Source organism: Sessilibacter sp. MAH1 (genome assembly GCF_054658315.1).
This window is the reverse complement of the sequence record NZ_BAAGIC010000005.1, coordinates 230,686-275,950: the sequence shown is the minus strand read 5'-3', so window position 1 is coordinate 275,950 and position 45,265 is coordinate 230,686. Positions and strand designations below refer to the sequence as shown.

The following is a 45,265-nucleotide window of genomic DNA, read 5'->3' as shown; positions in this document are numbered from 1 at the left end:
GTATCTATTGAAAAACACTGAATAAACCAAGCAGCAACGGTAAGCTTAACGAATTATGTTTATTGAACACTTCTTAACCAGATTGATAAGAAGCAAGGCAATTAAGCCTAGTAACGATTCACCCACAGTCCATTTTATGCATACTTGGTTATTAACAAACCCTCAGTCAGAAAAACATCCGAAAAACCTAACAACCATCGTCGATTTCTTTCTTTTTAAAACGTAAGAAATAAAGACCTGAAAACGCCAAGCCGGACACAACTGCCAAAACGAGCTATATCGACATACAAACCGCTCGGCAACAAAAGCCAAGACAGTGCCCTTCGGAAGGTATTTATCAACAGATTTAGCGAATTACGGGTAATTTTATCTACAAAACTGAGTAAGTCTGGATAACTTATGAATTATTCACATAATAAGAAAACTTAGGCACAGCCGACGCCTAAAATCTTAATAAAGTGCAAATATTAGATCAAATAAAATACAGTTATAAATCATTTATGGGAGAATTGTACCGTGAAAGAAAACACTTATCCACACTATTTTACGCGTTTTAAAACAACAATAACAACGAAAATCTTTATAAATCAGCGTATTAGCAATTAAAAAATAATATTCACAGGTGTGCGGTCGAGAAAAACCAAACTTATACACAGAAGACTGAATAAAACCTGTTGATAAGTTATGATCAAATTGTACGTAAACCCTAAAATGAAAAAAAAGCTATTTTTTGCGCTTTTATTATTGCCTTAATGCTTCAGTTTCCTTAAAATCCCGCCTCCTCGAAATTGAGCAAAAACAAATCAATGAAAGATCGCGTTGGTAAAAGCCAAAAGTGGTCTTTTTGTCTTTATATGATTTGTAAACGACCTATTCGTAGTGCTCAAAAAACTGCAACTTCTTATTAAGCTTTATTAATAGGTACTAACAAATGAAACGCACTTTTCAACCAAGCATTTTGAAACGCAAAAGAACCCACGGTTTCCGTGCACGTATGGCAACTAAAGGCGGTAGAAAAGTACTAGCGCGTCGCCGTTTGAAAGGCCGTAAGCAACTTGCTGCTTAATAAGTCTTAAGTATTCGCGGGTAAACTTGTTTGCCAGATTTCTCCAAGCAAGATAGGCTCCTAAGTGCCCGCGAATATCAACCGGTTTTTGATAAGCCGGACTTTCGAGTTTCACATCCTAATTTTCTTTTTCTGTGTCGTAGCAACGATGTAGAAAATGCCCGCCTAGGCTTAGTCATCGCGAAAAAAAACCTGCGATTAGCAAGCCAACGAAATCGTATAAAACGTCTTATTCGCGAATCTTTTCGACATCAAAAGCACCAATTAGGCAATTTGGATGTTATAGTGCTCGCCCGACGAAATCTGGAGACTCTCGACAATCCAGAAGTCGCAAAAATTTTGAATAAACTTTGGCGAAAAACCCAAACTAAGGCTTCTCCCAAAGCGCAGCAATCGGAACAATCCCCAGCGAGAGCTTGGTCATGAAACACTGCTTGATTTTCTTGGTAAAAATTTATCGATTTTTATTGAGCCCGTGGCTCGGAAATCAATGCCGTTTTGAACCAACCTGCTCGGTATACTGCATCGAATCTCTCGAAAAGCACGGCAGTTTAAAAGGTAGCTGGTTAACCGCCAAGCGCCTCGTAAAATGCAATCCTTACCACCCAGGCGGTATCGATCGGGTTCCAGATTAAACACACCTTTATTATCAGTAATTTCACTGCACGGCTTATATAGATGGACTGGCAAAGAGCAACGATTTTAGCCGCAATACTGGCGGTCTCTCTCCTACTGATCAGAGAATGGGTTGATTTTAACAACCGTCCACAATTGGTAGAGGCAACTTCTGAACAAAGCTTCGATTCAACCACGACGACGGACTTCAATACCGAATCCGTGTCATCGGAAAGCGGCTTCCCTCAAGTAGAAGACCAAGAAAGCTCTATTCCGCAAATACCGAGCGATAACGAAACCAAGCCTGCGCTTAGTACCGAAAATGAATTGCGCTTTATTACCGTAAAAACCGATACCTTAAACGTCACCATCAATCCACACGGTGGCGATATCATCGCGTTGAGCCTGGCGGATCATTTACGAGATCTGGATTCGGACGAGCCGCTGGTTTTACTGGAACAAAACAAGAAGGCTTTATACATCGCCCAAAGTGGTTTGATCGGCAAAAATGGCACCGATTTTAGCGATACTAACCGCCCCATATTTAGCGTCGCGCAGACCGAATATCAACTAGCCGACGATAACGATACCCTAAACGTTGATCTTAACTATCAACAAGGTGACGTTGCCATCACCAAACGGTTCTCGTTCCAACGCGGCGAACACCTCATTGGTGTTGAATACATCATTAACAACCAATCTTCCGAAAATTGGTCGGGCATATTTTTTGGTCAGATAAAACGTGATGGTCAAAAGCCGGAAGTAAAAGGCGGCGCAGGATTTGGTGTGCAACCTTACTGGGGCGCAGCGATAACCACCCCCGATGACAAATATAAGAAACTCGATTTCGGTGATATCGCCGAAGACGAATTCGAAGTTGAACAAACCGGTGGCTGGGTGGCTATGGTTCAGCACTACTTCATCAGTGCTTGGATTCCACCGCAAGAAAGCAAAAACGTCTTTAATCTTAAAGAAGTTAAAGATGCCTACCTGCTGACGTTCAGAACATCCAAATTTTTCGTACCGGCCGGTGAAAAGCACGCCGTTAAGGCACAGTTTTATGCCGGTCCAAAAGATATTGACCGTCTTGAGAAAATTTCTCCTTATCTCGATCTAACCGTGGATTACGGCTGGTTGTGGTGGATTGCTAAGCCGCTGTTCCACATTCTCCAGTTCATTCATTCTGTGGTAGCAAGCTGGGGCTGGTCGATCATCCTATTGACCGTGTTGATCAAAGCCATTTTCTACGTACCCAGTGCAATTGGTTTTAGATCCATGGCAAAAATGCGCAAGCTCGGCCCGAAAATGGCCGAACTTAAAGAGCGCTATGGTGAAGATCGACAAAAAATGTCTGCGGAGTTGATGAAAATCTACCGTAAAGAAGGCGTAAACCCAATGACCGGGTGCTTACCGATTCTTATCCAGATGCCGGTGTTCTTGTCTCTTTATTGGGTACTGCTCGAAAGCGTGCAGTTACGTCATACTCCGTTTTTAGGTTATATCGATGACCTATCGGTCATGGACCCGTACTTTATCTTGCCGATCATCATGGGCGTTACCATGTTGATCCAACAGAAATTGCAACCGGCACCTGCCGATCCAATGCAAGCGCGAGTCATGCAGTTTTTACCGATCATGTTCACGGTGATGTTTATTTTCTTCCCAGCTGGCTTGGTTCTTTACTGGGTTGTAAACAACAGTTTATCAATTTTGCAGCAATGGATTATCACCCGTAAAATTGATGCAGAAGGCTAAACAGCAATCTAAGATAAGTTTGAAGAAAGGCGCCTTAAGGGCGCCTTTTTGTTATATCACTCGAGTCAGTGCGAATACCCATGGCTAAACTACTCCATTCCGATCAAGACACCATTGCCGCCATTGCCACAGCCCCCGGACGAGCTGGCATTAGCGTCATTCGCATCTCTGGAAATCAAGCCCTGACCATCGCCCAAACGCTCACCGCCAAGCCACTAAAACCGCGTTACGCAACCCTAGCAGAGCTTCGCAACCAAAACGGAAAACTACTCGACGAAGCCATAGTTATCTACTACCCCGCACCACATTCATTTACCGGAGAACACGTCGTAGAACTCCAAGGCCACGGTGGACATGTGCTTATCAACCGATTGTTGCAAGAGGTTGTACGACTTGGAGCAAGAATTGCGGCACCGGGTGAGTTTTCTCAACGAGCGTTTTTAAACGATAAAATCGACCTCACCCAAGCCGAAGCCATAGCGGATCTAATCGATGCAGGCTCGGAAGCCGCCGCAGACAATGCCTTGATGTCTTTGCAAGGTAGGTTTAAGAAACACATCGAACAACTCTTGCAACAAATTATTGAAATTAGAGTGTATGTAGAAGCGGCTATTGATTTCCCAGAAGAGGAAATCGATTTCTTAAGCGACGGCAAGGTAGAACGAGCCCTTGAAGCAATCATTGAGCAGCTGATCAGTACCGAAAACAAAGCTCAACAAGGAGCTATTTTGAAAGAAGGAATTCGCGTGGTAATCGCCGGACGTCCAAACGCGGGCAAATCCAGCTTACTGAATGCGTTATCGGAGCGGGAATCAGCAATTGTTACCGACATAGCCGGCACCACCAGAGACGTCTTACACGAAACCATTCAGATCGATGGCCTTCCCATCCAAATAACCGACACGGCAGGCATTCGCGATACGGAAGATCCTGTGGAAAAAATTGGCGTGGCCCGCGCTAAACAAGAGCTAGAAAAAGCCCAAGTAGTATTGGTATTGCTGGACTCGAAACTATTATCGATTAGCGAAGGCAATCTAGAGCAAATCTGCAATCAAGAGCTGCAACATCTGGGTTTGACCGAGTTAGCATCCGATAAACTCTGCTTTATTGTGAACAAAATCGATCTAACCACGCTCCCCGAAGGCAGATTGTCTAAACAAAGACACATATTTGCTTTATCGGCGAAAACAGAAACCGGCCTATCGACCCTAAAAACCTTCTTAAAGGAGAAAGCTGGTTATCAACAGGCCCAAGAAGGTTTGTTTACCGCCCGAGCCAGACATTTAAATGCCCTTGCCAGGGCTAAAGAATCTGTGCTGCAAGCGCTGCAACAACTGCGACTCTATAACGCCGGAGAACTGGTCGCCGAAGATCTGCGCAGTGCCCAAGAACAATTGGGAGAAATTACCGGTGAATTCAGTAATGACGACCTCCTCGGAGAAATTTTTTCAAGCTTTTGCATCGGCAAATAACATCACTTCCCATTCAAAAAACCCTTCAGCAAGAAATCTTGGTTACTGATTATTACTCACGTCTAAGTAACCGAGTTCGCCCTCGCCAAGTCATGCGCCTTGATACCCACTCGCGCTTTCAACCGAATATCCTCTAGATTACTTAGCAACGAGATCACTTCGTAAAATCTAACGCTCAATAAACCGCCAAAGACTCGATCAAATACCGTAAAAACACCTACCGAATATCGAGAAAGCGATATTTTTTTCAAAACAATCCAGAAAACTTTTCAAAACAACCTAAAAAACTCAATCGAAAACCTTACTTTCATCTCCACAATCTATACATATGCACTAAAAAAGCACATGAGATTCACTCAATAAACTCAAGTTATTCACAGCTTATAGATAATGTTATGCCTTGCGAAATTGTTATCAACAATTACACACAGACTTATCAACAAAAGTATTCGCAAAAACGGTAAGCGGTATCGATACATTAAGTAGAACTGGCATAACAGGCGTAAAACTTCAGGATAATCCTCAAAAGCATCCCCAATTTAAGGGTATGAATCCCATCGAGACCAGAATCAGGAGAATTCTCTGACAGCTAATTAGCACGTAAAACCGCTGTAAAACAACAACTTCTCTACAACCTTGAAATTTACCTAAGAAATTGATTTTATTAACTTTTATACCAGTTATACCCAGAAAACTGTACAGCTAATTACATAAACAAAAACAATCCTATATATCTCTATATATAAGTATAAATTATTCATAATTCATTTAATTTGAGAGTGAATTTATTTTTGGTGATGAATTGACCAACGCAAACATCTCTATATAATTGCGCCCCCTTTCCTTGAGTCTGCCCCTATCAGTGGGTGAAGATGTAGGTATTCCCAATGTCAGAACACAGTCAACACGCGCACAAGCGCTACCAAGTTATTGTTATCGGTGGTGGTCACGCCGGAACCGAAGCCTGCTTAGCAGCAGCGCGCATGGGTTGCCCAACTTTGTTGTTAACGCACAATGTTGAAACCTTGGGGCAAATGTCCTGTAACCCGGCCATCGGCGGCATCGGCAAGAGTCATCTGGTAAAAGAAATTGATGCCCTAGGTGGCGCCATGGCCAAGGCAACCGATCTTGCCGGTATTCAATTTCGGGTACTCAATGCCCGCAAAGGTCCAGCGGTAAGAGCGACCCGTGCCCAAGCAGACCGCATACTGTACAAGGCCGCCATTCGCAATATTCTTGAGAACCAAGCCAATCTCGATATCTTTCAACAGGCCGCTGAAGACCTGATTCTTGACGGCGACAAGGTTGTTGGTGTTGTTACGCAAATGGGCGTGAAGTTTTACGCCGATGCAGTTGTTCTGACCGCGGGTACCTTCCTCGGCGGTAAAATTCATATCGGTCTAGAAAATTACAGCGGTGGTCGTGCTGGAGATCCGCCATCCATCGGTTTAGCCAATCGTTTACGAGAATTGCCGATCAGCGTTGATCGACTAAAAACGGGAACTCCGCCAAGGATTGACGCAAAAAGTGTTAATTTCGAAGGCTTAGAAGAGCAATGGGGCGATAACCCAGCGCCGGTGATGTCGTTCATGGGTAATCAAGCCCAGCATCCCCAACAAATTTGCTGCTGGATTACACACACTAATGAGCGTACTCACGACATTATCCGCTCAGGCTTCGACCGATCGCCCATGTTTACCGGTGTTATCGAAGGTGTAGGGCCGCGCTACTGTCCGTCCATTGAAGATAAAATCAATCGCTTTGCCGATAAAAGCTCACATCAGATTTTCATTGAGCCAGAAGGCTTAACTACCCATGAGCTTTATCCTAACGGTATTTCTACCAGCCTGCCCTATGACATCCAAGAACAAGCGGTACGCTCCATCAAGGGCTTTGAAAACGCACATATCATGCGTCCGGGTTATGCCATCGAATACGATTTCTTTGATCCGAGAGAGCTGAAATACAATCTCGAAAACCGCTACATTCACGGATTATTCTTTGCCGGGCAAATCAACGGTACCACCGGTTACGAAGAAGCTGCCGCGCAAGGTCTATTGGCTGGTGCTAACGCCGCGCTGGCCGTTACTGGCCGAGAGCCTTGGTGTCCAAGGCGCGACGAAGCCTACATGGGCGTGATGATGGACGACCTGATCAGTCTTGGTACTCGTGAGCCTTACCGCATGTTTACCAGCCGCGCGGAATATCGACTGCTGCTGCGCGAAGATAATGCCGATATTCGGTTGACCGAAATTGGTCGCAAGTTAGGGCTTGTTGATGATCACCGCTGGCAGGTCTTTAGCGACAAACGCGAGCAGGTTGAACGCGAGCAACAACGTATTAAAACCACTTGGATTCAAGCTGGCAGCGACGAAGCAAAAACCATAGAAACTAAACTGCCATCGCCCCTAACCCGTGAATACAGCTTGTTGGATCTTTTGAAACGTCCTGAACTAACCTACGACGATATCGCCGATCTCAAAGGTCAAGGCGCCGTGGACGAGCAAGTACGTGAACAAGTAGAAATTGCGGCAAAGTATTCCGGTTATATCGAACGCCAAAGCCAAGATATCGAGCGTTTGCGTCAACATGAAAACACCTTGATTCCGTCTGACTTCGATTATTCCATCGTGCAAGGGCTTTCTAACGAATTAAAACAAAAGCTCAGTGATGCAAAACCCGAAACCTTGGCAAGAGCATCGCGTCTACCGGGCATTACACCGGCGGCCATTTCGCTGATATTGATATACTTGAAAAAACGTGGCGCCTTACAAAAAGCAAATTTGAGCGAAGCGTAAATTCGAACCTATGTCTGACTTAGCAAACAAACTGAGTGTCCTGATCGATCGTCTAGCGCTGCCAATTACCGACGAGCAATTGGCAATGCTCGTGCAATACGTGGAGCTGTTTCACAAGTGGAACAAAGCCTATAACCTTTCTGCGATTCGCGATCTAGAAGGCATCGTTCATCGTCACATTATCGACAGCTTATCCATCTGCACGCTTTTGCCTAAAACCGAGCAATACCACATCATTGATGTGGGTACAGGCGGCGGTTTACCGGGAATTCCTCTGGCGATTATGAATCCCGGCTGGCAAGTGAGTTTGCTCGATAGCAACGGTAAGAAAACCCGCTTTCTAACCCAAGTGAAAATCGAACTTGGACTTACCAATGTGTCGGTCTTTAACGAACGAGTCGAAAAACACCAACCCACGCAGCCCTTAAATGCTGTCATCAGTCGCGCATTTGCCAGCCTTAAAGATATGATCGAAGGTTGCCAAACGCTTTTAGATGACAAGGGCGTTTTTTGGGCAATGAAAGGCGTTTATCCTGAGCAGGAAATCGCTGAAATGCCCGCGGGTTTTGTAGTTAAAGAAAGCTTCAGTATTCACCTCCCCGACGACGACGCGAGCCGCCATCTGCTGGTGATCACTAAAAACTCAACAGAATAAGTCGAGAGGAACGATCTAACGGCGAGGAATAGTCGCGCGAAATGCTGAGAATTTAGAGTAATTTTCAGCAAATTGGTGTTAATCTACGGCGCTTAAATATCTGTAAGTTGGTTGCTGAATCCATCACGCTAAAGCCTTCTCAGTCATGTACAATTTCCCAGATAACTTCGCCCGGAACTTTTGCGAGTTGTATAGGGCAACATTCTAATTCGAACCGAACCAGTCACAGGTGATCAATTTGAATCGCGTTTTCGCCATTACCAATCAAAAAGGCGGCGTAGGTAAAACCACTACTTGCGTAAATTTGGCGGCGTCGTTGGATGCCACCAAGAAACGAACACTTCTGGTCGATCTAGATCCCCAGGGCAACGCCACCATGGGTTCGGGCGTACAAAAAAATGAGCTGGAAGTATCGATCTACGACGTTATTACCGATCAGGCCAACATTAACGAAGCCATCGTCAAGAGCCAAGCTGGTTACGACGTTTTGCCAGCCAACGGTGATCTAACCGCCGCAGAAGTTGAACTGCTGAGCCTAGATAATCGCGAGCAAAAACTACGTAATGCCCTGAGCGTGGTGAAAAATCAGTACGAATATATTCTTATCGATTGTCCACCGTCACTGAACATGCTTACCGTCAATGCCCTAGCGGCCTGTGACGGTGTCATTATTCCAATGCAATGCGAGTACTACGCACTGGAAGGGCTTTCGGCGCTAATAAGCACAGTTAAGCAAATTCAAGAATTTATTAACCCTAAGCTGTATATCGAGGGGATCTTACGTACCATGTACGATCCGCGTAACAGTTTAACCAACGATGTTTCGTCGCAACTATCCGAGCACTTTGGTGAACGTCTATATCGTACCTGCATACCAAGAAATGTTCGTCTTGCCGAGGCCCCAAGTTATGGTCTGCCGGTATTGGCCTACGATCGACAATCAAAAGGCGCCATTGCATACCTAGCTCTCGCCGGCGAAATGCTCCGTCGGCACGCCTCTAGCGAAGCCTCAGCTCAGGCGTCTTAATAAATCAGTACACTCCGTTAACGCAATCTATTAGGCAACAATCAAGAACTATGGCAGCAAAACGAAAAGGTCTGGGCCGTGGGCTGGACGCATTATTGGGCGGAATGTCCACCAGCGAAAAATCAGCAGAAAGTGTCAGCGCTGCAATCGAGGCGGTAACCTCCTCCGATCCAGGTCCAGAAGGTAGATTCGTTGAGTTACCGGTAGAGTTTATTCAGCGCGGTAAGTATCAACCCCGACGCGATATGAATCCCGAAGCGTTGCAAGAACTAGCGGATTCGATAAAAGCTCAAGGTGTCATGCAACCGATCGTAGTGCGCCCGGTTGGTAACGATAAGTACGAAATCATCGCCGGTGAAAGACGCTGGCGCGCTACTCAGCTCGCACAAATTGCGAAAGTTCCGGCCATTATTCGTGATGTCGCCGATGATGCAGCCATCGCCATGGCATTGATTGAGAATATTCAACGCGAAGATCTCAATCCCATGGAAGAAGCTATGTCGTTAAAACGACTGCAAGATGAATTTGAGTTGACTCACCAAGAAGTTGCTCAGGCCGTGGGTAAATCCAGAACGACTGTCACCAATTTGTTACGACTTCTAGCATTGAGTGACGAAGTAAAGCGCATGCTCGAAAACGGCGACATAGAAATGGGTCATGCACGCTGTTTATTAACATTGAACTACGCTGAGCAAAAAGACGTTGCCAGCCAAGTTATTGGCCGCGGACTGTCGGTACGACAAACCGAAGCTTTGGTTAGAAAGCTTCAAGAAGAAACCGTAAAACCCAAGCCAAAAAACCAAATTACTCCAGATTTACACAAGCTTGAGGAAGGACTTTCCGAAAAAATAGGCGTGCCCGTAAACGTAGTGCATTCGGCAAAAGGCGCAGGAAAGCTTGTGCTCAAGTACAATAACCTCGATGAACTCGATGGAATTCTTGCTCACCTTGGCTTTAATCAAAACGACGACTGACACCATTTTTTTTGATTTTCACCGACCAATCTAACATTCCCTTCGCGAATTTAATCGAATAATTCGCAGGTGTAAGAGTAACCGCTTTTACACCTCATGAGGTTTCGATTTATGCCCATTCAATGTTACCGATATTACCTGAGATGGTTAAAAAACTTCCAAATTGATCGAGTTGTGTAACCGATATCAAAGATTTTCGAGCAAAAGCTGTGCAGAGAATTCAGAAAAAATAGCCTTTTGGGTGACTGTTGCACGGCTATAAAGCAGAAAAAATGACATAAAATTGCCAAATTTTCGTCAAATTTGGGCATGTTTTTAATACAGATATGTCGTGTATTTCAACGTATAAAGTAAAACTTAATAATCGTTCAATATTTACTTGATTAATTTCAAAATAATAGATCACGTGTCATAAAAATTTAGAAACCCTTATATAAAAATCATTCTAAAGATAGTAACCACTTGCTATCAAAAAAAATCCGGGCCGAACTTAATCGCTGAGAAGACTTTTTTTATTACAATTATTAATAAAGGTTTGGAAAATTACCCTTTCTAATACTTTAATATATCTACCAACTTTGGTGGGATTATCCGGAAGCTTTGTTGAACCGCGCCCAATTTATCCCTATAATTCGCACCGCTCTTAACCCAGTGGTGAAAAGCACAAATTTAGGGCGTGTTTTAAGGGTTAAGTGGTAAAAAATTAACGTCAGATTTACGAATGCTGACCATCCGGTTCTTAAATAACTTGCGGTTTTATTGACAAAAACCCAACGCATTAGATGTTTTATGAATCGAGGCAGTATCCAAAGACCACCAGTTTTTAAAGCAAGCTTTATTCAGCTTATTTTACTGGTTGCAACCACCGTTTTAGCTTATTTGCTCAGTAGCAAAGTTATCGCATATTCGATATTGCTAGGTGGATTGCTCGTCGTTTTGCCGAATGTTTATTTCGCCTTCTACGCGTTTCGCTTTATGGGCTCGCGTCAGGTTGGTAGTGCCTTACACAGTATTTATAGAGGTGAGATGGGGAAATTTACTCTCACTCTCGTTGGGTTTGCGCTGGTGTTTTTGCTCGTCAAGCCATTACACAGCCAGGCTCTGTTCAGTGCCTTTGTTGTCACAACTGTTATTCATTGGATAACTACCTCCAAGTTGGTAGTCGCGCCACGATCGTGAGTCGCTTGATCATGAATAAAAGTAGCTGAGGCAACCCACTGAACCCCTGAATTTTCCATGGAACTCTTTCAAGGATAGAAAATTCTTCAGGGAAAACAGAATTTTTTACTTTTTAGGTGTGAGATTAACATGGCAAGCGAAGCTCAAGATTCGACTGGATATATCCAGCACCATCTTCAAAACCTTACCTACGGTAAGCTACCTGCCGGCTTTGAACGTCACGACGAACATGGTCAGGTTCACGTTTTAGAATACTCAGAATGGACTTTCGCACACAGTAGCGAAGAAGCCACCGCTATGGGTTTTAACGCAATTCACGTTGATACTCTTGGTTGGTCTATTGTTCTAGGTGCTCTATTTATCTTTATTTTTTCTCGTGTTGCTGCCAAAGCTACCATTGGTAAGCCAACGGGTTTACAGAGCTTTGTTGAGCTTGTTGTAAGCTTTGTAAATAACACCGTAGAAGACATTTTCCATTATAAAAATCGCATGATTGCCCCTATGGCTTTGACCATTTTCTCGTGGGTATTCATGATGAATTTAATGGACCTTATCCCTGTGGATTGGTTGCCTGTTGCCGCTGCAAAAGTTACTGGTAATGAGCATCTTTTCTTTAAAGTCGTTCCAACAACAGATCCAAACGCAACCCTAGGTATGGCGCTGACCGTATTTGCTTTGATGATTTTCTTTAGCATCAAAGAAAAAGGTTTGATGGGTTTTATCAAGGAATTGACGCTACACCCATTCCACTCTGGAAAAATCTATATCGATATTTTCTTAATCCCAATTAACCTGATTTTGGAAACCGTATCTCTAATCGCCAAACCAATTTCTCTGGGTCTGCGATTGTTCGGAAACCTATACGCCGGTGAAATGATTTTCATCCTAATCGCGCTAATGTTTGGTGCCGGTTTGGTATTAGGCATATTTGGTGGCGTGTTGCAGTGGGCATGGGCGGTATTCCATATCTTGGTTATCACTCTTCAAGCGTTCGTGTTCATGGTATTGACCACTGTATATATGGCAATGGCACACGATACCGGCGAAAACCACTAAGTTAAGACCATCAGATTTATATCATCTCGATGCCAAGCGGCGCTTGCAGCATCGAGATAGCAGCAATAACGATTTCAGTTTTACATTTTTCAATTTAAAAACTTAAAAGTAGGAGAAAACAATGGAAGCTTTAGGTTTAGTTTACGTAGCGGCAGCTCTATTGATCGGTTTAGGTGCTTTAGGCACTGCGATCGGTTTCGGTTCTTTAGGCGGTAAATTGCTTGAAGGTTCTGCTCGTCAACCAGAACAAGGCCCAGCACTTCAAGGTAAAATGTTCCTTATGGCAGGTTTATTGGATGCGGTTCCAATGATCGGTGTTGGTATCGGCATGTACCTTATCTTCGTAGTTGCACCTGGTTTGGCTGGTTAATGGCCAATTTTGCTTAAAACCTTTCATCCATTAAGCAAAGAGGTGTTGGTATGAATATCAACTTAACACTCATCGGTCAGTCGATTACTTTCCTCATTTTCATAGCATTTTGTTGGAAGTACGTTTGGCCGGCGTTGATCAAAGTTATGAAAGACCGCGAAGATAAAATCGCCGCCGGTCTTGAAGCTGCTGACCGTGCAGACAAAGATTTGGAGCTTGCTCAGAAAGAAGCTGCGAAGAAATTGCACGAAGCAAAAGAACAAGCTGCTTCGATTCTTGATCAAGCAAACAAGCGCGCTAATCAAATTGTTGATGAAGCTAAGCAACAAGCTACTGCCGAAGCTGGTCGTATTAAGACCGCCGCTGAAGCAGAAGTTGAGCAAATGGTTAACCGTGCGAAAGAAGAATTGCGCGGAAAAGTTGCTGCTCTGGCGATTGCCGGCGCTGAAAAAGTGTTGCAAGCAAACATCAACGAGGCCGCTAACACCGAATTGGTGAACAAGTTGGCCGCTGAACTATAAGCGAGGAGATTATGGCTGAACTTACGACTCTTGCCCGTCCCTACGCGAAAGCTGCTTTTGAATTTGCAAAAGAAGCTAAAGCGTTAGACAAGTGGGCAGAAATGTTGTCGGTTGCAGCTGCAGTATCGCAGTCCGATACCGTAGCCAAATTGCTGGCTTCTCCCACGCAAACAGCAGCGCAAAAAGGCGAAGCTTTTGTCGGTGTTTGTGGCGATGCCATCGACGACAAAGGTCAAAACTTTATCCGCAATCTGGCGGCGAACAAACGTCTTGGATTACTTCCGTTTATTTCGGAGCTGTTCGAAGCATTTAAAGCGCAATTAGAAAAGTCAGTTGATGTTGACGTTTCTAGCGCCTTCGAATTGCCACAAGCAACCCTAGATAAGTTGGCGCAAGCATTAAAAACCAACCTTGGTCGCGAAGTAAAAGTACAAGGTATGGTGGATCCGAGCCTGATTGGCGGTGTGTTAATTCGCGCCGGTGATACAGTTATCGATCAATCCATCAAAGGTCGGCTTGCCAAACTCGCCGAAGCAATGAACGCCTAATTCATTAGGGTAGGAACTAGCATGCAGCAACTGAACCCTTCAGAAATCAGTGAAATCATCAAGAGTCGTATCGAAACTCTTGATGTTAAAACCGAAGCCCAAAACGAAGGCACGGTAGTATCGGTAACCGACGGTATCATTCGTATTCACGGTCTTGCGGAAGCAATGTACGGTGAAATGATTGAGTTTGAAGGTGGTGTTTATGGTTTGGCACTTAACCTTGAGCGAGATTCCGTTGGTGCGGTAATTCTTGGTGACTACCAAGGCGTTGCCGAAGGACAAACGTGTAAATGTACCGGCCGTATTCTAGAAGTACCGGTTGGTAACGAAGTATTAGGTCGCGTTGTTGACGCATTGGGTAACCCAATCGACGGCAAAGGCCCACTAAATACTAAAATGACCGACGCGATTGAGAAAATCGCTCCGGGTGTAATCGCTCGTCAAAGTGTTGACCAACCTGTTCAATTGGGTTTGAAAGCCGTTGATGCGATGGTACCGGTAGGTCGTGGTCAGCGTGAGTTGATCATTGGTGACCGTCAAACAGGTAAAACCGCTATTGCTGTTGACGCCATCATCAACCAAAAAAATACTGGCATTAAATGTATTTACGTTGCTGTTGGTCAAAAAGCATCTTCTGTTGCCGCCGTTGTGCGTAAACTGGAAGAGCACGGCGCAATGGCTCACACCATTGTTGTTGCTGCTACCGCTTCTGATCCAGCATCCATGCAGTTCTTGGCGCCTTTCGCCGGCTGTACTATGGGTGAATACTTCCGCGATCGCGGTGAAGACGCATTGATCATTTATGATGACTTAACCAAGCAAGCTTGGGCTTATCGTCAAATTTCATTGCTACTTCGTCGTCCTCCAGGTCGTGAAGCTTACCCTGGTGACGTTTTCTATTTGCACTCACGCTTACTTGAGCGTGCGTCTCGTGTAAACGCCGACTACGTTGAGAAATTCACCAATGGTGAAGTGAAAGGTAAAACCGGTTCTCTAACCGCGTTACCAATCATCGAAACCCAAGCGGGTGACGTATCTGCGTTCGTACCAACCAACGTGATCTCAATTACCGATGGTCAGATCTTCTTAGAAACTGACTTGTTCAACTCAGGTGTTCGTCCTGCGATGAACGCTGGTATTTCGGTATCTCGTGTGGGTGGTGCTGCACAGACCAAAATTATCAAAAAGCTTTCTGGTGGTATCCGTACTGCTCTTGCGCAATATCGTGAATTGGCGGCGTTCTCTCAGTTCGCTTCTGACCTTGATGAAGCGACAAAAGCCCAGCTTGACCACGGTGAGCGCGTAACCGAGTTAATGAAGCAGAAGCAATTCCAACCTCTTTCTACTGCTGAAATGGGTGTGTTGTTGTACGCGGCTAACGAAGGTTACTTGAAGGATGTAGCTGTTGCGAAGATTGGTTCTTTCGAATCTGCTCTACTTGCTTATATGGCATCTGAGCACGGCGAATTGATGAGCCAAATCGTTGCGTCTGGTAATTACGACGACAATATCGCGGCGACCTTCAAAGCAGCTATCGAAAGCTTTAAAGCAACCCAAACCTGGTAATCATCAGGCCAGGAGCTGCTGCTTGAGTTCGCTTGAGCAGCAGTGGTAATTCATAAATACGATTCGAGGGCCAGTTATGGCAGTCGGAAAAGAGATACGCACACAAATTGCCAGTATTAAAGGCACGCAAAAAATTACTTCTGCAATGGAAATGGTTGCGGCGAGTAAAATGCGTAAAGCTCAAGATCGTATGGAAACTGGTAAACCCTACGCCCAGCGCATGCGAGCTGTAGTTGGTCACTTGGCAAATGCCAATCCCGAATACAAGCACATGTACATGGTAGAGCGTGAGGCGAAGCGAGTTGGTTACATTATTGTTTCCAGTGATCGAGGCCTTTGTGGTGGCTTAAATATTAACGTCTTTAAAAAAGCGATCCTGTCTAGCAAAGAATGGGCAGATAAAGGCGTAGCTGTTGATCTTGCATTGATTGGTGCAAAAGCAAGCGGCTTCTTCAAAAGTGTTGGCGGTAACGTGGTTGCGAGAATTCGCGATCTAGGTGAAGCGCCAAGCATCGCAGATCTAATTGGTAGCGTTAAAGTCATGTTGGATGCTTATTCCGACGGAAAGATTGACCGCCTATATTTGGTTGGCAACGAGTTTGTAAACACAATGGTACAAAAACCATTTGTAAGCCAACTACTACCGTTAGAACCCGAAGAAAACGAAGAGCTAAAACACCACTGGGATTACATCTACGAACCAGATGCTGAGGAGCTACTTGACGGACTTTTGACTCGTTATGTTGAGTCTCAGGTTTATCAGGCCGTTGTCGAAAACGCAGCTTGTGAGCAAGCGGCACGTATGATCGCAATGAAAAATGCGACCGACAACGCGGGTGATCTTATCGAAGGTTTACAGCTTGTGTACAACAAAGCGCGTCAAGCTGCGATCACTCAAGAGCTTTCAGAGATTGTTGGTGGTGCGGCTGCGGTTTAACCCAGCGAGCCCAAATAAACGCTTTTTTAATTTCAAATTTTTAAGAGGAATCGGAAATGAGTAGCGGACGCATTGTGCAGATCATCGGTGCCGTTATCGACGTTGAATTTCCACGCGATTCCGTACCTAAAGTATACGACGCATTAACTGTTGCAAATAAAGGTTTAACCTTAGAAGTACAGCAACAGCTAGGTGACGGTGTGGTACGTACAATCGCCATGGGTTCGTCCGAAGGTGTTAGCCGTGGTCTTGCAGTTGAGAACACGCACGCACCAGTTTCTGTACCAGTTGGTATCGAAACACTTGGTCGAATCATGGATGTTCTAGGCAACCCAATCGACGAAGCCGGTGAAATTGGCGAAAAAGAACGTATGCCAATTCACCGTAAAGCGCCAGCCTATGACGAGCTTGCAGCTTCAACGGAATTGCTAGAAACAGGTATCAAAGTTATCGACCTAGTTTGTCCATTCGCCAAGGGTGGTAAAGTAGGTTTGTTCGGTGGTGCTGGTGTTGGTAAAACCGTAAACATGATGGAATTGATCAACAACATCGCCAAAGAGCACAGCGGTTTGTCTGTATTCGCCGGTGTTGGTGAGCGTACTCGTGAAGGTAACGACTTCTACTACGAGATGAAAGAGTCCAACGTATTGGGCAAGGTTGCGATGGTTTACGGCCAGATGAATGAGCCTCCAGGCAACCGTCTTCGCGTAGCTTTGACCGGTCTTACCATGGCGGAAAAATTCCGTGACGAAGGTAAAGATGTACTGTTGTTCGTTGATAACATCTACCGTTACACCCTAGCGGGAACCGAAGTATCGGCTCTTCTAGGTCGTATGCCTTCTGCGGTAGGTTACCAGCCAACTCTTGCAGAAGAGATGGGTGTACTTCAAGAACGTATTACTTCTACCAAAACTGGATCAATTACCTCGGTTCAAGCCGTATACGTTCCTGCGGATGACTTGACTGACCCAAGCCCTGCAACCACGTTTGCTCACTTGGATTCAACCGTTGTATTGTCTCGTGACATCGCTGCTAAAGGTATCTACCCTGCGGTTGACCCACTAGATTCTACATCTCGTCAGTTAGATCCTTTGATCATCGGTAATGAGCACTACGAAACTGCCCGTGGTGTGCAAACTGTTCTTCAACGCTATAAAGAGTTGAAAGACATTATTGCCATCTTGGGTATGGATGAGCTTTCTGAAGAAGATAAGCAAATCGTTGTTCGTGCACGTAAAATCGAGCGTTTCTTGTCACAACCTTTCCACGTGGCAGAAGTGTTCACCGGTGCACCTGGTAAATACGTAACACTAAAAGAAACTATTCGTGGTTTTAAAGGCATTCTTGCGGGTGAATTCGATAACTTGCCAGAACAAGCTTTCTACATGGTAGGTTCTATCGACGAAGCAATCGAAAAAGCGAACAAAATGAAGTAATCCGCAAGGGTTACTTCTAGCTTTTAAGATAGTTTAACTCGGCGTCGAATTTTCGGCGCCCTGCTACCACCAAGAGGCGATACAATGGCTATGACCGTGCATTGCGACATAGTTAGTGCTGAAGACTCAATCTTTTCAGGTCTTGTAGAGATGATCGTTGCTGCTGGCAGCGAAGGTGATGTGGGAATTGGTTACGGCCACGCCCCATTGCTTACTGCTCTCAAACCTGGACCTATTCGTGTCATCAAGCAAGGCGGTGAAGAAGAGATTTATTATATTTCCGGCGGCTACTTAGAAGTACAGCCCTCGGTAATGATTGTCTTAGCTGACACAGCCGTGCGAGCCGAAGATCTTGACGAAGCAAAAGCTTTGCAAGCCAAAAAAGATGCTGAAGCTGCATTAAGCACTCAGTCTTCTGAGTTGGACTATTCTTTAGCCACCGCACAACTTGCAGAAGCGGCAGCGCAACTTCGCACACTTCAAGCAATTCGTAAAAATCTAGGTCATTAATAAGTACACACTTATTTTTGACTAAAAATACGAATTCTTTAAAAGGCAGTTTTTACTGCCTTTTTGTATTTCTGGTAAACAATACTTATTTAAAACCCAATCACTATAAGCACTTTTTCGATACAATCTCACCTAATCAAACCAATAACGATTCAATTTAGTATCTGCCAAAGCTTGATGATTTTACAGCCAACGTTCAAAACCAGGCATAATCACACCTTCTCACCTTCAAAGAAAAGACCCGCTTTATGATCGACGTTATCGTACTTGCTGCCGGTAAAGGCACCCGCATGAAATCTTCATTACCAAAGGTATTAAATACCATTGGTGGCAAATCCATGGTGGAGCATGTAATCGATAGCGCTTCTTTCATAAATAACGCCAGAGTTCATTTGGTGGTCGGCCATCAAGCTGACAAGCTTAAAGAAGCCTTGTCGCATCGAGAAATCAACTTTGTTGAACAGGCTCAGCAACTGGGTACCGGCCACGCCGTACAAATGGCATTGCCCGATATTCAACCTTGGGGTGTAAGCTTGATTTTATACGGTGACGTTCCGCTAATTTCCGCCTCCACGCTTCAACAACTTATCAAACTTGTCGATGAAACCAGCCTAGCTCTGCTAACTGTTCATATGGAAGACCCAACAGGTTATGGGCGCATTGTGCGTGATCGAGATGACAACGCCATCGCAATTGTTGAACACAAAGATGCCGACGCAGGCCAGCTTGCCATTCACGAAATCAACACCGGTATCATGGCGGTCAATAACGAAGACCTAGTCAAATATTTGCCCAAACTCGAAAACAACAATCGGCAAGGTGAATATTACCTCACCGACCTTATTGCCATGGCGGTTGCAGACGGTAAAAATATCCGCACAGTTGAGCCGGATTCACCAGAAGAGGTGCTTGGAGTGAATACTCGCTTACAACAAGCGGAGCTCGAGCGCTATTATCAATACAACCAAGCGCAAAAACTGTTGGAATCAGGCACGCACCTACTTGACCCTAATCGCATTGATGTGCGCGGAGAACTGGTCTGCGACGATGGTGTAAGTATCGACGCGAATTGTATATTTGAAGGCAAGGTTACCTTAGGCGAAAACACGGTTATTGAATCAAACTGTGTCATTAAAAATGCGGTTATCGGTAAAGGCGTAGTGATTAAGGCGTTTTCTCATCTCGAAGACGTAGTCATCAACGATGGCTGTGACGTTGGCCCCTACGCACGTTTACGCCCCGGCACCGAGTTGGCCAATGGCGCAAAAATTGGCAACTTTGTTGAGGTTAAGAAATCAAAAATCGGCATTGGCAGCAAGGTGAATCATCTAAGCTACATTGGCGATGCCGAAATCGGCGAAGGCACTAACATTGGTGCCGGAACCATCACCTGTAACTACGACGGTGTGAACAAGCATCTCACCAAAATCGGTGATGATGTCTTTGTGGGATCAAATACAGCTTTGGTGGCACCCGTTGAAATCGAAAGTGGCAGCACAATTGGTGCTGGATCAACCATCACCAAAAGCGTACCTAAAGACCAGCTCGCGTTAACACGTCCAGAACAGGTACACAAATCGTCTTGGGTACGACCGACGAAAAAAAAATCGTAACTTAATTCATAAAATGTCGATAAAAAAGACGAACTACTCGGAATAACTATGTGTGGAATTGTCGGCGCCATCGCCAACCGAACGATAAATGCAATTTTGATTGAAGGTCTACGTCGCCTTGAATATCGTGGTTATGATTCAGCCGGTGTTGGCTTAATCAATAAAGAAAGCCAAGCGCTGGAATTGTGTAAATCGGTAGGCAAGGTCCAAGAACTTGCCGACAAATTAGAAAATACTCGCCAGCAAGGTAATGTAGGTATTGCTCATACTCGTTGGGCGACCCACGGCAAACCTACAGAAGTAAACGCGCACCCACATAGAAGTCACGATATTGCCATAGTTCACAACGGCATCATTGAAAACTACCAAGAGCTCAGAAAAACCTTACGCGCAGAAGGTTATGAATTCATAAGTCAAACCGACTCAGAAGTTGTTGCACATCTTATTCACTATCACAAACAAACCAGCGCAAGCTTATTAGAAGCCATTCAAAAAACCATTACAGAACTTAAAGGCGCCTATGGTCTTGCTTGTATCAGTGAACAAGATGTAGATAACCTGTACGTAGCTCGTCAAGACAGTCCATTAGTCATTGGCGTTGGTATTGATGAAAACTACGTGGCATCTGATCCGTTAGCGCTTCGTCAAGTGACCGATCGCTTTGTATATCTTGAAGATGGCGAAGTTGCGCGAGTATCCACAACCGGTTATGAAATCTTTAATAAAGAAGGTAAAGCCGTAGAACGCGACATTGAAATCAGTCGAGACACGGTTGAGTCTGTTGATAAAGGAGCCTACCGTCACTACATGCTCAAAGAAATTTTTGAGCAGCCTAAAGCGTTAAAAAATACGTTGCTTGGCCGCGTTGGTAATCAAACCGTTTTTGAAGAAAGCTTTGGTTCTGAAGCCACCACCATCTTTGATCAAGTAAAACAGGTGCAAATAGTTGCCTGTGGTACCAGCTACCATGCCGGATTTGTCGCTAAATATTGGTTTGAAGACTGGGCGGGAATTCCCTGCAACGTCGAAGTTGCCAGCGAATTTAGATATCGAAACCCCGTCGTGCAAGATAACACCCTATTTGTGACCATCTCACAATCGGGTCAAACCGCAGATACCTTAGCAGCACTGAGTGAAGCTAAAGACGCCAACTATTTAGCGACTCTCGCCATTTGTAACGTCGCCGCTAGCCAATTGGTTCGTCAGTCCGATCTTGCTTTCATCACTCAGGCAGGCGTTGAAATCGGCGTTGCCTCCACAAAAGCTTTCACCACTCAGCTAATCGGTTTGCAGTTGTTGGTTATTGCCCTGGGCAGACGCGCGCGCCTAAGTGCAGAGCGCGAAAAACAATTGGTGTCTAACCTAACGGATATTCCGGTTTTCTGTGCCGCAGTATTGCAACTCAACAACACCATCGCCACCATCAGTAAACATTTTACCGAAAAACATCACTGCTTATTTTTAGGTCGCGGCGTGCAATACCCCATTGCACTAGAAGGCGCATTAAAAATAAAAGAGATTTCATACATTCATGCAGAGGCTTATCCGTCTGGTGAGCTAAAACACGGGCCGTTAGCCTTGGTTGATAGCGACATGCCGGTTATTGCCGTAGCGCCCAGCGGCGATTTATTGGAAAAAATTAAATCCAATTTAGAAGAAGTTGCCGCTCGCGGCGGCAAGTTGTACGTATTCGCCGATGAAAATGCCGGATTCCGAAACGACGAGCAAACCACAGTAATTAACATTCCTCACTGCCCACAAAGCATTGCACCGATCATCTACACCCTGCCCTTACAGTTACTGGCTTATCATGTCGCTGTAAATAAAGGCACCGATGTAGACCAGCCACGTAATTTGGCTAAGTCTGTTACTGTGGAATAAAAGCTATTTGGATTAATCCGGTATGAATTAATCCAAAATTAAGCCTTGCGTTATGATGATGGAAATCCTTGAATAAATATTCAGGGATTTCTTCACTTATTGCATCAAAGAAAAATGAATACACACTAATCTTCAAAAAATTCTCTATTAAAAACACCTTAACGCTCTCGCAATAAACTACCGTTTTTTATCGATTAACCTAATCAAAAATCTGACAATTACCGCCTTTTATTCGTCTTGAGTATCTCTGATTTCGAGTAGTTTTAAATGAACCTAGCATTACTGAGTGTATTTATTCCCACCATTTTATTTATATCCATCACGCCGGGTATGTGCATGACCCTAGCGCTGAGTTTGGGTATGAGCATTGGTTACCGCAAAACCCTATGGATGATGTTAGGTGAAGTCATTGGTGTGGGTATTGTTGCGATAACTGCGGTGCTGGGTGTGTCGTCGGTAATGTTGAATTATCCGTGGCTATTCACAGGTTTAAAAATTGTTGGCGCCCTATACCTATTTTATTTGGGTGTATCCATGTGGCGATCTAAAGGTCGTTTAGCGCTCAGCGATTCACCAGAAAATATAAATACAAACGCAAATTGGAATTTAATTACCCAAGGATTCTTAACCGCCATTGCCAACCCAAAAGGCTGGGCATTTATGGTGTCTCTATTACCGCCGTTTATCGATATCAATAAATCCATGACGCAACAATTAATGGTAATAGTGGGCATTATTATGGTGTCGGAATTTTTATGCATGAGCTTATACGCAACCGGCGGCAAAGCGTTAAAAAGAGTTTTAGGTCATTCCGAAAATGTGCGTCTGATAAATAGAATATCTGGCAGTTTAATGGTGGGTGTAGGTGTTTGGTTGTTAATGAGTTAGATAACATCGCCTCGTAAAACTATAATTCATTACAAAATTAGGAGTTTAGAGTTTTCAAGAGACGTATATTGTTTTGAAGGATTCGTTATAGGCTTTTTGTAATTTATTTAGGATATTAATTAAGAGAGATCGTGCTCGTCGATTTCTTTATCTAATTCTTCCTTAGTTACATAGCGCTTTATTATTTGGCCATTTTCATCGAGGCGTTCAAAAACGAATCGGCCTGTAGCTATTTCTTCTGAAAGTATCTCTAAACCGGCTTCTAAACTTTCACGCGCAGCTTCTTGACCGGCCTGGGCGGCTAGTTCGCAAATTTCTTCTAAGCTCACTTCTGTAATGTCGCGTTTTTTGTCCGTCATACTTCTCTCCACATTTTTCAATTTACTTTTAATTTTGGGGCTATGAACTCTAACGTTACAGGTAGTAGTTTGTGTGAGCTAGGTCATAGTATTGTTATTGTTTAAAGACTGATTGGTTATGAGAGAACTATGTTTAAATCGCTGATATTTATAGAATTTTATGGTTATAAATCTCACATCTCGTCAGATAATAGAATAGGAAACTATGATTAACTTAGAGTTTCTCGCGACACAAGGATGTGTCGCCAATTTCAAGAACAGTAAGTGATTGAAATTGTGAAGAAATTGGAAATCGCATTTTCAATTTCTATCCTCTGATTAAATCAGAGATGAGTTAATCAGAGGTTCCAATATGTATTACAGGTTACACACGGTAATACGTCATTTAGGCAAATTACTCCGAGCTAACGATAACTTTATACAATCCGGTACTTTTCTTTTATGAGCCAGCTTCCCCCCCGCCAGCAAATCACCGAGAAATTCCCCGTTGTGGGTGAAAGCAGTCCCGGTTTTGAGTTAACGCACGATAACTGGCAGTTGCAGATTACGGGTTTGGTGGATTCCCCGTTAACCTTATCTTGGCAGGATTATTTGAAGCTTGGTCATCAGACTTGGCATTTTGATATTCACTGTGTAACGCGCTGGAGTAAGTTGGGTAACAGTTTCACCGGAGTAGCACTGAAAGATGTGTTGGCCTTGGCGGGTGTGCAATCGGAGGCGAAATTTGTGCAATTTATCGCCTATTCGGATCGTGATCACGACACCAGTTTACCGCTAGATGTTTGCCTTAACGACGATGTTTTGATCATTCACGAGGTCAACAACGAGCCGCTGTCAGCGGAGCACGGTTTTCCGGTACGTACCTTTGCGCCGTCTAAATATTTCTACAAAAGCTTAAAATGGTTGAAAGAAATTCGTTTAATTAAAGAAGATCAACTGGGTTTTTGGGAGCGAGGTGGTTACCACAATAACGCCGATTTTGTGAAAGAAGAGCGTTATGTCTCCGGTAATTTAACCGAAAAAGAATTATCGAGGTTGCGTGAAACCAAGAATTTTTCTCGCTTTAAAGATCAGGTGTTAATTTCCTTAGACCTATCGAACTTAGACTTCTCGGGAGCGGACTTAAGCGGCGTACAACTCAAAAACTGCAATTTGGATGGCTGTAATTTCGAAGCGGCTAATTTGGTAAAAGCGAACTTATCTAATTCATCGGTGCTTAACGCTAATCTCAAAAACGCCAATCTTGAAGGTGCAGATTTAGATGGTGTGTTGTTTATGGGTTCGGACTTGACCGGTGCTAATTTAAATTTCACTTTTTTGAACGCAACGGAGTTCACAAGGGAAGGTTTTGATCCTGCATCTGTAAAAAATATTCAATTTGATAACGCCGTCATCAATGGGTTGGTTGCAAAACAATTAGAATTCTTGGTCAAGCAAGGGTAGATTGCCGGTTTTCTGAATTTGGGCAGTTTTAATAAGATGCATCTGGTTTGTTGTTTATTGATGAGACATTTAAATAAAAACAATGCAGATGTTGAGTTAGATTTTATAAATGCCAAATGTCATGTTAAAAGAAAATCGCAGTCGCCCTATCGTTTATTCCGTCGCGTTTAAAGGTTGTTTTGACGGACTTACTAAGATGAGGGAAAGCGATGCCAACTATTCGAATTTCAGGTTCGGTAGGTGTTGGTGGCCGTAATAATGCCGCCGATGTGCGCCTAGTTACAGCCTTACTCAACGTCTATCGACGTCAAAACAATCAAGCTGCCATACCGGTGGTTGATCAAGTTAAAGAACAACTCAATGTCGCCATCAGCGACTTTCAGAGAGTGCGATTGAACAGCGCGCGTCCAGATGGACGTGTTGATCCGGGTGGTCGCACCTTTTCTACTTTATCGACAATCTTATCGAACGTATTTACGCCAGAGCCTCTGGTAAATCCTACGATAGGAACGGTTACTTGGGAGGCGGAAGGCCAAGAAGGTGGCCGCTTTCACAGTCGAAAATTACACGTGCCATCGGCAAGTTCCGGTCTAACCTTGGGTCGAGGTTATGACATGAAGACCAAAACCAAAGGTCAAGTTCGCGCCGATTTTATGGTTGCGGGCATCGATAAAACCAAAACCGAAGTATTGGTTAACGCGGTTACTCTGCAAGGCAATCGAGCCGATCAATTTATCGTTGATAACGACTTACTAGACTTCGAAATTACACCACTTGCACAACTGAAATTGTTCGAAATCAGTTACGAGCTCGAAGCGTCTGAGGTGCGTCGAATCTCTGGCAAAAGTGACGTGGTCAATCTTTATGGTCAGCTCGATTGGGACACTACCCATCAAGCCATCAAGGATATCTTGGTCGATTTAAAATTCCGTGGCGATTACACCGGCGCGGCACGTCGATTTATTCAGGCTCCTGCCGTGAACAATAACTTGGTAGAATTTAGAGATCTCATTGGTGATCGCGGTCGTTGGCAAAATGTTCCGCAAGATCGCTTTAATCGTCGTGTTCGTTTTTTGGCTAATGCAAGATGATAAATCGTTTGTTTGGTGTGTTTCCTGTTAAAAAATCAGTGTTACTTACAACAGTGTTTGCTTTGCAACTACCGATGTTGGCCTGCGCACAGCAACCCGTCGCGTCGGGTTTAAGCTCCGACGTGCCTTTAAGCGTTTGGGGAATTGAGCTAAAACGTGTTAACAATCAGTTAATTCGCGTGCTTCGCCACAATATGGAAATTGAGCCTAAGATTGTGATCGAGCGTATCGCCACACCGGATTTAACGCTGTTAGAAAAGCTCGAAGTAACGGGCTTTGAATACGGGGACGAGAAATACACCTTTGCCGATTCACAAGGTGCTTTTTTGGAGTCGCTAGACATTGACGGTCAAGCGGTGCATTTTGCCATTGAGTTTTATTTTAACCAAGGCGGTTCGGCATTGCTGAATTGCTCGGTGCGAATAGAAGCCGACAAGCTGGTACAGCAAGAATGTTTTAGCCAGTAATTATTGAAAAAGCATCACTGAATTTTGTAATTGGTGATGCTTCTTTAAACGCAACGCTGTGCAGACGAAAATCTTAACGAACGCGTTCGTACTTTGCAGATCAATAATGCTACATGCCTACTAAGCAATTTCTTTTAACGGCATACCCAAGAAAAATCCCTGCCCTCTGTGTACATTCAATGTCTTCAGCATGCTCAGTTCTTCTTGAGTTTCAATACCTTCGGCAATTACCTGATAATCCATTGCGTGTGAAAATTCCACCAACGACTGTGTAAGGAGTTGGGCATCTCTATTTTCGTGAATCGAGCGAATAATTTCGCGGTCAATTTTTATAATGTCGGGTTTTAATTTTAAGATATGCTTGAGCGACGCATAACCTGAGCCCACGTCATCAATTGCCAATTTAACACCGCGTGCGCGCAACGGTTTTAAAATGGAATTTATTTCTAAATAGTCTTCAATAACATCGTGCTCGGTTAGCTCAATAACAACGTTGTGATTGCTGTTAAGCAAATAATCAAACTGGTTTTGATTCTCCAATAAAGTACTTGGCGATAAATTTAATGACAGATATTCCGATTTGTCGCGTTTGGCAAAAACTTCACTATCGCCAAAGTTTAATAACGACTTTTCTATCGCAGCGGTTTCTAGTTGCGACAATAATCCCACATTTTTAGCCTGCGAAAACCATAAGTCTGGACTAGAAAACTTAAAATTATTAAATCGAGTTAATGCCTCAAAACCTACCCGTTTGTGATCGGTTAAAGAGTAAATAGGCTGAAAGACTGGATAAAAGTCTAACGTAGCTAAGATGGCATTGATTTGGTTTTTTCGACAGTCAAAATCGTTGGCATGTTTAACATTTTTTTCCAACACTAAAGCAGCGCAATACGATAAAAAGCGAACGGTTTCTAAATCGCGAGCATTTAACTGATAGTTTGGCTTTCGACTAAAACAACAAAAGGTGCCGTAAACGGATTCGTCAGAAAAAACCAGTGGCACACTCACGTGGGCGCCAATGGGTAACTTGTTGGTTGCTGGTAGCTCAAGCGCACTTGTGTGATCAATAGCATTTAAAATTAATTCGGGCAGCCGACCGTCTAAAACTCTTTGGCAATAAGAGTTTTTGAGTTTATCAAAGCCATCAATGGTAATAGGTTGAAAGTTTTTCTCGCAGTCTACGTAGCGAAAAATACGAAAGCCGTCTTTAATTTCAGAAATAAAAGCAACTTCCATATTTAAATGACTGCGTACGCAGGTCAATAATTTATTTAAGATATTGTCGTTTTCTTGATGCGTAGATTGCGAATTTAGCGCCAATATGTCGGCCATAAGCGATAGTCGAAGATGGTTACTTACGTTGTCCATGCCAAAAAGCTTCCCTAAATTATGGTTTAGGTGATAAAAGAAATTCTGATTGCGTGAATAATACGTTTTTCAAAGTTTCTTAGAGTCGTTTTTTAGTAGCTGTGAGCGCTTATGAACAAACAAAGTATTTTTATTGGTGCAGTAGATATAAACACAGAAAAATGAACTTAATTTTAATCAAATTTATTTTCAGAAAATCAGATTAAATCGCGAGGAGTAAATCAAAGATTCCCAAAATAAAAGTCGATTAAACTCAATACTGCTTTTATCAATGCTATCAATCCCAAGATCGATAATTTTCCGAAATTACAGCGAAATTAAAACTTTATTTCTAATTTCTAATCTTTAATTATCTAACAAATAAGGAAATCAAAGATTTTTATATGTTACTAAAGCGTTCGACAACCTATTTCAATAAGTTTGTCGGGTACAAAAAATAAACTCTTATACCGCGAAGCTACTTTAAATTTCACACATATTATTCGCAACGTGATTTTGTAAAATGGACGTAAATCACCTAAATAATGTCAGGTATTTTCTAAAACTTTGAATTAAAAATACCGTTAATATTCAAGAACAGAATATTAATAATCCATAGGCAGGCGAGTACTGAGAGTTTGTTGATGCACACGGGTAAAATACGGTGACTCAGCAATCAATGAGGGTTTTTGTAAAGCAATCGTTAATTTCTAAATTTATCCACAAATTTGGAGAGCGGTATGCGCGGCGTTTCAATCTTAGATCATTCTACCGATCCCTTTTTAGCGAAGCAGCTAAAACGATACTTGGGACGTAGTTTTGCGGCGTTATTGGCTACCGTGGTGTTAAGTGCTCACGGTGAAGCGCTTGTACCACCGCCAAGCGAAGTGCCTAAACTTTATGATATTGCCGAAGCGGTTAGCGCCGATCGTATTTACGGTGACATAGAAACACTGGTTGGCTTTGGCACGCGCCACACCTTGTCTGATACCACCAGTAAAACTACTGGTATTGGTGCCGCGCGCAGTTGGATTTACCAAGAGTTCGAGACCATATCGAAAGCCTGCGGCGGTTGTTTAGAAATTCATTATGTTTCCGACTTCGTTGAAGGCGAAACCCGAATCCCCAATAAAACCGAAGTCGTCAGTGTGGTTGCTATTCAGCGAGGTGCTGTTGATCCCAATCGCATGATAATGATGAGCGGAGATATCGACAGCAGAGTCTCCGATGTTATGAACGCAACCGATATTAGCCCCGGCGCCAACGATAACGCCTCGGGCGTGGCAGGTGTGCTAGAAGCTGCGCGAGTCCTCAGCCAATATAGGTTTGCCGGTAGTATCGCCTATGCGGCTCTTGCCGGTGAAGAGCAAGGTTTGTTTGGTGGCAAAATCGTGGCGCAATACGCAAAAGATCAACAGTGGCAACTGGTCGGCATACTCAATAACGACATGATTTCGAATATTGAAGGCATAGACGGAGTTATTGATAACTCCACGGTTCGGGTTTTTTCCGAAGGCACCCGCGCCGTAGAAACACCCGAAGAAGCAAATTTACGGCGCTTTACCGGTGGCGAAGTTGATTCACCGTCTCGAAATCTTGCCCGATACGTAAAAAGTTTAGGCGAAAAGTACATTACTAATCTAAACGTTATGATGGTGTATCGCCTCGACCGATTCCGCCGTGGAGGCCATCACCGGCCCTTTAACGAAGCAGGCTTTCCGGGTGCGCGTATTATGGAAACCCACGAACACTACGACCGTCAGCATCAAGACTTACGCACCGAAAACGGCGTTGTTTATGGCGACACCATTGACGGTGTAAACGCAGGTTACGCCGCGAAGTTAACCGCGTTAAATGCCATCACCATGGCTGGGATCGCAGCCGCACCGCCAATTCCACAGGGCGTTGCCATCGAAGGTGCTGTGTCACCGTCAACAAAAATTCAATGGCAAGAAGCCGATAAAAAAACCGCAAAAAATCTCGCCGGGTACAAAGTCTATTGGCGACTGACCACAGAACCCACTTGGACACATTCACGCTACGTAGGAAACGTTAATAGCTTTGAATTAAAAAATATTGTTATCGACAATTACTTCTTTGGCGTAAGCGCCGTGGCCAAAGATGGCGCCGAAACACCGGTGGTATTTCCAGGGCCTGCGGGAGCTTTTTAATTGTTAGAGGAGCCTCTGATTGACTCCTCTATGATTTAACCAGAGAACAAAAATAGAAAATACGGTTTTCAAATTTTCGTAATTTCTGTCGCTCATGGTTTTTGAAATTGTCGACCCAGCCTTGTAATTCAGGAAACTCTAGCTTAATCAGAGTTTCCTATATTTTTTGAAAAACGGCTTTTGGCAGCATTTTCAGATTAAAATAAAAAATGTTTTGATGCTTAAAATTATTTTTGAGTGCTTAATTAATTAGAAAATTTTTAGTGTAATAATTTGCTACGCCTTGTTGATGAATTGAAAATTATTTTTCGAAAAAGTACTCGTAAATATAATTTAAAAAACGCAGTTTTTTGAACTTGATGCTATTGTTTGTTCTGTTCCGCTTAGCATTTTGTACCTCAGGCGGTGATCTCCCACTATTGTCATTCTTCTAATCTTATTGATCGGTAAACAAGTTAATTGCGTTCTACTGATAGATATAGATTGATTGGCTCCATTTCTATCGTTGTTCGTCTTTTTGCGATTCTTCGCTTAAGTTGATGTTTTCAGGTTGAGCTTTTCTATGCGATTGAATTTGTATTAATCAATCAAAATGTCGCAATGCTTTTCGGCGGATGTTTTTCGATTTAGAAATAACGTTGTTGCAATTGGTTGTAATGGATTTCATTCTTTAGACGTTGGCATACTAAAAACTGCTTGTTTATCCCGGGATAATTTAGGGTTTCTCTGTGATGGGAATTACGTAGCGTTACAGAAATGGTTTGAGTCTAGGAGGATGTAAGGCTGGGTGTGCGTTTGCAGTTGTAGACTTGCGGCTGTATGCAACGGTAGTTTTTAGACTGTGTATTTTACTTTTGGAACCTCTGATTAACTCATCCCTGATTTAATCAGAGGGCAGAAATTGAAAATGCGATTTCCAATTTCTTCACAATTTCAATCACTTACCGTTCTTGAAATTGGCGGCACATCCTTGTGTCGCTGGAAACTCTAGGTTAATCAGAGTTTCCTTTTGTTTTTAATGTTGATTCTAAGTCGCCACCTAAATACGTTTTTATTTTTGTGTCTTTTTGAATTCTTAATACGGGTGTGTTTTACCTGTGTAAGGCGAAATTGATTAATACCTGAAAAATAATCGGTTAAGGTCAGGTTTGTTTGTTGTGACCATTCAACTTTTACATTTTTTTTACGTATAAATATTAGCAAACAATAAAAAAGCGTTATCTTGTAAGAGAATGCTTATATCGTTTAGTACAGAAAAACGAACAATTCTAATAATTCAGTTGAGAGTGTTATTAGTTGAAAATATAATCTTTGCGAAATTTTAAATCTAAAGGTTATAAAACCGTAGGCAGCTTCGGTCGCACAATAAATCGCATTCCACGAATTTGCTCCTTGTTTGTAAACCCTATTGGTATAGGGAAAGGATTTTTAGGAACAAAACAAAAAGTAGTTTGTGCGTTGCCTTGCAACGAAAATAGGGAAATTCAATGAAAACCAACCACTTTATAATTGCAGCCTTAATTGCTTTATTGGCTGCCTGTTCTGATGGTCCCAATGTTGATCAATCTATTCACGGCGGCGGCTCGGGTGAAACACCCGATAATGGTGGCGGCGGTTCAGGCGATGGTGGCACCGGTGGCGAAGGTGACGGCGACGACGGTGATCCTACCGATCCAACAGAAACACCCAACGGCGTATCGGCCGAGATAACCAGTAGTGCGCAAACCGGCGAAGTTGGTGATCCCTTCTCTTTTTCAGTTGAAGTTTTTCCGGCAAATGCGAATGTAGATCGCATTGAGTTTGTCACCAGCGATGGTCGCACCATTCAAGGTAGCCCGGCAGAAATTAGTTTTGATCAAGCCGGTACCTTTTCGGTGACGGTACGCGTTATCTCTGGTGGAGAAGTCGTTGCTTCGGCGCAATCTACGGTTGTTGTAACCCAGCCTATTGCTCTGCAAATTGAATCTGCAAGTCCCGAAATCTTTGCAGGCGAGCCTGTGGTTTTTTCTGCCCTATTTTCTCCTATCGATACTCAAGTTGATCGTGTTGTATTTACAGCAACGACCAGCCAAGGCACTGAAGTTGTTGAAGGAGTCAACGCGCAATTTAATTTTACCAACGCCGGCCCGGTTAGGGTAAGAGCGGAAGCGTTTGTAAATGGAGTGGTTGTTGCTGCCGACGACTTTACCTTTGAGGTTCAAACTCCAACGACGGTTGAGATTATTCCAAGCGCTGTTGAGTCTATTGTTGGCAGTCCGCTTATTTTTGAAGCCAATATCCAGCCTGACGGCACAATTGCTGAAAGCGTTATTTATCGCATTACCAATACCGAAACCGGAGAAGAGCGTGAAGTTGAAGCGCCGGTAGATGGCAGTCCATTTGCGGTTGATTTTCTTGATGCCGGTACATTTACGGTTGTTAGCGAAATCTCGGTGGGCGGCGATACCTTTTTAAGTGAATCGGTATCTGTCACTGTTGAGCTTCCTACGTTTACTACAGATTTTACGGCCAGCAATATTTTGGTTAGCCAAACGGTACCGGCTTCTATTCAGATAGAACCCCAAGGTACGGTGCCAGATCGGGTGGTTTACACCATTACCAGCAGCGATCCAACGGTTGCGCCAATAGAAGTTGAAGGTCCCGTTGATGGCAGTGTTGCCGATCTGGAGTTTCAAACCGCAGGCGAGTTTACTGTTAGCGCGCAAATATTTATTGGCAATGAAATTATCGATGCTGGCGAGTTTACTGTCTCATCAACATTGCCGACCGTGACCCTTACTGGGCCTACCAATGCCTTGATTGGCCAAACGCTGCTGTACACATCAAGCTTTACTCCCCTTGAATCTGCAGACCTCATTACCGAAGTTCGATACGTAATTACTGAAAACGGCGTTGAGCGTGTGGTTGCCGGTAATGCCCAAGGCACCGCAACCGAAATTAGCTTCGCCAATCCGGGTCAGTTTTCGATTGTTGCTCAAGTATTTATTGGCGAAGAAGTTCTTACCGAAGAAATTGTGGTTGATGTGGCTGTGCCGGTTAGCACCACGATTACCGGTTCTGCAACCGAGACTGTGGTTGGCGGAGCGCTCAGTTTTACCGCAAATATTCAGCCCGAAGGCACTGTTGCCGACAGTGTTGTTTATCGAGTCACTAATGCGGCTACCGGTGAAGAGCAAATCATTACTGCTCCGGTGGATGGTAGCGCTTTCGAGATTACCTTCCCTAACGCTGGTGAGTTTACCGTGGTTGGTGAAGTAACCGTTAATGGTGAAGTGACAACCAGTTCGCCTGTTACCGTTACGGCAACCTTGCCAACGCTACAGACTAACTTCCCCTCGGGTGGGGTTTTAGTGGGCGGTTCCGTTCCGGTTGCCATTGAGCTAACACCACAGGGTACCCTTGCCGATCGTATTGTTTATACCGTCACAAGCAGCGATCCGGCGATTGCTAATCGTGTGATTGAAGGCCCCGTCGATGGCAGCCCATTCGAATTAGATTTCCCAAGAGCGGGTGGTTTCACCGTAACTGCGCAAGTCTTTATTGGTAACGAAGTGATCGACGTCGGTGAATTTAGTGTTGATGCAGCCTTACCAGAGGTTACGGTTACGGCGCCAGTACAAGTATTAACCGGCCAACCTGTTGCTTACACCACCACGGTATCGCCAAGCGAAGCGCTGGCGTTGGTTGACCGTGTGCAATATGTCATCACCGAAAACGGTGTTGAGCGCACGGTAGAAGGTACAACTGATGGCACCGCAACCGATATCACCTTCCCTGCTGCGGGTACTTTTACCGTCACTACCCGCGTTTTTGTAGGTGACGAGGTAATTGAAGATGTGTCTTCAATTACTGTTGCAAATCCAGTTAGTGTTGATTTAATCAGCTCAGCGAACTCAACGGTTGTTAATTCACCGCTGTCGTTCTCGGCGGATATTCAACCGGTTGGCACTAACGCATCGGCATTTATTTACCACGTAACCAACACCGATACCGGCGCAGAACAGGTTGTGAACGCACCGCTTGATGGCTCGCCGATTAATATTAATTTCCCAAGCGCGGGCAACTTTAGCGTTGTTGGTGAAGTTACCGTGAATGGCGAAACCACCGTCAGTGATCCAATTGCAGTGGCTGTATCCTTGCCTGCGATTACCACCACATTTGCGCCTGCCACTATTATTGTGGGTGACAGCGTGCCAGTCTCCGTTGGCTTATCGCCACAAGGTACGGTCGCCGATAGCATCGTCTACACCATTACGAGCGATGATCCAGCGATTGCAGATCGTGTGGTAAACGGCCCAGTAGACGGCAGTCCATTTAACCTAGATTTCCCAGTTTCTGGTGCCTTTACAGTGTCTGCTCAGGTGCTTATTGGTAACGAGGTAATCGACGCGGGCAGCTTCAGTGTTAACGCGAATTTACCGGAAGTCACTGTCACAGCACCAACCGAAGCACTAACCGGCGGCGAAGTAGCGTTTACCACGGCGTTAACTCCGGCGGAAGCCCTAGATTTAGTAACACGTATTGAATATGTGGTCTCTGGCCTAGCGACTCCTATTGCGGGTAACACCACTGGCGCTGCCACCAACATCACCTTTAATACTGCGGGCGATTTTGATGTAACCACTCGCGTGTTTATTGGTGACGAAGTTATAGAAACCAACTCAAGTATCACCATTGCAGAGCCTATTTCGGCAACGGTGACCAGTTCAGCCAGCGAAGTGATTTTGGGCGAAGCATTGAGCTTTGATGTGAGCATCACGCCACAAACTAGCCCGATTGATCGAGTGGTATTTACCATCGCAGACGGTAATGGTGACGTTGTTGATACCGTTACCGGTGTGGTCGGTGATTCAACCAATATCGTCTTTAATGCGGTTGGCAATTTCACCGTAACCGCAGAAGTATTCTCTGGGTTCCAGTCGTTCATAACAACGCCAATCAGTATCGTAGCTATGGAACAGCTACCTGAGTTTGTGGCTCTGAATGCGCCTATCTCTATTGCTGTTACTGGCCAAACGTTAAACTTTGTTGCCACAGTGGCGCCGATAAATGCCAACTTCGATCGCGTGGTGTTTACAACCAGTGATGGTCAAAGCTTCACCTTTACCGATACCGGCACACCTTCGGCGAGCTTCAGCTTTGCCACCGAAGAAACGGTACAAGTCACCGCGCAGGTTTTTGTTGGTGATGATGTGATTGTTACCGATCAATTATCGGTAGTGATCAGCAATTCAGGTCAGCCTTTCCCAGAGGAATTTGGCTTCCCTACCATTGGTGATCTGAACGGCGACGGTCAAATCGATTTGGTGGACGTTGTTTTGGCAACCCAGCGCTTTGGTGGTTTGCGAGACGCAGCCGATCGCGATGAGGCAATCGCCGCGAATATCGATCTAGACGCCGACTTCGATCTTGTTGACGTTGAATTACTGTGCAGTATTGTCGCCTCGCAAGACTTTATCGCTCGCTTTATTTCACCACCACAAAATATTCCGGGCGGTAGCGCTCTGGTTATTTCGCCAAACTTGGTAGCGCCGCTCGATTCGTTAGCGATTACCGTCAATGGTTTTGCGGCGCAATCGATCACGCAATTTGCTCAAGGTTACGTGTACTTCACCATTCCGGCTGAGGCCAGCCTGGCGGGCGTAACCGCAAGCGTGCAGGTAGATGTTCAAAGCGGTGGCAATATTCTGTCGGATACCTTTACCGTTGAGCTCGGTGAGCAGCCATTGCCACCTTCAGATGCGACCATCGATGTAATGGATTTCTTGAATGAGTTCGAGCGAGCCTTCGAGTTGCAACAATTATCGCTGGATGCATTGCTATCTGACCTGAGCGTTACTGGTCAAAACTCTGCTGTATTGGGTGCGTCTTTGACGGTCGGTCGTGCAAATCTATCGACAACCTTTGATCAATTCCGATTACTGCTAATCGATAATAACGATTCTCCGCTGGCGGCCGTGCTCCAACAGGCATTGTATGCAAATGGTTTAGACGCATTCCGCAGTCTATTAAGTACCACAGATGAAGCCATTACCAACGGCACGCCGGTAAATCCAAGCGGTTTGTTAGACGTGTGCAGTGAAACAGTTCCGTCTTTGTGTCATTTGCAAGACACCTTTGATCTAACTCGCGCTGCGACTACCTTGATTGGTTTGAGCTGCGATGCCCTAGAGGTTTCGGTGCTGTCAGAAAGCCTACCGGCCGATGCCGTTGCCGCTTGGACGGAGCAGTGTCCGGTGGTTACCTCCGAACTCGCTTTTGCATCAACCATTGCCGACTTGTTCAGTGATACCGAATTGCGCCTGCGCTTACTGGCGAACCCAACCGAGCAAACGGTGGGTCAACGCTCGCAAATTACACCACAATTGGATGTTACCGGTGGCGAGACCGTTCGACGCTTTGTGGATGCTCAGATGATTTCTGGCACCGGTGATGTTGAATTGCAGGCAATTCTTGCCGATCAAGTCATCAGTAATTTGCTAGCAGGTCGAGCCTCAAACGGTGCCCTTGTAGATTTGTTGGATTTGCTCGGTAACGATTTACTGGCATTACTAATCAGCCAGGTTTCGGCTGTTACTGGTCAACCTACTACTGCGGCAGAAGTCACTGGAATCCTGTCGGATGTTGGCTCCCAGTATCTGGCCCTGTTTATTGATCAAAGCATTACCTTAGATGCCACACGAATTTTTGACGCTAATTCGGCGGTTGGTGGTGATCTATCGGTGACCGCACCTGATCAAGCAGACTTTGGCTGTTTTGCGCCCGGAGATGCTAATTTTGTTCAATTCGCTGAAGTGAATGGGCAGGTACAAATTCGCGATCTTGTCCAGCAAAAATCGGTTGAGATTACCTGTGGAGTTATGCCGATTCGAATTCGCTTTGGCGATAACGGGTCGATCAAAGATGATATCTTTGAGCTGCGTATCAATGGCGAGTCTATCGTGATTGCCGAAGATCCAAACGTATTGCTTGAGAACACTTACCAACTGCCGTTTGGCATTAACGAGCTTGAGTTTGTTGGCCGTGCATCAGCAATGTTTGGCGGTACCATTATCGTCGTCATCTTTGACGCAAATGAGGTCATTGTTAACGATCCCGTAGATCGCACAAGAATTCGTTTTGATGGGTCAACCGAAATTAGTACCGCAGGTCTAAATCAGGGCGAGACGCTTAGCATAACCATCCGCGTAGGAGAGCCAAACTAATGAAATTTTCAAAAATATTAATGGCAATGGTTCTACTGTGTTGTTGGCAAGGCGCCAACGCACAGTTTATTGGTGATGTGTTTTTTGACGAAAACAATGTCACTGTCTCTGCCGGTCAACAACTTACGCTTCCTGCTATATTCTTTGCGGGCGCAGATCCTATGGGTGGTGTTGAGTTTGAAGTGAGTTTTGATCCTGCGGTTTTATCGCTGGTGGATATTACCGCCGCGGATGGAGATTTTAGTGGTCTGTTCAGTAGCCACCAAAATAACGACGGTAACTACGCGATTGTGGTGTCGAATCAGACTTCGCTTACAGCGCCGACAGCCTCAGTGCCTTTGGTGAATCTGATTTTTGAAATTGTCGGTTCAGCAGGAGATACTGCGCAGGTGCAAACCACGGTCAGAGATAGTGTAACAACCAGCTTGGTGCGCTACCCCGCCTCGGTTGGTTTTGTAACCACTGTAACCGTTCAGTAAGCTTCAATTTTTTAAAACGCACCCCTAAAAAGCCGCGTGTCATGGAGATTGGCATGCGGCTTTTTTTATGGCAGCAAATCAAAGTTCTGTAGAGGTGTTTATAACTTCTTAATGTATCGTCGTGCGCCAACGACGCATTTTAGTGCACTATAAAACAGCACTAGCACTAAATCTCTATAAAAAATCAATATGATTCAATAGGTTATCGGTTTTTCCGAGAGTGGTACCCTTATTGCTGATCAGAGATTATCCTATTGGGGGTCTGGTCATGATCAATTCATTGCAAGTTTCATCGCAAAAACAAAACGCATCCAGTGTTATTGCCTCGGTAACTGTTGGCTTGGATAGGTTTATCGATATCCAAGGTGGTAAAAGCGAGCAAGTATTGGCGCGTTCAGGCTTAGCCCCCGACCTATACAAACAACCTAATCGCCATATTTCGCTGAGCCAGTACATTTTGTCCATGCATGAGGCGGCAAAGTCTACGGGCAATGAACACTTTGGTTTATGGTTTGGCGAGCAATTTCAACCCGATGGATTGGGTGCATTTGGGTTTTATGCAACGACCGCGGCGACTTTACGAGACGCCTTAGACGGTATGCAGACCTACTTTCCTGTATTCCAACGCAACAGCGTACTGCAATTGGATGTTCGTAAAGGAATTTGTGAGCTTGAGTACCGATTGCTCGACGGTGATATTTTAGATCGACGACAAGATGCCGAATTGACGTTAGGAATGCTCAATAACGTCGTAAAAAGTGCCATGGGTGAATCCTGGGCGCCACTGGGCGTTGATTTTCAACACCCGGCGCTTGTGGATGCGAGGCCGCATCGAGACGCCTTCGCCTGTGATGTTCGCTTCCAACAGACACGCAATGTCATTCGTTTTCGCGAATCCTGCTTAGATACGCCCATGAGTAAAGCCGACTCAATGCTCAATGGCGTGTTGCTGGGCATGCTTCAAGATATGGCAGGACGACCTCTGGCACCTATTAGCCTAACCAAACGGGTTAAAAACGAGATAATTGAGTGCTTGCCTTCAGGCGAGGTCAGCATCGAACAGGTTGCAGAGAGACTTAATCTGCCCATTCGGTCGCTACAACGCCGTCTCAAAGAAGAAAATACCTCCTTTAAAATTTTGACCGAAACCGTTCGCGAAGACCTAGCCACCTATTATCTGACCTACAACACGTTAACCATTTCTGAAATAGCCTACCGGTTGGGTTATTCAGAAGTAAGTGCGTTTACACGTGCCTTTTTACGTTGGAAGGGCGTAAATCCCAGCCAATGGCGAGACGCATAGGGTTCTGCCCACGGACGTTGTGCCCACAGGTGTTGCGTCGATGGCGCGAAATGTCAACGAATCGGTTTTAGCCGTCAACGCAAACCCCCGCTCTATTTGACAGACTGGATTCATCCCAATACGGAGATGAAAACCATGTCTCGAAACACTCCAAAATCCACACAGTGGCAATGCCCCGAAGAAAATGCTCTAGCGGCTGCGCAAGCATTTTTAGCAGAGCACAACGTTCAATATTTGCTGGCGCAGTTTGTTGATATTCACGGTGGTATCAAAAGCAAATGCGTACCAGCGCATTGTTTAGAGAGCCTGCTAACTACCGGTGCCGGATTTGCCGGTGCGGCAGTGCAAGGCTTTACCATCAGCCCGCAAGATCCCGAATACATGTTGGTTGGTGATTTAAGCACCCTAACACTGCTCACTTGGTTGCCGGGTTACGCGGTGATTCGTGGTCGCGGCCAAGTTGCCGATAAAGATTATCCGCTTGATTGCAGAAACGTTTTATTGAAACAAACCGACCGTCTTAAAGAGCGCGGCTGGGCGTTTATGACCGGGCTTGAACCTGAGTTTTATCTGGTTAAGCGCGACGACAATGATCAGGTGGTTCCCTTCGACAGTTCGGACACACTGGCAAAGCCCACATACGATTATCAAGGTATCACTCGCAATACCGCCTTTTTAGAGGCGCTCCATCAGTCCTTGGAGGCTACCGGTCTTAAGGTCTACCAAATCGATCACGAAGACGCCAACGGTCAATTTGAGCTGAACTTTGACTACGACGAAGCGCTTAAAACCGCCGATAATATTCAGCTTTTTAAGATGAGCGCCAAAGAAATCGCCCATCGAAATGGTGCGATTTGCAGCTTTTTACCTAAGCTATCCTCGACCACCACCGGCAATGGCATGCATGTGCACTGCTCCATGCAAGATGAGCTTGGCACCAACCTATTCCACGACGCCAATGACCCAAATGGAATGGGATTATCAAAGCTTGCCTATCAGTTTTTAGCGGGCGTTACTCTCCACGCTAAAGCACTCACCGCCCTACTGTGCCCTTCGGTCAATTCTTATAAGCGTTTAGTGTCTGGCACGCCCGAACGACCCAGCTGGGCCCCGGTATACATCGCTTACGGAGACAATAACCGATCGGCCATGCTGCGAATTCCCTATGGACGCATTGAGATTCGAATTGGCGACAGCAGCATGAATGCCTACTTGGCCACCGCCGCAATCATCGCCGCCGGCCTGCACGGTATTGAACAAGAATTAACACCCAGCAAACCAATCAACACCAACTTTTTCACACTCACCCACGCGCAGGTTGATGAGTTGGGCGTTGAGCGCCTGCCAGAAACCCTAAACGACGCATTGGACGAGCTTGCCAGTGACATAGTGCTGCAAGAAGCCTTAGGTCCTGAGCTGATCAACGCCTTCATAGCCATCAAGCGTACCGAATGGCAGGAATACCACCGGCACGTTTCAGAGTGGGAACTTAATCGCTATCTCGAATTTTATTGAGGTCAAGACCATGAAAGCACTTACCGATGCGCAAGTCGCACAATTTAAAAAAGACGGATTTTTAATCGTCGATAAAATTATTGAGCCAGAGCACGCCATAGAGATTCGCAATCGTTTTGAGGCGATATTCAATGAGGGGGAGTATCTAACCGGCATCAAGCCCGATGAGGTTAATTTACCGGTTGGTGATCCGCCTTACACCAAGCAAATCTGTAACGCGTGGAAGTCGGATTTAACCGTAGCGCGACAAGTACTCAGTGAGCAGATGGGTCGATTCTGTGCCCAACTTGGCGGTTGGACCGGAACGCGTCTGATGATTGATAACCTGTTGTGGAAGCCGGTTGGAGGCCGATCTATAGGTTTTCATCAAGATAGTATGTACTCACTATGGATCGATAAGCCCGCTTTAGTGAGCTGCTGGATTGCGCTCGATCAAACAACCGCTGAAGGTGGCACCTTGGTGTACATCAAAGGTTCCCACACCTGGGGTGAAGCAAAACCCATTATGCAGTTCCATGGACCCGAAGACGATCTGAAAGAGGTTCGTGAATGGGCCGAGCGTCACGGCTTTGAGTTGGAGCTTGTGCCGGTGGTGGTGCCTCCCGGTGGCGGCGCCTTCCATGATGGTTGGTTGTGGCACGGGTCGCGAATCAATAAAGCCGACGTTCCTCGCCGGGCTCTAGCGATGCATTGCTTCCAGTCCGACATCGAATTTAACCCCAATTTGATGACCATTGGTAATGGGCCAATTTACGGTAAGTACAAAAAGTTTGGCTCAAATGAGGTCGATGAAAGCTACTTCCCAATCACCTATCGAGAGGACGGTTACCGAACGCCGGGTCTAGACGATTTCTTAGAAAAGGGAGTGTTCTGATGAAGATCGCGGCCATTATGGCTGGAAGCATGGATGGCCCTATGGAATCAGGTGCCATCGGTGCAGTCGTGGCGGAGCGAGGAGCAGCGTTAATCTGGCATTACCGGCGCCAAAATCACCCGATGCCCGCGCCGGATGACTACGATGCACTGATTGTCTTTGGCGGTGAGGTCAGTGTTCATGACCTCGCCTTAAAACCGTATTTTGATTCACTAGCACAATGCATTCTGGCGTTTCACAAGCTTAACAAGCCGATTCTAGGCTCGTGTCTTGGATCGCAGGCCATCGCTTACGCGTTTGGCGCCAAGGTATTTGCGCAAGGGTTTTTAGAATATGGATTTACACCGCTAACGCCAACTCAAGCCGCCGAGACTGATCCGCTACTGGAGGGATTGGATTTCACTCCGACAATCTTTGAGATGCATTCGGATACCTTTGAATTACCTGTAGATGCCTCTTTGTTACTCACCGGAGAAGCCATTCGTCACCAAGCGTTTAGATTGGGCGAGAGCACCTACGGTTTTCAATGCCACTTCGAGGTGAATCCCAACATAGTAACAACCTGGACTGAGCGCGAACTGATCGGTAATCCCAATCATTCGCCCGCAACCGTGAGCGAGATTTACCAACAAGTCATGCTCGACTTTGAGCGTTATCAGTCCGATCAGCAGCGTTTTGCGCATCAGGTGGTGAATCGCTGGCTGGATCTGATCCCTAATTCTTAACGGGCGACCCGTACTAATCCGAGGTAGGTGCAATGAATCAAGAGAATTTGAGCCTAGAACAACTTAGTGAGATGGTGCAATCGCAACAAGCGGTGATTGAAATGCATCAAACCATGAATATGGAAGTATTTTACTGGTGGTGCACAGCATTGATGATCATGATTCATGCTGGGTTTTTGGCCTACGAAATGGGCGCCTCCCGGGGCAAGAATGCCTTAGCCGCCGGAATAAAAAATATTCTGGCACTCGCTATGATTATTCCCGCTTTTTACTTGGTGGGCTGGTGGATCTACCTGTCTTTCCCAAACGGGATTGTGCCTTCATCTGTGGCAGAAGCATTACCTTGGTCGACCAGCATGGGACCTAAGCTCGATGAGATGGGCACCGGCGTATTCTGGGCGGCCTTTGCGCTTTTTGGCGCAACTACTGGATCAATATTATCCGGAGCGGTTATCGAGCGGATTCGCGTCAGTGCGTTTTTAATTCTCACGATCTTGGTGGGTAGTGTCATTTGGATTTTGGCCGCTGCTTGGGGGTGGCATGGCGAAGGTTGGCTGTTGACCAAATACGGGTACCATGATGTTGGCGCAGCTGGAGTTGTCCATGCGGTAGCTGGATTCTTCACCCTGGGCGTGCTAATTAACCTTGGCCCTCGCACCGGTAAATTTATTAACGGTATCGCGCAAACCATCGCACCGCACAGTCTGCCAATGACATTGATCGGCCTGATGATGATTATTTTTGGCTTCTTCGGATTTTTGGGTGGCTGCATCATCTTCAATACCGGAGACACCGGTTGGACGACGATTTACAACACGCCAACCAATCTTTCCGCGTTTGCGTTCAATACGCTGATGGGTTTTGCCGGTGGCATTATTGGTTGTTACATCGCCACTCGCGATCCGTTTTGGACAATGTCCGGTGGCCTTGTTGGCATCATTTCCGTTGCCGCTGGACTCGACCTCTACGATCCCGCGTTGGCCTTTATTGTCGCTGTTGTCGCCGGGGTGCTCAGTGTCCAAAGTGCTAAATTTCTTGAGCGATGTGGCATTGATGACGCCGTTGGCGCGGTTGCTGTACACGGTTTTGCGGGCATTTTCTCTGTGATCATGGTGGGTGTTTTCGCGACAGGAACACCAAATGCCGAGGGCATGCCGCCCATTAGCTTCACCGGGCAACTGATCTCTGGCTTGGTCATGGTGTTACTCGGATTTATACCGGGCTACGGAATATCTCTGCTGTTGAAGACATTGAATATGCTTCGCGTGCCTGAAGCGGTCGAAGAGTTGGGCATTGATGAAGTCGAGCTTTTGGCTAAACCCTACCCAGAGGCCAATGTTCCGGCAACGCGTCAAAGTGATGTTCCAAACAAACTCGCTAACGTATAGATAGAGAGGAATTTCAAATGGGTACATCTATTTCTCAATGGGACGGCGCAACAGCCTACTTTATTTTCGCAAATTCTCCGTTAGCCTTGGTATTGTTCGCCCTTTTGATGCTGGTGATATGCGTGGGTCTTATTGCGCTTATCAAGCGTCACGAAGATAAAGCATTTGCTAAATACACCTCGATTGCTGTTAAAAATTCCCGGCACAAATAAAGCTGTGGCCCAATGGGCCGCACCTTTTTCTCAGATACTCTCAAGCAACCTCTGATTAGTTCGTCCTCGATCTGACCAGAGGATGCCCCAAAAATCTCTTATCCTCTTATTCCAACCTTTCACAAGCCGCATCGTAATCGTGGTTTATCGCACTTGCCCGTTCAATGAAGAACACCGGATAACGTGTCATAATTAATTGCATTATTGTCTAATTAAGCTGTTACCCTTAACGAGAATTAAAATGCTTTTTTTGTTGAATCTATTTGCTCGAAAACCCAAAACCGAAATCGTTTTGTTTGCTGGTCTTGAGGGTGTGATATGTTTTCGTGGCGAACCGGCCAAGGGCGCCGAGGTTAAGTTGGTTGTTAAATGGGACCCGGTAAAACCCGAGACCTGCTCGGTTGTTACCGATGAGCGGGGTTGGTTTTCATTAGAAAGAAAAACCAGTTTTTATCGCCCTACATCATTGGCGCGAACCATGGTGTCTCAACGAGTTACCGTAAACTATTACGAGCAGGAGTTTTTAATTTGGAGTTTAACGTCAAGCGATGGCATTTTGCCCGAGGACAATTTGTTTGAAAAAAACACAATAACCTGCGAGCTGACCGACGAAATAAAACGATACTCTTGTGGAAGGCTCGGTGTTAACACCAATTGCCAATGGAGCGAGATGCCTGATGCGGAAAATTTTTGAATTAAAAATCAAGGCTAATTCCGAGACAATCTAATAGACATTTATTTTCTTAAGATGCGTTTTAAAGTCTATTTTTAAATAAAAATTAAATGATTAATAAGTGCAGATGCCTTGTGTTGATATAGGCATTTTTCGCGAAAGACATTTAATTAACGGAATTCTAAACTAAAGGAACCTCTGATTAACTCATCCATGATTTAATCAAAGGACAGAAATTGAAAATGCGATTTCCAATTTCTTCACAATTTCAATCACTTACCGTTCTTGAAATTGGCGACACATCCTTGTGTCGCGAGAAACTCTAGGTTAATCAGAGTTTCCTAAAAAATTTTACCTGTAAAATGTATCAAGACCGGTTTTTTTATTCTCTCGTTTAATCAAAAAAACTTAACAATTGCTTTGTCAAAAACCTGTCGCTATCGCATTTAAAAAGTGCGAACAAGTTACTGTTTTTAAAATTCAAAAAAACTAAAGCACAAAAGGCTGATTTAAATTAACAAATCCTACGTCTGTTAATCTTGAATAAACGCATTCAAATCGGCAAAGTTAGCTTGGTATTGTTTTTTTAAAAAAGCAATTTGGGTGTATGTTTACTGCTACTGATTTTAAAATCAAAAATAGCTAAATATTCACAAACAAAGCGCACTATATGCATAAATGTGGATGTTCCTAGCATTTATTTACACTTTATGTGCGATTAGTGCAATTTCTACCGTTGGAAAATAATGTACACTAAAAACGTAATTCACATATTATCCGCTCTAATATTAATTGTGTTCTCGGTTAAGGGATTAGCGATGTCCTTTTTTGGCTCAAGTAGCAGTGACAAAAATAAAGAAGAAATCATTATATTCGGTGGCATGGAAGGCCAACTGTTATTTGAAGGAAAGCCAGCCGCAGGCGCCGAGGTAAAACTTTGGACAAAGTGGGATTCTTCCGACGGCGATACCGTTGTTGTCACTTCCGATGAAAACGGCCACTTTCAATTTGAAGAGCAAAAAGGTACCTACAAATCCAGCGCATTTGCCCAGTTAGTGATTAACCAACAAATCACGGCAACCTACCAAGGCGACGAATACCTTATTTGGAATTTCAGTTCATTAAAGGTATTTAATGAAGGTGCGC

At 44.8% G+C, this 45,265-nt stretch carries 38 protein-coding genes (1 of these 38 cut by a window edge); 35 read left to right on the top strand and 3 right to left on the bottom strand.

All coding sequences use genetic code 11. From position 1 onward, the window contains the following. Positions 1–931: 931 nt before the first annotated feature. The 5 genes from rpmH to mnmE all read left to right on the top strand — a co-directional run bounded on the left by rpmH (position 932) and on the right by mnmE (position 4,908). Positions 932–1,066 carry a 50S ribosomal protein L34 gene (rpmH, locus tag ACYQ28_RS07705; RefSeq protein WP_460049260.1) on the top strand — a complete coding sequence of 45 codons (135 nt, stop codon included), beginning with the start codon at positions 932–934 and terminating at the stop codon, positions 1,064–1,066. Positions 1,067–1,096: 30 nt separating this feature from the next. Continuing rightward, positions 1,097–1,492 carry a ribonuclease P protein component gene (rnpA, locus tag ACYQ28_RS07700; RefSeq protein ID WP_460049258.1) on the top strand — a complete coding sequence of 132 codons (396 nt, stop codon included), beginning with the start codon at positions 1,097–1,099 and terminating at the stop codon, positions 1,490–1,492. Then, entirely contained in the window at positions 1,489–1,701 is a 213-nt protein-coding gene (gene yidD, locus ACYQ28_RS07695) for a membrane protein insertion efficiency factor YidD (RefSeq protein ID WP_460049257.1), read from the top strand. Before rnpA ends, yidD begins: the two co-directional genes overlap by 4 nt. 43 nt (positions 1,702–1,744) lie before the next feature. After that, positions 1,745–3,436: a membrane protein insertase YidC gene (gene yidC, locus ACYQ28_RS07690; RefSeq protein WP_460049256.1), complete on the top strand. Its 1,692-nt coding sequence runs from the start codon at positions 1,745–1,747 to the stop codon at positions 3,434–3,436. Between the two features lie 80 nt (positions 3,437–3,516). Then, a complete protein-coding gene (mnmE, locus tag ACYQ28_RS07685; RefSeq protein WP_460049254.1) occupies positions 3,517–4,908 on the top strand; it encodes a tRNA uridine-5-carboxymethylaminomethyl(34) synthesis GTPase MnmE in 1,392 nt (463 codons plus the stop codon). Positions 4,909–4,970: 62 nt separating this feature from the next. On the opposite strand, the gene ACYQ28_RS07680 is transcribed toward mnmE, so the two are convergent. After that, positions 4,971–5,159, bottom strand: a complete 189-nt coding sequence (locus ACYQ28_RS07680) for a hypothetical protein (RefSeq protein ID WP_460049253.1) — start codon at positions 5,157–5,159, stop codon at positions 4,971–4,973. A 636-nt stretch (positions 5,160–5,795) separates the two neighbouring features. Here ACYQ28_RS07680 and mnmG point away from each other — a divergent pair. The 16 genes from mnmG (at position 5,796) to ACYQ28_RS07600 (ending at position 22,867) form a co-directional block, all read left to right on the top strand. Further along, positions 5,796–7,706: a tRNA uridine-5-carboxymethylaminomethyl(34) synthesis enzyme MnmG gene (mnmG, locus tag ACYQ28_RS07675; RefSeq protein ID WP_460049251.1), complete on the top strand. Its 1,911-nt coding sequence runs from the start codon at positions 5,796–5,798 to the stop codon at positions 7,704–7,706. Between the two features lie 10 nt (positions 7,707–7,716). Then, a complete protein-coding gene (gene rsmG, locus ACYQ28_RS07670; RefSeq protein ID WP_460049250.1) occupies positions 7,717–8,361 on the top strand; it encodes a 16S rRNA (guanine(527)-N(7))-methyltransferase RsmG in 645 nt (214 codons plus the stop codon). Between the two features lie 238 nt (positions 8,362–8,599). Then, a complete protein-coding gene (locus tag ACYQ28_RS07665) occupies positions 8,600–9,388 on the top strand; it encodes a ParA family protein (protein WP_460049249.1) in 789 nt (262 codons plus the stop codon). Between the two features lie 50 nt (positions 9,389–9,438). After that, a complete protein-coding gene (locus ACYQ28_RS07660) occupies positions 9,439–10,362 on the top strand; it encodes a ParB/RepB/Spo0J family partition protein (RefSeq protein WP_460049248.1) in 924 nt (307 codons plus the stop codon). Positions 10,363–11,151: 789 nt separating this feature from the next. Continuing rightward, positions 11,152–11,541 carry an ATP synthase subunit I gene (locus tag ACYQ28_RS07655; protein WP_460049247.1) on the top strand — a complete coding sequence of 130 codons (390 nt, stop codon included), beginning with the start codon at positions 11,152–11,154 and terminating at the stop codon, positions 11,539–11,541. Positions 11,542–11,670: 129 nt separating this feature from the next. Continuing rightward, the gene (gene atpB, locus ACYQ28_RS07650; protein WP_460049246.1) at positions 11,671–12,597 is read left to right on the top strand and encodes a F0F1 ATP synthase subunit A; all 927 of its coding nucleotides are present in this window, start codon (positions 11,671–11,673) and stop codon (positions 12,595–12,597) included. Positions 12,598–12,718: 121 nt separating this feature from the next. Next, entirely contained in the window at positions 12,719–12,967 is a 249-nt protein-coding gene (gene atpE, locus ACYQ28_RS07645; RefSeq protein WP_345427073.1) for a F0F1 ATP synthase subunit C, read from the top strand. A 50-nt stretch (positions 12,968–13,017) separates the two neighbouring features. Then, a complete protein-coding gene (locus tag ACYQ28_RS07640) occupies positions 13,018–13,488 on the top strand; it encodes a F0F1 ATP synthase subunit B (RefSeq protein ID WP_460049245.1) in 471 nt (156 codons plus the stop codon). Between the two features lie 11 nt (positions 13,489–13,499). Continuing rightward, positions 13,500–14,036: a F0F1 ATP synthase subunit delta gene (locus ACYQ28_RS07635; RefSeq protein WP_460049243.1), complete on the top strand. Its 537-nt coding sequence runs from the start codon at positions 13,500–13,502 to the stop codon at positions 14,034–14,036. A gap of 21 nt (positions 14,037–14,057) precedes the next feature. Further along, positions 14,058–15,602 carry a F0F1 ATP synthase subunit alpha gene (atpA, locus tag ACYQ28_RS07630; protein ID WP_460049241.1) on the top strand — a complete coding sequence of 515 codons (1,545 nt, stop codon included), beginning with the start codon at positions 14,058–14,060 and terminating at the stop codon, positions 15,600–15,602. Positions 15,603–15,678: 76 nt separating this feature from the next. Further along, a complete protein-coding gene (atpG, locus tag ACYQ28_RS07625; protein WP_460049239.1) occupies positions 15,679–16,539 on the top strand; it encodes a F0F1 ATP synthase subunit gamma in 861 nt (286 codons plus the stop codon). A gap of 56 nt (positions 16,540–16,595) precedes the next feature. Beyond that, positions 16,596–17,975: a F0F1 ATP synthase subunit beta gene (gene atpD / locus ACYQ28_RS07620; RefSeq protein WP_460049238.1), complete on the top strand. Its 1,380-nt coding sequence runs from the start codon at positions 16,596–16,598 to the stop codon at positions 17,973–17,975. A gap of 84 nt (positions 17,976–18,059) precedes the next feature. Continuing rightward, on the top strand, positions 18,060–18,485 hold the full coding sequence (locus ACYQ28_RS07615) for a F0F1 ATP synthase subunit epsilon (protein ID WP_460049237.1): 426 nt from the start codon (positions 18,060–18,062) through the stop codon (positions 18,483–18,485). A 248-nt stretch (positions 18,486–18,733) separates the two neighbouring features. Continuing rightward, positions 18,734–20,098, top strand: a complete 1,365-nt coding sequence (glmU, locus tag ACYQ28_RS07610; RefSeq protein ID WP_460049236.1) for a bifunctional UDP-N-acetylglucosamine diphosphorylase/glucosamine-1-phosphate N-acetyltransferase GlmU — start codon at positions 18,734–18,736, stop codon at positions 20,096–20,098. Positions 20,099–20,146: 48 nt separating this feature from the next. Next, positions 20,147–21,979 (top strand): glutamine--fructose-6-phosphate transaminase (isomerizing), encoded by a 1,833-nt coding sequence (glmS, locus tag ACYQ28_RS07605; RefSeq protein ID WP_460049234.1) that lies wholly within the window; start codon positions 20,147–20,149, stop codon positions 21,977–21,979. 267 nt (positions 21,980–22,246) lie between these two features. After that, entirely contained in the window at positions 22,247–22,867 is a 621-nt protein-coding gene (locus ACYQ28_RS07600) for a LysE family translocator (RefSeq protein WP_460049232.1), read from the top strand. 119 nt (positions 22,868–22,986) lie between these two features. Here the strand turns inward: ACYQ28_RS07600 and ACYQ28_RS07595 are convergent, their stop codons facing one another. Then, positions 22,987–23,226 (bottom strand): hypothetical protein, encoded by a 240-nt coding sequence (locus ACYQ28_RS07595; protein WP_460049231.1) that lies wholly within the window; start codon positions 23,224–23,226, stop codon positions 22,987–22,989. Between the two features lie 441 nt (positions 23,227–23,667). Here ACYQ28_RS07595 and ACYQ28_RS07590 point away from each other — a divergent pair, with 441 nt between their 5' ends. The 3 genes from ACYQ28_RS07590 (at position 23,668) to ACYQ28_RS07580 (ending at position 26,227) form a co-directional block, all read left to right on the top strand. Beyond that, on the top strand, positions 23,668–24,669 hold the full coding sequence (locus tag ACYQ28_RS07590) for a molybdopterin-dependent oxidoreductase (RefSeq protein ID WP_460049230.1): 1,002 nt from the start codon (positions 23,668–23,670) through the stop codon (positions 24,667–24,669). Positions 24,670–24,878: 209 nt separating this feature from the next. Next, the gene (locus ACYQ28_RS07585; RefSeq protein WP_460049228.1) at positions 24,879–25,760 is read left to right on the top strand and encodes a lysozyme family protein; all 882 of its coding nucleotides are present in this window, start codon (positions 24,879–24,881) and stop codon (positions 25,758–25,760) included. Continuing rightward, positions 25,757–26,227 (top strand): hypothetical protein, encoded by a 471-nt coding sequence (locus ACYQ28_RS07580; protein ID WP_460049226.1) that lies wholly within the window; start codon positions 25,757–25,759, stop codon positions 26,225–26,227. Before ACYQ28_RS07585 ends, ACYQ28_RS07580 begins: the two co-directional genes overlap by 4 nt. A gap of 120 nt (positions 26,228–26,347) precedes the next feature. Here the strand turns inward: ACYQ28_RS07580 and ACYQ28_RS07575 are convergent, their stop codons facing one another. Then, positions 26,348–27,595, bottom strand: a complete 1,248-nt coding sequence (locus tag ACYQ28_RS07575) for a sensor domain-containing phosphodiesterase (protein WP_460049225.1) — start codon at positions 27,593–27,595, stop codon at positions 26,348–26,350. A gap of 719 nt (positions 27,596–28,314) precedes the next feature. On the opposite strand from ACYQ28_RS07575, the gene ACYQ28_RS07570 reads away from it, so the two are divergent. The 11 genes from ACYQ28_RS07570 to ACYQ28_RS07520 all read left to right on the top strand — a co-directional run. Beyond that, complete coding sequence (locus tag ACYQ28_RS07570; RefSeq protein WP_460049223.1) at positions 28,315–29,745, top strand: M28 family peptidase; 1,431 nt, start codon at positions 28,315–28,317, stop codon at positions 29,743–29,745. Positions 29,746–31,232: 1,487 nt separating this feature from the next. Further along, positions 31,233–36,950 (top strand): beta strand repeat-containing protein, encoded by a 5,718-nt coding sequence (locus tag ACYQ28_RS07565; RefSeq protein WP_460049221.1) that lies wholly within the window; start codon positions 31,233–31,235, stop codon positions 36,948–36,950. Then, the gene (locus tag ACYQ28_RS07560; RefSeq protein WP_460049220.1) at positions 36,950–37,429 is read left to right on the top strand and encodes a cohesin domain-containing protein; all 480 of its coding nucleotides are present in this window, start codon (positions 36,950–36,952) and stop codon (positions 37,427–37,429) included. Before ACYQ28_RS07565 ends, ACYQ28_RS07560 begins: the two co-directional genes overlap by 1 nt. A gap of 268 nt (positions 37,430–37,697) precedes the next feature. Continuing rightward, on the top strand, positions 37,698–38,732 hold the full coding sequence (gene qhpR, locus ACYQ28_RS07555; protein ID WP_460049218.1) for an AraC-like transcriptional regulator QhpR: 1,035 nt from the start codon (positions 37,698–37,700) through the stop codon (positions 38,730–38,732). A gap of 135 nt (positions 38,733–38,867) precedes the next feature. Next, a complete protein-coding gene (glnT, locus tag ACYQ28_RS07550; RefSeq protein WP_460049217.1) occupies positions 38,868–40,247 on the top strand; it encodes a type III glutamate--ammonia ligase in 1,380 nt (459 codons plus the stop codon). 10 nt (positions 40,248–40,257) lie between these two features. Next, positions 40,258–41,121 (top strand): phytanoyl-CoA dioxygenase family protein, encoded by an 864-nt coding sequence (locus tag ACYQ28_RS07545; RefSeq protein WP_460049216.1) that lies wholly within the window; start codon positions 40,258–40,260, stop codon positions 41,119–41,121. Next, positions 41,121–41,846, top strand: coding sequence for a type 1 glutamine amidotransferase (locus ACYQ28_RS07540; protein ID WP_460049215.1), 726 nt, complete (start codon positions 41,121–41,123; stop codon positions 41,844–41,846). Before ACYQ28_RS07545 ends, ACYQ28_RS07540 begins: the two co-directional genes overlap by 1 nt. 32 nt (positions 41,847–41,878) lie before the next feature. Next, positions 41,879–43,234, top strand: a complete 1,356-nt coding sequence (locus ACYQ28_RS07535) for an ammonium transporter (RefSeq protein ID WP_460049214.1) — start codon at positions 41,879–41,881, stop codon at positions 43,232–43,234. 17 nt (positions 43,235–43,251) lie between these two features. Further along, complete coding sequence (locus ACYQ28_RS07530; protein ID WP_460049213.1) at positions 43,252–43,446, top strand: hypothetical protein; 195 nt, start codon at positions 43,252–43,254, stop codon at positions 43,444–43,446. Between the two features lie 241 nt (positions 43,447–43,687). Then, entirely contained in the window at positions 43,688–44,140 is a 453-nt protein-coding gene (locus tag ACYQ28_RS07525) for a DUF6795 domain-containing protein (protein ID WP_460049212.1), read from the top strand. A 797-nt stretch (positions 44,141–44,937) separates the two neighbouring features. Beyond that, a protein-coding gene (locus ACYQ28_RS07520) for a DUF6795 domain-containing protein (RefSeq protein WP_460049211.1) crosses the window boundary here: on the top strand, positions 44,938–45,265 show its 5' portion. Its footprint extends 104 nt past the window's final position; 328 of the gene's 432 nt are visible here — the first part of the coding sequence; its start codon is at positions 44,938–44,940; its stop codon lies beyond the right edge, outside the window.

Bases quoted from the DNA above. Each gene is read 5' to 3' on its own strand.
- rpmH (WP_460049260.1), top strand. From the start codon at position 932: ATGAAACGCACTTTTCAACCAAGCATTTTGAAACGCAAAAGAACCCAC.
- yidD (WP_460049257.1), top strand. From the start codon at position 1,489: ATGAAACACTGCTTGATTTTCTTGGTAAAAATTTATCGATTTTTATTG.
- yidC (WP_460049256.1), top strand. From the start codon at position 1,745: ATGGACTGGCAAAGAGCAACGATTTTAGCCGCAATACTGGCGGTCTCT.
- mnmE (WP_460049254.1), top strand. From the start codon at position 3,517: ATGGCTAAACTACTCCATTCCGATCAAGACACCATTGCCGCCATTGCC.
- mnmG (WP_460049251.1), top strand. From the start codon at position 5,796: ATGTCAGAACACAGTCAACACGCGCACAAGCGCTACCAAGTTATTGTT.
- rsmG (WP_460049250.1), top strand. From the start codon at position 7,717: ATGTCTGACTTAGCAAACAAACTGAGTGTCCTGATCGATCGTCTAGCG.
- ACYQ28_RS07660 (WP_460049248.1), top strand. From the start codon at position 9,439: ATGGCAGCAAAACGAAAAGGTCTGGGCCGTGGGCTGGACGCATTATTG.
- ACYQ28_RS07655 (WP_460049247.1), top strand. From the start codon at position 11,152: ATGAATCGAGGCAGTATCCAAAGACCACCAGTTTTTAAAGCAAGCTTT.
- atpB (WP_460049246.1), top strand. From the start codon at position 11,671: ATGGCAAGCGAAGCTCAAGATTCGACTGGATATATCCAGCACCATCTT.
- atpE (WP_345427073.1), top strand. From the start codon at position 12,719: ATGGAAGCTTTAGGTTTAGTTTACGTAGCGGCAGCTCTATTGATCGGT.
- ACYQ28_RS07640 (WP_460049245.1), top strand. From the start codon at position 13,018: ATGAATATCAACTTAACACTCATCGGTCAGTCGATTACTTTCCTCATT.
- ACYQ28_RS07635 (WP_460049243.1), top strand. From the start codon at position 13,500: ATGGCTGAACTTACGACTCTTGCCCGTCCCTACGCGAAAGCTGCTTTT.
- atpA (WP_460049241.1), top strand. From the start codon at position 14,058: ATGCAGCAACTGAACCCTTCAGAAATCAGTGAAATCATCAAGAGTCGT.
- atpG (WP_460049239.1), top strand. From the start codon at position 15,679: ATGGCAGTCGGAAAAGAGATACGCACACAAATTGCCAGTATTAAAGGC.
- atpD (WP_460049238.1), top strand. From the start codon at position 16,596: ATGAGTAGCGGACGCATTGTGCAGATCATCGGTGCCGTTATCGACGTT.
- ACYQ28_RS07615 (WP_460049237.1), top strand. From the start codon at position 18,060: ATGGCTATGACCGTGCATTGCGACATAGTTAGTGCTGAAGACTCAATC.
- glmU (WP_460049236.1), top strand. From the start codon at position 18,734: ATGATCGACGTTATCGTACTTGCTGCCGGTAAAGGCACCCGCATGAAA.
- glmS (WP_460049234.1), top strand. From the start codon at position 20,147: ATGTGTGGAATTGTCGGCGCCATCGCCAACCGAACGATAAATGCAATT.
- ACYQ28_RS07600 (WP_460049232.1), top strand. From the start codon at position 22,247: ATGAACCTAGCATTACTGAGTGTATTTATTCCCACCATTTTATTTATA.
- ACYQ28_RS07595 (WP_460049231.1), bottom strand. From the start codon at position 23,226: ATGACGGACAAAAAACGCGACATTACAGAAGTGAGCTTAGAAGAAATT.
- ACYQ28_RS07590 (WP_460049230.1), top strand. From the start codon at position 23,668: ATGAGCCAGCTTCCCCCCCGCCAGCAAATCACCGAGAAATTCCCCGTT.
- ACYQ28_RS07585 (WP_460049228.1), top strand. From the start codon at position 24,879: ATGCCAACTATTCGAATTTCAGGTTCGGTAGGTGTTGGTGGCCGTAAT.
- ACYQ28_RS07580 (WP_460049226.1), top strand. From the start codon at position 25,757: ATGATAAATCGTTTGTTTGGTGTGTTTCCTGTTAAAAAATCAGTGTTA.
- ACYQ28_RS07575 (WP_460049225.1), bottom strand. From the start codon at position 27,595: ATGGACAACGTAAGTAACCATCTTCGACTATCGCTTATGGCCGACATA.
- ACYQ28_RS07570 (WP_460049223.1), top strand. From the start codon at position 28,315: ATGCGCGGCGTTTCAATCTTAGATCATTCTACCGATCCCTTTTTAGCG.
- ACYQ28_RS07565 (WP_460049221.1), top strand. From the start codon at position 31,233: ATGAAAACCAACCACTTTATAATTGCAGCCTTAATTGCTTTATTGGCT.
- ACYQ28_RS07560 (WP_460049220.1), top strand. From the start codon at position 36,950: ATGAAATTTTCAAAAATATTAATGGCAATGGTTCTACTGTGTTGTTGG.
- qhpR (WP_460049218.1), top strand. From the start codon at position 37,698: ATGATCAATTCATTGCAAGTTTCATCGCAAAAACAAAACGCATCCAGT.
- glnT (WP_460049217.1), top strand. From the start codon at position 38,868: ATGTCTCGAAACACTCCAAAATCCACACAGTGGCAATGCCCCGAAGAA.
- ACYQ28_RS07545 (WP_460049216.1), top strand. From the start codon at position 40,258: ATGAAAGCACTTACCGATGCGCAAGTCGCACAATTTAAAAAAGACGGA.
- ACYQ28_RS07540 (WP_460049215.1), top strand. From the start codon at position 41,121: ATGAAGATCGCGGCCATTATGGCTGGAAGCATGGATGGCCCTATGGAA.
- ACYQ28_RS07535 (WP_460049214.1), top strand. From the start codon at position 41,879: ATGAATCAAGAGAATTTGAGCCTAGAACAACTTAGTGAGATGGTGCAA.
- ACYQ28_RS07530 (WP_460049213.1), top strand. From the start codon at position 43,252: ATGGGTACATCTATTTCTCAATGGGACGGCGCAACAGCCTACTTTATT.
- ACYQ28_RS07525 (WP_460049212.1), top strand. From the start codon at position 43,688: ATGCTTTTTTTGTTGAATCTATTTGCTCGAAAACCCAAAACCGAAATC.